Raw genomic sequence first — 56884 nt, 5'->3', positions numbered from 1 at the left:
GCCGGCGCGCTCGGCGCCTTCGCGGCCACCTCCGCCCAGGCCGGCGGCGGGCGCCCCGCCGGACGCATCCCGGACGACCTGCGGCCCGGCGGAGCGTACGACCGCTTCGTCGCCCGACTGGCCGCCGAGGACAAGTTCTCCGGCACGGTCCTGCTCAGCCACCGCGGCAGGACCGTGCTGTCCCGGGCCTACGGCATGGCCGACAAGGAAGTTGCCGTACCGAACACCCCCGACACGATCTTCGCGCTGGCATCCGCCTCCAAGCCGTTCACGGCCTTGGCGGTCCTGAAACTCGCCCAGCAAGGCAAGATCGACTTCTACGGCACGCTCGGCACCTACCTGCCCGGATTCCCGCCCGCGATCGCCGACACCGTCACCATCCACCACCTGCTCACCCACACCTCCGGCATGGGCGACCTGCTGAACAACGCCGAGTTCCTCGAACAGGTCGGCACCTGGACCAGCGCGGACCAGGTCACCGCCGAACTCGTCCGCATCATCGGCACGCAGCCCCTGGAATTCGCGCCGGGCTCCGACAACCGCTACAGCAACAGCGGGTACGACGTCCTCGGCGCGATCGTGGCCGCAGTGTCCGGGCAGTCGTTCTACGACTACGTCCGGCAGCACGTCTTCACCCCGGCCGGCATGACCCGGAGCGACTTCTACACCCGGCCGCAGTGGCTCAGCGACCCGCGCCTCGCCCACCCCTACACGCGCAAGCCGTCCGGGGAGCGGATCGACGCCCTGCGCGCCGGGGAAGGCGCCGCACGCATGTTCATCGGCACCGGCGGCGGCAACGCCTTCTCCACGACCGCCGACCTCGCCCGCTTCGCGCAGGCGCTCACCGGCGGGGCACTGCTCGACCCCGCCTACACCGAGCTGTTCATGAGCGCCAAGTTCCCCATGCGCCCACGCGGCGCCGCCACCCCGGGCGGCCGGAGCTTCATGGCGTACGGCGCGACCGCCCCCATCGTCGACAACCACCTCCTCCTCACCCACGGAGGCGGAGCCGCCGGCGAATCGACGAACTGGACCATCTACCGCGACCTGGACTGGTGCGGAGTCATCCTCGCCAACTACGACGCCATCGACCTGACCGCCATCATCGACAAGGAACGCACCCCGCTGTGCGGCCCCTGACGGACCACGCACGCCCGTGCTGTTCCTCAGCGCTTGGGGAGGTCGCCCGGTCCGCCGAGGTCCTCGTGGGTCACGTGCTCGCCCGGTGTGGCCAGTTCCTCGACCGTGTCGGCGCCGAGCACCGCGCCGGTGGACCTCTTGCCGCGCCGCAATCTGGCTTCCAGCCAATTCGCGAACGTGGTGAGCGTGAAGTTCACCGCGACGAAGATCACCGTGACGACGGTGAAGCTGGCGATGGTGTTCGCACCGTAGTTCGCGCTCATCGGGCGGACCGACGCCAGCAGTTCGGAGAAGCCGAGCAGCGCGCCGCCGAGCGCGGTGTCCTTCACGATCACCACGAGCTGGCTCACGATCGCCGGCAGCATCGCGGTGACCGACTGCGGCAGCAGGACGAAGCGCATGACCTGGTTCTTGCGCATGCCGATCGCCTTGGCGGCGTCGGTCTGGCCCGCCGGGAGGGCTTGGATCCCGGCGCGCACGATCTCCGCGAGCACGGAGCCGTTGTAGAGCACGAGGCCGGTGACCACGGCGTACAGCGGCCGGTCGTCGGGGCTGACATCGGTGAACTCCGCGTACGCCGCGTTCGCGAAGAGCATCAGGATCAGCACCGGGATAGCCCGGAAGAACTCCACCACCGTGCCGGCCGCGCCCCGCACCGCGCGGTGCTCGGAGAGGCGTGCGACGCCGAACAGCGCGCCGAGCGGCAGCGCGATGACGATGGCGAGCGAGGCGGCTTTGAGGGTGTTCCGGAGGCCGGGCAGAAGGAAGGTGTTCCAGGCGCCGGCGTCCGTGAAGAAGGGCCGCCATTTCGCCCATTCGAGCTGGTTCTTGTCGGCGAGGCTCCGGAACACCCACCAGAGCACGCCGGCGAGGGCGACGAGGAACAGAGCCGTGTACAGCCGATTGCGCCGTTTCGCGCGCGGCCCGGGGGTGTCGTAGAGGACGGACTCCGAGGTCATCGCTTCACCGACACCTTCTTGCTCACCCAGCCCAGGAACAACCCGGCCGGGAGCGTGAGGCAGATGAAGCCGAAGGCGAAGACCGCCGAGATGAGGATGAGCTGCGCCTCGTTCTCGATCATCACGCGCATCAGCGCGGCGGCCTCGGCGACCCCGATCGCGGCCGCCACGGTGGTGTTCTTGGTCAACGCGATCAGCACGTTCGCCAGCGGGGCGACCACGGAGCGGAAGGCCTGCGGCAGGACGATGTACCCCAGCGCCTGGGGGAACGTCAGGCCGATGGCCCGCGCCGCCTCCATCTGGCCGACCGGCACCGTGTTGATGCCGGACCGCAGCGCCTCGCAGACGAACGCCGCCGTATAGACGGTCAGCCCCAGTACGGCGAGCCGGAAGTTGATCGTCGTGAAGTCCCGGGCGCCGAGGGTGACCCCGAGCGTCTGGAACAGGCCCAGCGAGGTGAAGACGATGATCACGGTGAGCGGGATGTTCCGGACCACGTTCACGTACGTGGTGCCGAAGCCGCGCATCAGGGGCACCGGGCTGACCCGCATGGCGGCCAGCACGGTGCCCCAGATCAGCGCGCCGACGGCGGACAGGACGGTGAGCCGGACGGTCGTCCAGAAGGCGCCCAGCAGGTCGTAGCCCTCGAGAAAGTCGAACACGGTCTTTGCGGCCTTCCGGGTCCGGGCGCGCCGGGGCACACCAGGGCGCGCCGCTTCGCGGCGGCGCGCCCGGCTCGCCCGCGTCAGCTGACGATGACGCCGATCTGCGGAGCGGGCTCGTTCTTGTAATTGGCCGGGCCGAAGTTCTTCTGGACGTACTGGTTCCAGGTGCCGTCCGCGACCATCTTCTGCAGGGCGGCGTTGATCTTCGCCTTGAGCTCGCTGCCCTTCGGGACCCCGATGCCGTAGTTCTCGTTGCTCATCTTGAAGCCGGCGAGCTTGAACTTGCCTTCGAACTGCGACTGCGCCGCGTAACCGGCGAGGATCGAGTCGTCGGTGGTCAGCGCGTCGACGGCGTTGTTCTCCAGGCCGGTCAGGCACTCCGAGTAGCCGCCGTACTCCTGGAGCTGGGCATCGGGCGCGATCCTCGTCTTGACGTTCTGCGCCGAGGTCGAGCCGGTGACCGAGCAGAGCTTCTTGCTGTTCAGGTCCTCCGGCTTGGTGATGGAATTGTCGTCCGCCCGGATCAGGACGTCCTGGTGCGCCAGGAGGTAGGGGCCGGCGAAGTCGACCTTCTCCGAGCGCGTCGGCGTGATCGAGTACGAGGCCGCGATGAAGTCGACGTCACCGCGCTGGAGCAGCGTCTCGCGGTCGGCGCTCTTGGCCTCCTTCCAGACGATGTCGCCGCTCTTGTGACCGAGCTCGTTGGCGATGTAGGTGGCCACGTCGACGTCGAAGCCCGTGTACGAGCCGCTCGGGGTCTTCAGGCCGATGCCGGGCTGGTCGAACTTGATGCCGATGGTGATCTTCTTGCCGTCCCCCGAGTCGCCGTCGTCGCCGCAGCCGGCGGCGGCCAGCGCCAGTCCCAGCGCTGCGACGGCCGCGATGGTGGTCCTGTATGCCTTCATGGTGCTCATCCCTCGGTGTTCAAGGGGCCCGGTCAGTGGTGCAGGATCTTCGACAGGAAGTCCTTGGCCCGCGCGCTGCGCGGGCTGCTGAAGAACTGATCAGGTGTGGTTTCTTCCATGATCCGCCCATCTGCCATGAACACCACCCGATTGGCGGCCGAACGGGCGAATCCCATCTCGTGGGTGACGACGACCATGGTCATCCCGTCCCGGGCGAGCTGCCGCATCACCTCGAGGACCTCGTTGATCATCTCGGGGTCGAGCGCCGAGGTCGGCTCGTCGAAGAGCATGATCTTCGGGTCCATGGCGAGCGCCCTGGCGATCGCGACGCGCTGCTGCTGGCCGCCGGAGAGCTGCGCCGGGTACTTGTCCGCCTGTGAGGCCACTCCCACCCGGTCGAGCAATTGACGCGCCCGTGCCTCCGCGACGTCCTTCTTCTTCTTGCGGACCTTGACCTGGCCAAGCATCACGTTGGCGAGCACGGTCTTGTGCGCGAAGAGGTTGAACGACTGGAAGACCATGCCCACGTCCGCGCGCAGCGCGGCCAGCTCGCGGCCCTCGGCGGGCAGGGGCTTTCCGTCGATGGCGATCTCGCCGGAGTCGATGGTCTCCAAGCGGTTGATCGCCCGGCACAACGTGGACTTCCCGCCCCCGGACGGCCCGACGACGACCACGACCTCGCCGCGGGCGATCGTCAGGTCGATGTCCTGGAGGACGTGGAGGTCGCCGAAGTGCTTGTTGACCTTGCGCAGCACGACAAGATCGCCCGTACCCGGGGCGGGATTTTCCTTGGTCGCCGCTGCGTCGCTCATTGGATTCATCGTCCGTCTTGCACGGAAACACCGCATCTCACGCCAGCCGCCCGGGGCAAGCGCCCACGCCCGCGGGGGCGCCGACGCCGGAATTCCGGCGTCGGCGCCCCCAAGAAGGCCTCCCGCGCCTGCGACCTCGCTCGTCCGGACGGCCCGGGGTGACCTCGGCGTGGTCACCCCGGGCCCAGGAAGTCAGTCGGCGCGCGTGCCGTGTCCGGCGAGCAGCGCCGGGGCGGGTTCCGGCGCCGGGGTCGGGATCGGCGGGTCGGCCGGGGCGTGTTCGTCGAAGCCGAAGCGTTCGTGCAGGCGGCGCAGGGCCGGTGGCGCCCACCAGGTGGCCCGCCCGGTCAGGGCCAGGACGGCCGGAACGAGGAGGCTCCGGACGACGAAGGCGTCAACAAGGATGGCCAGGGCCAGGCCGCCGCCGAGCATCATGGTGTTGGTCACCCTCGATGTGCCGATGGCACCCATGACGACGGCCAGGACGACGGCCGCCGCGGTGATGATCCCGCCGGTCCGGGACAGGCCGACCGCGATGGACGTGCGGTGGTCGCCGGTGCGGTCGTACTCCTCCTTGACCCGGGACAGCAGGAACACCCCGTAGTCCATGGACAGTCCGAACGCGATGCAGAACATCAGCACGGGCAGGGCGGTCTCGACCGAGCCGGTCGGGGTGAAGCCCAGCAGGCCCGACAGGTGGCCGTCCTGGACGATCAGCACCACCGCGCCGAACATCGCGGTCAGGCTCAGCCCCGCGAACAGGATCGACAGCAGCGGCAGCAGGACGCTGCCGGACAGCAGGAAGACCAGGACGAACGTGGCGAGCAGGATCACGGCGCCCGCGATCCAGAGCCGGTCGCCGATCGCCTTCTTGCTGTCGACCAGTTCCGCTGCCTGGCCGCCGACCAGGACGGGGTACGGCGCGGGTACGGCCCTTACCTGGCGCACCAGTTCCTGCCCGCGTGCGGACAGGTCGTCGACGTCGGGGACCACCGACAGGTACGCGGCCCCGGCGTTGAAGCGCCCGGCGTCGGCCGGGGCGGGTCCCCCGGTGCGGACGCCGTCCTGGAAGGTGCCGGTCGGGGCGACCACCCGTGCCGTGCCGTCGAGTCGGGAGAGAGCGGCGGCGTAGTCCCGGAGCGCCGGGGCGTCCGCTGCGGCCGCGCCGCGCGCGATGACCTCGACCGCGCCGGTGGGGCGTCCGTCGACGCCGTCGCGGATGGCCTGCTGGACCTGGCGTGCCTCGGTCGCGGCGGGCAGCTGGCGGTCGTCCGCGGTCCCGAACTCGATGCGGGTGAACGGCAGTCCGAGGACCACGAGGGTCACGGTGGTGGCGACGGCGACGAGCGGGGCGCGGCGGGTGACGGCTTGCGCGAGGCGGTACCAACCGCCCTCGGGCGGGTCGGCCGCGGCGGTCTTCGCGCCGACGTTGTCGGCGGCGTTCTTGGCTGCGTTCTCTGCGGCGTTCTGGGCAGTCGTGCGCCGGAGCCCGAGGCGTGCCGCCAGCCGTCGCATCGGCTTCCGCAGGTCGCCCGCGTCCACCCGGCGGCCGAGTACCAACAGCGCGGCGGGCAGCAGGACCAGGGCCCCGAAGGCCGCGAGGGCCACCACCGGGATCCCGGCGTACGCGAACGAGCGCAGGAAGTAGAGCGGGAACACCAGCATCGCGGCCAGCGAGACCATCAGCGTCAGTGCGGAGAACACCACGGTGCGTCCGGCGGTGTTCAGCGACCGGCGGACCGCGTCCTGCGGGGTGGCGCCGGCGGCGAGTTCCTCGCGGTAGCGCCGCACGATGAACAGCGCGTAGTCGACGGCGAGTCCGAGGCCGAGCACGGTGGTGAGGTTCTGCGCGAAGACCGAGACCTCGGTGGTGGAGGCGATCAGCCGCAGGATCGAGCCGGTGCCCAGCATCGCGAAGATCCCGACGCCGAGGGTCAGCAGTGCGGCGACGGCACTGCCGAAGACGAGGACCAGTACCAGCAGGGTGATGGGCAGGGCGATCATCTCGGCGCGCAGCAGGTCCTCGGACACGGTGTCCTGGATGGCGTCGCGTACGGCGACGGAGCCGCCTATGCGTACGTCGAGGCCGCCTTGGGCTCCGCCGTACGCGGGGGTGATCCGCGCGAGGACGTCGGCGGACGCGGTGTCGTCGCCCGCGATGTGCGCGACGACCAGCCCGGTGCGCCCGTCCGCGGTACGCAGGGTCGGCGCGCCGGTGGTCCAGTACGACGCGACACCGCTCACCCCGGTCTCCCGGGCCAGGCGCTCCCCCAGGCCGCGTGCCTGCTCGGCGACGGCCGGCGCATCGAGGCCGCCGGCCCCGGGGTCGCGGGCCGAGACGAGCAGGACCAGGTTGGGCCGGCTGCCGGGGAAGTCCCGTTCGAGGACTTCGGCTGCCCGGGCGGACTGCGACGCGGGGTCCTGGTTGCCGCCGGCGAGCAGTTCGCCCCCGGCGGCCCGGCCGAGCAGGGTCACCCCGACCAGGAACAGCAGTCCGAAAAGCAAAAGGAGGCGCGGACGGGAGGTGGTGAGACGGCCCAGGGCAGCAAACATGCGTGCGCCTTCCATCGAGGAATCGTATGTGGAGCATACGATATGCACATGGGTTTGTCTTCGCTGCATAAGGTCGCGCGTCGCTAGGATGTGTACATGGCACAACAGATCCCGATGCGGGCAAGGACCGGATACCGGCTGGTCAAGCTGGCCGAACTGCTGCTCGCGCTGGGAGACCAAACGCTGGCCCCGCTCGGAGTCCGCACCAAGCACATCCATGTGCTCGAGACCCTGATCGCCGACGAGACGCTCTCCCAGCAGGACGTCAGCCGTTCCATGGGCATCGACCCGAACGTCCTGGTCGGCGTGCTCGACGAACTGGAGTCGCAGGGGCTGGCCGAGCGCCGCCGCAATCCCCAGGACCGCCGCCGCCACGTCATCCTCGTCACGGACGCAGGCCGCGCACTCGCCGCCGAGAGCGCCCGCCTGCTCGACGCAGCCGAAAGCGACTTCCTGGCCGCGGTCAGCGCCGCCGACCGCAAGGTCCTGCACAGCGCGACCGACAAACTCCTGACCGCGCACAAGCCGAACTGGGCGTCCGACGACTGCTGACCCGCCGACCCGGCCCCGCCGCCCGGCCTATCGGCGCTTGGGGGCGCTCAGTTCGACGACAAGCCCGTCCGGATCCGTCACCCGGAAGTTGTGGCTGACGGCTTCCTCGAACACATCCCCCGGCGCAAACCCGGCCGCCGCAAGTTCGCCGCGCAGCCGCTCAAGCGCACCCAAGTCGGCCACCGCAAACGACAGATGGTCGATACCCGCCGTCGAGGTGCCGGATTCGTCGCCCGGCATGGCCGTCTGCATACCGACCACAAACCCCGCCGTGGGATGCCGCAACGCAGCGTACGGACCGGACTCGAGCACTCCCGACGCGAGGTCCCGCATCCCCAGGACCGCCCGATAGAACGCCGCACTCACGCCGACATCCCGCACCACCAACTGCACATGCGAGAACCCCAGAATCACCCGCGCATGGTACGTCGCCGCAAGGACGACAACCAGAGCAAGCCCGGCCCACCAGAAGACCCACCATCGCGGCCGGCCAGGGGTGCAGTTTCCGACGGTGGTCCGGCCGGACCGGGCGCTTCTGCCCGCTCCGGCCTTCCTGCGCGTCGGCGACGACGTCGGCTCGGGCCGTCACCGGGCGAAGTCGGATCCGTCTGCCGGGGGTTCGGGCAACCAGTCGCAGGTTGGGTCGTACTCCAGCCAGCGGCTTCGGCGGGCTTCCTCGGCGAGCGCGGCGGAGAGCAGACCCAGCCTCGGGTGCGTATTCCCGGTGCGCCACAGCAGCGACCACGCGTAGAGCGGCGTGGGTTCGGCCAGGGGGACGGTGCGCAGGCCTGGGACGTCCGGCAGCGGCACATCGGCCGGGATCAGCGAGAAGCGCCGCGGGTCCGCCGCCACCTCGGCGAGGAAGTGGGCGAGGCCGAGGTTGACGCTTGCGGCGCGGTCGCGGATGCCGAAGCGGTCGGCGAACCGGTGGAGGAAATCGAGGCGGGCCGGCTCGGCGGGTGCCCACAGCACGCTGCCGCGCAACTGCTCGGGCCGCAGGGCCGGTTCGGCCGCGAGCGGATGGTCCGCTCCGACGACGGCGTCCACCGGTTCGAGGCGGACGAGGCGGTGCGTCAGCCCCCCGGGCAGCGGGGGGTGGGCCCGGCCGAAGGCCGCGTCGATGTCGCCGCGCAGCAGTGCTGCTGTGACCGAGGGCAGGTCGCGGCCGTGCCCCAGGACCAAGTCCCCGGCGGGTCCGGCGCGTCCGGCGACCTGGGCCAGCGTCCTCATCGGCGCGTACAGGTGCCCCCAGACATCCAGGCGCAGTGGCCGCGCGGTCCCGGTGACCGCCTCGACCGCCGCGTCGGCGGCCGCGACGGCCTGCCGGGCCGGTTCGAGGAATCGCCGGCCGGCCTCGGTCAGATGCACCCCGCCGCCGCGCCGGAACAGCTCGGCGCCGAGGAGGGACTCCAACCGCGCGATGCGCTTGGACAGCGCCTGTTGGGAGATCGCCAGGGCCCCGGCGGCCCGGCCGAAGTGCAGTTCCTCGGCGGTGCGCACGAAAGCACGTACCTGCGCCACGTCGAGATCCATGGCTCTCACCATAGGCGACAACCAAAGGTTGTCGAATCGCTCGCTGCGTTGTTGGATCACCGGACCCTCCGGGCGGTTGCATCTGGGCCATGCAACGACTGATTCCCACCGGGGACGCGGCGCGCCCCGTCGCCTTCACCGACGCCGCCGAGCCCGTGCCCGGGACCGGCGAGGCACTGGTCAAGGTCGAGGCCTTCGCACCGAACCGGGGCGAGACCTTCCTCCTCGAGAACCCGCAGCCGGGACTGCTTCCCGGCAAGGACGTCGCCGGGTTCGTGGTCCAGGCGGCGGCCGACGGATCCGGCCCCGGCGTCGGCACCCGGGTCGTGGGGCATCCCGCCCAAGGCGGTTGGGCCGAGTACGCCGCGGTGCCCACGCACTCGATCGCGGTGCTCCCGGACGGCATCGACAGCGTCCGGGCGGCGGCGCTGCCGCTGGCCGGGATCACCGCGCTGCGGCTGCTGCGCACCGCCGGCGCCCTGGCCGGCCGACGGCTGCTGCTGACCGGTGCCTCGGGCGGCGTGGGCCACTTCGTGACCGAACTGGCCGTCGGGGCCGGCGCCGAGGTGACCGCGGTGACCGCCACGCCTGAACGCGGGGCGCGGCTGAGCGGCTTCGGCGCCCGCGTGGTGCACGAAGTCTCCGACGCGCAGGGCCCCTTCGACGTCGCCTTCGAGTCCGCCGGCGGAGCGCAGCTGCCGCCGGCCCTGGCCAAGCTGCGGCCGGGCGGTCTGCTCGTCTGGTTCGGCCAGGCGAGCCGCAGCCCGGTGACCCTCGACTTCTTCGAGGTCCTCGGCGGCCCCGAACGTGCCACGATCCAGCACTTCCATTACGCGGGCGCCCCCTACGGCGCCGACCTCGCAACGCTGGTGGACCTCGTCGCGCGGGGCCGCCTGCATCCGGAGATCGGCCGCATCGCGCCCTGGACGGAGACCGCCGCCACGCTCGTCGACCTGCGCGAGCGCCGGATCCGCGGCAAGGCCGTCCTGACCACGGGAGAAGCACGATGAACCCCCGCGAATTCGCCGCCGCCCAGTGGACCCGCGCCACCGGCGCGGGCGTGGACCCCCACGAGTACCACCGCGTCACCGACGGCCTCGCCTCCGTCGCCGACTGGGGGCCGGCCTTCGCCGCCACCGGGCAAAGCCATCTGCGGCGTGCGGACGGCGCGGCGTCGGCGGTCTCCGCCGGACAGCATCTGCTGGCCGCAGCCCGCTGGTTCCACCTGGCCACGCTGGCACCGTACGCAGAGGCGCACCGCGCCGCGGCCGCGGCGGACCAGGCCCTGGGCCGGGCGCTGACCGCGCTCGAACCCGGCGCGCAGCGGCTGAGCGGTGCCGGATTCACCGGCTGGCTACGCGGCCCGTCGGACGCACCCGGCACGGTGGTCGTCGTCCCCGGCCTGGACTCGGCCAAAGAGGAGTTCCTGGACCTCGCCGCGGCGCTGCTGGCGCGCGGGCTGGCGGTGTTCGCCATGGACGGCCCCGGACAGGGCGTACTCGCGGGCACCACGACCTTTGCGGCCGACTACGAGCGGGTCGTGGGGCGGGTGGTCGACGCCCTCGGCGTCGCCCGGGTCGGCCTCGTCGGCATGAGCCTGGGCGGCTACTTCGCGGCCCGGGCCGCGGCGCTCGAACCGCGCGTGGCGGCCGTCGCCACCGTCAGCGGACCATTCCGCCTGCACTGGGCGGAACTCCCCCCTCCCGTAGGCGAGATCATGGCCCAACGCACCGGAGGCGCCGACGCCGCCCGCGAATTCGCACACGAGGTGGACCTGACCGACCTGGCGCCCCGCATCACCGCGCCGCTGCTCGTCGTGGACGGCGGCCAGGACGTCATCCCCGGGGTGGTGAACGGCGAGTCCCTGGCCCGGCTGGCGCCGCGGGGCACCTACCTCGCCGTCGCGCACGGCGACCACCTGCTCGGCAACGCGCGGCCCGACTGGCTGCCGCAGCTCGCCGACCACCTCACGCACTCTCTGACGGGAACCCCGGCATGAACCGCTTCACCGGAAAGACCGCCCTGATCACCGGCGGCACCAGCGGCATGGGCCTGGCCACCGCACAGCGGCTCGTCGACGAGGGCGCCCACGTCGTCGTCACCGGCCGTACCCAGGCCCGGCTGGCCGCCGCAGTGCGCCGACTCGGCCCGCACGCCTCCGGGATCGTGGCCGACACCGCCGACCTCGCCGCGGTGGACGCGCTCATGGACACCGTCAGGGACCGCCACGGACGGCTGGACTGCCTCTTCGCGAACGCCGGCACCGGAACCTTCCTGCCCTTCGAGGACGTCACCGAGACCGACTTCGACCACACCGTCGACGTCAACCTCAAGGGCGTGTTCTTCACCGTCCACAAGGCCCTGCCACTCCTCGCGGACGGCGGCTCGATCGTGGTCAACGCCTCCTGGACCCTGCACCGGGGCAACAGCGTCCTCACCCTCTACTCGGCGACCAAAGCCGCCGTGCACAACCTGGCCCGCACCCTCGCCGCCGCACTCGCCCCGCGCGGCATCCGCGTCAACTCCGTCAGCCCCGGCTACATCGACACCCCGATGTACCCGGCCGAGGCCCTGACCGAGGCGGAAGCCGCGGCAATCACCGGCCAGATCGTCGCCGGCCGCTTCGGGCGCCCCGACGAAGTCGCCGCCGCCGTGGCGTTCCTCGCTTCGCCGGACGCGTCCTACATCAACGGCCAGGACCTCGTCATCGACGGCGGCCTACTCGGCGCCGTACCCGCCTGACAGCACCACGCCGGCCCGCACCCGCCACCAACCACGCCCGGCGACCGCGCACGCCCGCGCTCCCCCGCCCCCGGTCGGCCCTGGAGGGCCGTCGGGGCTCGAAGCGCCGGCCCCCGGACGCGGGTGCCCGCCGCCCCTTCCTCGTCCCAGCAATACGAGGAGGGGACGGCAGGCGCTCGGTCCCGTGCCTGCCCGCGGCCGCTGCGGTCCGCCGCGGCGGTGGGTCACTACCTGACGCAGTCGATGGGGTTGAACGGGCCGTTCACCGTGAACGTGATCTCTGTCGGCAGCGGGAGCGGGATGGCCTTGTCGACCACCGTCTGCACCTCCAACTCGTCGCCGGCGTACAGGTGCTTCACGTTGGTCAGTGAGAACGGCGAAGGACCACCCCAGGCCGTCGCGCTGAGGTAGCCGATCGGCAGGTCCACATCGGTCGGCATCCCAAGAGTGGAGATGACCAGCTTCCTTGCGAGGGTGTTGGTGAAGTAGACGGTGACGTCCTCGAAATCCGGGTACGGCGCGCCGCTGTACCTGGTCTCGCAGTCGTACAACCGGTCCACGGCAGCCGCCGGGCCGGCGGGCAGAACGGTGGCGGCAGCGGTGAGGGCCGCGCATACGGCGGCGGTGGCCAGGCGTCCGGTCCTGGGCATGGGTGCGGGATTCCTTCCGGTTCGGGCGCGGCCCGTCCGTGGCCGGAACACGGCTCGCGCGGGCGGATCCGTTGCGGCGGCCGAGACCGCCCCGGTCCGACGCGGTGATGTCACTGCTTGACGCAGACGAGGGGCATCGGGATGCCGGAAACCGTGAAAGTGATCATTGTCGGCAGCGGGCTCGGGACCGCTCTGGCGGCCGCCGTCTCGACCTCTATCTCCTCGTGGTGCGCCAGGGCCTCGCCGTTGGCCAGCGAGATCGGCGAGGTGCCCGACGTCACCGCGGTGACCTCGCCGACCTCCACGTCCACGCCGACCGGCACTCCGGATATCACGATGAACAGCCGCCCCAAGCCGTTGTTGAAGAAGTCGACGGACACGTCGTCGTAGTCCGGGTTCGGCGTGCCGCTGCCGACGAACTCGCAGTCGTAGGTGCCGGTCACGGCGGCCGCCGGGCCCGCCGTCAGGACGGTGCCGGCGCTGATGACAACCGCGCATACGGCGGCGGTGACCAAGCGTCTGGTTCTGGACATGGGTGCGGGTTCCTTCCGATTCGGGCGCGGCCCCGATGTGGCCGTCGGGGCTCGCGCGAGGAGGTGCCGCTGCTGTCGAGTCAGGGAAGACAGGCACCGCGAAACGCCGTTCAGGCGTGGCGGCGCGGTGCGTCCCCCCAGTGGCGCACGTTCGTCTTGGAGCACAAGGGCCCGGATTGTGTAGGCGGCGCCAGCAAAGCGCAGGGATCTACGCACTTCAACATGCGGATGCGGCCGCACTCAGGTGACACGTGCCCGATTCACCGGGCACCGGCGACGGCCCCGGGCGACGGCCGCCCCGCAGCTCGGGCGGAAAGGTGGAGGCACCGCTGCCCTGACGACGGTTGTTCGCTGGAGCGGCCAATTCGTGTGCCGTTCGCCACAGATGCGTTTTGCCGGGTCTTGGCGCCACCTGCTCTCGTTTGCCCCAAACGATCGGATGGTTGCCGTTGCCGTCTGTCCATACGCTCGCCCCCGGTGATCATGTGGATCACCGTGCGATGAGGGGGGTCCAGCGTGTCTACACGCTTATTTCATGCTGTCCCGGAACGGCAGCGCAACGGCAGTACGGCGCCACGGTCCATACCGCGAAGGGCAATAGCGGCGGTTGCCGCCGGCACGCCGGCCAGGCACCCCAGGTCCTGGACTACGACGAATACGCCACGAGAAGGTGCACCGCGCCCAGTGGTACAAGTACGGCCTCCGCTTCGCGTACATGTACGCACGCGACGGCGCGAACCCGTGCAAGAACCGCTGGGAGAAGCGGGCGGGCTGGGGGGACGGTGACTACACACAGTGCCTGTGAAACGCCTATGCACCGTCGCCGGTGCGCTCGCGGTCCTGTCCGCGTGCATGCTGTCGTCCGACCCGACCTCCAACGTGGTCGGAGTACGTTGGGAAGACGATCGGCTGGTCGCGTTCCTGCCAGTCTGCCCCGGCGACCGGCTGCAATCCGTCAAGGTCTACAACGAAACCGACCCCGCTGTGCGCAGCACTTTGCCGCCGCCGATCTGGACCGGCGACGAGCCGCGTGATCCCGCCGTCATGGCAGGGGAGTTCGTACTCAACGGCGAGAACGACTTCGCCCGGACCACTGGTCCGCCCGTCTCCGACCTCCCGGCCGACATCTCCGTCGAGTACCGGACCGCCAGAGGCTGGGGCGCTTCCATGCGCGTCCGCGCCGCCGAGGTACCCCGCAGCACACTCGCGGCGGACGAGTACTGGACCACCGACGGCACCAAGTCCCGCGACCAGCTGCTGAAACAGTTCCCCTGCGAGAAAGTGACCCCGACGACCGGCCAATAGCCTCGGCGTTGCACGACGGGCCGTCAGCGCGCATGCTGACGGCCCGTCCGCTGTCTCGCGACGGGAACGCGGCGGACGACGACGTGCTGCACCGGCCAAGCGCGGCGCGCGACCGGGCCCGGTGGGCGGCTGGCATCGCAATGGCCGGCGGGAGCCGACTCCCACGATCGTCTAGCGATGCGCCGCGGCCAGGGCAGGGTGGGTGGTTCCGAAGTGGTCGATGAAGGCTGAGCCGAGGGCGTCGGCGGGGACCTCTTCGAGGGGCAGGGGGACGGCTACGTCGGTGACGCGGGGGCCGTGCTGGGCGGCGATGGGGGCGAGGGCGGCGAGGTCGAAGCCGTAGAAGCGGGCGGCGTTTTCGGCGAGCATGGCGCGTACTTCGTGCTCGGGTACGTCGGCGAAGGTGAGCCGCAGGGCTTCGAGGGTGTAGGGGAACGTGCCTTCGGCGTGCGGGTAGTCGGCGCCCCACATGATGTTGGCGACGCCGATCTGGTGGCGTACCGCGCATTCGGCCGGCCGCAGCGGGCTGGAGCCGAGGTAGCAGTTGCGGGCGAAGTATTCGCTGGGCAGCATGCTCAGGTCGTTGATCATGTCGCAGCCGAAGAAGTGCTGGGCGGTGCCGTCGAGCGGCATCACGTGGACGAACTGGTCCAGCTTGGCGAGTTCGCGCGGGACCCAGGCGGAGCCCTGCTCGGTGAACGCGACCTTCAGGTGCGGGAAGCGTTCGAAGACGCCGCCGAAGATGAGGTGGGCCAGCACCCGGTTGGAGAACCAGGTGATCTCGGAGAGCAGCACCGCGAGGCCGCGCGGGTCGTGCGGGTACGCCGGTACGCCGCCGCCGCTGTGCAGGTTGACCGGTACGTCGAGTTCCTCGCACACCGCCCAGATCGGGTCGTAGACGGAGTCGAAGAGCGGCGGCAGCGCGGAGCCGGGCGGGATGCCGGGGACGAGGATTCCACCGAACAGGCCTGCGCTCTTGACCCGGCGGACCTCGGCGACCGCGTCGTCGAGGTCGTTGAGCATGATCTGCGCGACGCCGGCGCGGCGGCCGGGGGCCTGCGCGGCGAAGTCGGCGAGCCAGCGGTTGTGCGCCTGCAGGCCGGCCCACCGCTGCCGGTACTCGGCCGGGTCGGAGGGCGGCGGAGGGACGAAGAACTGGGTCTGCGGGAAGAACGGCGGGACGGTGTTGGGGAAGACCACCTCGCCGACGATGCCTTGCGCTTCGAGGTCGGCGTTGCGTACCGCATTGTCCCAGTTGCAGTCCTGCGCCTTGCTGAGCAGGTGCTCGGACTCGAACGGGTTGACCAGGTGCGCGGCCCAGGCGTCGAAGTCGTCGTGGTGTTCGCGGGCCAGGTAGGGGCGGTAGTCGAGCAGGTCGGCGCCGGCGTGGCCGTCGGAGGAGATGACGGTGTAGCGGCGGTCTTCGGGTGTGGCCATGGGTCCTCCCGTTGTTTGTATGGGCGCTAAGTTAGCTAACTTAGCTAAGTTAGACAATGGAGTCGTGCCGGTGTGTGCCCGGTGTCACGGCGCTCCGTACGATGGGGCCACGGCCGGGCAGGGCCCCGGGCCGCCCCGCAGCCGTATGCGACAAGGAAGGAACGCCGTCTTGGACGTCGCCGCGCCCCGCTCCCCCCGATTCGGCGGCCCCGTCCGCGGCGTGAGCGTCGCGGAGGAGTTGGCGGATGTGCTGCGCGACCGCGTGCTCGACGGCGGCATGCGCGACGGCGACCTGCTGCCCAAGCAGAGCGACCTGCAGGAGGAGTACCAGGTCGGCACGACCACGCTCCGCCAGGCGATCCGCATCCTGGAGACGGAAGGCCTGGTGACGGTACGCCGGGGCAACACCGGCGGCCTGGCCGTGCGCCTGCCGAGCGAGACCGATGCCGCCCGGACCTTCGGTCTCGTCCTGCGCAGCCGGCGTGTGCCGCTCGACGACCTGGCCGCGGCGGTCCGGAACCTGGAGCCGACCTGCGCCGGCCTGTGCGCGGCCCGTGAAGACCGGGACACGGAGGTTGTGCCGCGGCTGCGCGAGCTGCACGAGCGCTGTGTCGGACTGGTCGACGACCTTCCCGCGTTCGTCCGCGCGTGCCGCGACTTCCACGAGGGCCTGGTCCAGCTCTGCGGGAACACCACGATGCAGCTCCTGCTGGGGACCGCGGAGACGCTGTGGTCCGCGCACGAGCGGCACTGGGTCGACGAGGTGCCCGAGGGCTCGGACTTCACCGAGCGCATCGCGGGCGGCCTCGAGGTGCACCACGACCTCATCGAGCTGATCGCGGCCGGGGACGTGGACGGCGCGCACGGACTGGCGCGCCGCCACGTCGAGTTCGCGCAGTCGCACCCGCTTCAGGAGCGGCCCGGCGTCGCGGTCCAGTCCCTCCCGGAGAGCTGATCGGCACCGGCTGGACGCCGGGTGCTCAACCGCGCGCGGCCACCAGTTCCGCGCCGAGTTCTGCGAGCGCGGTCACCAGGAGGTGCGTCTTGGCCCTGGGGACGGTCGGCACGACGGATGCGTCGATGATGCGGAGCCCGTCGAGGCCGTGCACCCGCATGTCGGCGTCGACCACGGATGTCGCCGGGTCGTCGCCGATCCGGCAGGTGCCGACGCCGTGATAGAAGGCGTAGTGGCCCTCGGCGATGAGCCGGTCGAGTACGGCGTCGCCTGCGCGGCGCCGCGCCGTCGAGGGCGAGTCCTGATGCCGCGACGACGCGGGCGGCCAATCGCCAGCCGTCCCGCAGCCGGGCCAGGTTGTCAGGTTCGGCGGCGAACGGCCAGTCGATGCGTGCCGGGTCGCCCACTCGCCCGCCGGTCGGCGCGATGCTGCCTGCGCCGGTCGGCAGTTGCAGTGCCACGCTGATCTCGATCTCCCGCGTCCCGTCCGGGTTGCGCCGGGCGACCGGGGTCAGCTGGAGGTCGTGGTGACGAATCGAGCCCGGCGCGGTGGCACGGGCGAGCGGCGCTCGACATGGCAGTCGCCCATATGGTCACGTTCGCTCTGTCGCGCGCCGCCTCCAAGTAGGCAATGGCGTTCGAAACCCGCCCGCTTCCACGGCGGTTCATCGGAATCGCCCCGACTCCCGTCGATCCGGGGCGGCTGTGGTCGGCGCAGAACTCCAGCCCGGCGGCTACGCAGCCGTCGACGAATCCGCGTTGCAGTGATGTCCAGTCGGCCTCCGGGTGCCGGACGATAGGGATGGGCCCGGCGTCGCCGTGGTACGCCTCGGCACCGAAGTCCAGGTCGTTCTCGACGCGGTTGAGGTAGGCGAGCATGCGATCCCACCCCAGCTCGCGCGGCCACGCATCGAAGTCCTCTGGCTCGGGCCGCAACGCCACCGCCCCATTGGTCGCCGAAGAGCCGCCGACACCGCGCCCGCGCGCGTAGTTCAGCTCGCGGCCGCCCGTCGACGCCACGCGGTCGCCCCAGTTGTACGGCCACGCCACCGGCCGCGACAACGTCCGCAGCTCCTCGGGCAGGTCGACCTCGCGATGGTCGGGTCCGGCTTCGAGCAGCAGCACCGTACGCTCCGGGTCCTCCGAGAGCCGCGCTGCCAGGACGCACCCGGCGGAGCCCGCCCCGACCATCACCACATCGGCCGAAGCCACACTGCGCACGCCCATATCTGCTCCTCCAAGGTTTGCGGTCGCGATCTCGGTCGGTTCGACGGCGGATCAAGAACCGCACTGCTCCCCCACCCGACAAGACCCTCAGCTCTTTCATGGCTATCATGGCTAAGATAGCCAAACAAGCTGAGCGTGCGCTGCGCCGAGCAGTGCCGTGACAAGCAGGGCATGCGCGGGTCGGCCCGCGAGGCGTCGCCCCCTTCGACGACGGAGTTCCGCATGCCCACGACCAGGCAGGATGGTGCCGACCGCCGATGAGGTACAGCTTCAACGCGTTCAACCACTCGACGTACTACGGCCTGCCGCCGACCCTGCCCCAGCAGATCCGTGCCGCGGCGCGCGCCGGATACGACCACATCGGCCTCGACGTGATGTCCGTCCTGGCGCACGAGCGCCAAGGGCTGCCGCCCGAGGAACTGGCCGAGCTGCTCGGCGACGCCGGTCTGCCCTGCTACGAACTCGTCTCCCTGTCCATCGGCGCAGACGCCGACGCGACTGCGCGAAGTCTCGCCAACGTACTGCGCCTGGCGCCGATCCTCGGCGCGCAGCAAATCCTCGCGGTCGCGACCGGACCGGCCGAAGCGGTGGCCGCCAACACCCGGCGCTGTGTGGAGGCACTGGACGACGCCGGCCTGGGCTTCGCGCTGGAGTTCCTGCCGACCCGCGACATCGACTCCATCGGGGAGGCCCTGCGCCTGGCGGAGCTGGCCGCGCCGGCCGACCCTGCCGCATTCCGGCTGGTGGTGGAGAGCTGGCACTTCTTCCGCGGCCCGAGCACCTGGCGAGACTTGTCGGAACTCCCCGTGGACCGGATCGGGTTCGTCCAGTTCGCCGACGCGCCGGAGATGGTCTCGGCGGACCTGCACGCCGAGTCGATGGGCCGGCGGGTCCTGCCTGGCGAAGGGGTCTTGGACCTCGCCGGATTCTGCGACGCCCTGGTCGGGAAGGGCTACGACGGCGTCGTCAGTGTCGAACTCCTCTCCGACGCGTGGCGCCAAGCCCCGCTCGACGACTTCGCGGCGGCCACGCTCCTGTCCACGCGCGCTGCGTGGGAGTCGGCCGCGGCACGGAGAGCGGATCGGACAACGGGACCCGTCGCGCTTGGGTGACCTGGCGCCCGGCGTCGGCCCTGTTCCGTCGCCGGCACCAGGTCGGCTCGGGTGCCTCAGCCGCGGGTCGGGGCGAGCGCCAAAGCGTCGTCCAGCGGGTCGGTGCCGAGGCCCGGGTCGACGAACATGACCACGGGCACGGTGACACCGTTGTCGACGTAGCGCCGGATTGCAGCGCGGCACTCCTCCGGGGAGCCGTGGACGATCAGGTCGTCGACCACCTCGTCGGGCACCGCGGCCAACGCGCGCCTCCGATCGCCGGCAGCCCAGGCGTCCCACATGGGCTGCAGCTGCTCGCTCCGGCCCAACCAGCGCTGATAGTTCGCGTAGCCGGGGACGTTGAGGTACGAGGTGATCATGCGCCGGCATACAGTGCGGGCCGCGTCCGCGTCGTCCGTCGGGCAGACGAAAATGCGGCCGACCACCTCCTTGCCGGAACCGCCCTCGTGCACGTAGGGCACGACCTTCTTGACGTCGTCGGCGGAGAGCCAGTTCAGGATGACCCCGTCGGCCTCGCGGCCGGCCAGGCGCAGCATGCCCTCGCGCAGCGCGGCAAGGTAGATCGGCGGGGGCGTCTGCGGTGGGCGGGCGAGGCGGAAGCCGTCGATCGCGAAGGTCTCGTACTGCTCGGCGACCCGTTCGCCCGCGAGTGCGCTGCGGAGGAACCTGACGGTGTCGCGTACACGTTCGTAAGGGAGCTCGAAGGCCGTCGCGTTCCAATTGTGGACGATGGGCCGCGACGCCGACCCGATACCCAAGTGAAAGCGTCCTGGAGCGAGTTCGGCGAGAGCAGCGGCCGTCATGGCCAGCACGGCCGGGCCGCGGGTGAAGGGCGAGACGATGGCGGTGCCGAGGTGGGCGTCCGGGGCGCCGGTCGCGGCCAGCGTCAGCGGGGTGAACCCGTCCAGGCCGTCGACCTCGCAGCTCCAGATGTCGGTGTAGCCGGCGGCAGCCAGGTCCCGTGCGATGCGCGGGTGGTCGGCCAGTGGGGCGGAGAACGGCAGCGTCATGCCGTAGCGCTGCGGCGGGTGGTCCATGGTTTTCGTGCTGCCTTCCTAGGCCGGTTCAGCAGGTCAGTTCGTCCCAGACGGCCGCTTCGCCGCCGGCGAGTGCGAGCTTCCCGAGGTACCGCGCGCTGCCCGCTTCCGGTCCTACTTCACCCGGCCAGGACCAAAGCCGCTTGGTGTAGTGGTGCAGGGGGTATTCGGCGGTGACGCCCATGGCGCCGTGGAGCTGGTGGGCGTGCCGGGCGCAGACGGCTGCGGTATCCGCGGTGGTGATCCCGGCGGCGACCACGGCGGCACGGAACGTCGGTGAGGTGCCGCCGGACCGGGCCAGGTGGCCGACGGCCCGTTCGATCGAGGCGTCCAGGCGCACGGTCGCGACGCGCATGGCGGCAAGCGCGGCCGCCACTGCCGGGATCCGGGCGAGGGGTTTGCCGAACTGCTCGCGTTGCATGACGTAGCCGCGGGTGAGGGCGTACACACCGGTTGCGGCGCCGGCCACGGCGGCCGCGCGCAGCAGGGCGAACCGGGCCTGGGCTTCGGCCATGTCGGGAGCGTTCGCCAGGCCAGGAGCCGCGGTCCCGCGCAGGATGAGGTCGTCGCGCGGCTCGCCGGCGAGGTTGACTCCTTCGTGGATCTCGACGCCCGGTGCCTCGACGTCGACGTACGAGGCCGTGCCCGTCCGGTCGTACACCACCACGCCGCGTGCCTGGCGCAGCCACGGGACCTGCGGGATGCGGACCACCGACATCTCGTCCTCGTAGACGGCGTCCACCCCGAAGGCGATCGCCAGCTGGTCACCCACAGTTCGGTCGCCGGCGAGCACCCATGACGCCAAAGCGTTCTCTGCCAGGGGCGCCCCTGCCGCCTGCTCGCCCAGCGCGCACACGACGATAAGGAGGTCTTCGTACGTCCCGCCCGACCCGCCCCGGGCTTCGTCGACGCCGACCAAGGAGAGGCCGGCGTCGACCAGCTTCTGCCACATGGCGTCGGACGACCGTTCGGCGACCGGAATCGCGCCGGCGATGTCGGCGACGAGCGCCCGCAGTTCCTCGGCATGCTCGCTCACGGCCGGGTCTCCTGTTTGGCGATGATGGACAGCAGGACGTCGGCGGCGCCGCCGCGGATCGTGAAGCCCGGCGAGGCCAGCAGCGCCTGCGCCCAGGCCGCGTGCAGGTCGGGCCGCTCGGGGGTGCAGATGCGGCCCGCGAAGTCGACGACGTCGTTCTCGAAGGCGTTCCCCAGGTACTTCAGGGTCGCGGCGTCGACGATCGGCGCTGCCCCGTCGTCGAGGCTCGCCGCGACGTTCCGGGCGAGGCGCCGCAGCGTCGCGAGGTCGGCGACCAAGCGCCCGATCTCTCGCTCGACGTCGGCCTCGCCTTTGGGAGCTGCTTCCAGCGCGAGGGCGAACAACGGGTACGTGGACAAGAAGCGTTCCGGGCCGCCGCGCTCGAAGGAGAGCTGCTCGGTCACCTGCCGCCAGGCATTGCCGGGTGTGCCGAGCAGGCGCCGGCCGGGCACGAAGACGTCGCTGAACGTCATCTCGTTGAAGTGGTGCTCCCCGGCGAGGTCGACGATGGGCGTCACCTCGATGCCGGGGGTGGCCATGTCGACGATGAACTCGGAAAGCCCTTCATGCTTGCGGTCGGTGCGCTCGGTGCGGGCCAGGAGATAGGTGTGCGTGGCCTTGTGCGCACCCGTCGTCCACACCTTGCGGCCGTTGACAAGCCAGCCGCCCTCGACGCTCGCCGCCGTGGTGCGCACAGCGGCCAGGTCGGAGCCTGCCTCCGGCTCGCTCATGCCCAAGCAGAAGACATACTGCGCGGCGGCGATGCCGGGCAGGATCTCCTTCTTGAGCTCGGACGTGCCGTGCCGCAGGACCGCAGGACCGATCTGCCGGTCGCCGATCCAGTGCGCGGCGACCGGTGCGCCCGCGCGCAGCAGTTCCTCGTTCACCGCCAAGCGGGCGGCCTGGCTCAGCCCGCGGCCGCCGTACTCCTGCGGCCAGGTGATGCCGATCAGGCCTTGGGCGGCGAGTTCGCGGCTGAAATCCGGGTCGAAGCCGCGCATCCAGTTGTCGCTGCGCGGCGTGTACCGGCCTTCGGTCCGCCACCGGTTCGTCAACTCGCGGACCCGGTGCCGGAGATCGAGGGCATCGGAACCGGCTGGGGTCGTCGTGGCCGTCACGTGCACCTCATCGTCCGGTGTAGACGCCGGGACGCTTCTCCCGGAACGCGGCGAGCGCTTCCCTGGAGTCCTGCGTCGAGGTGACGACCGCCTGGTGGGAGGAGATGAGGTCCAAGGCCGTGCGCAGGTCGTGGCGTTCGCCCTCGCGGACCGCGCGCTTGATGAGCTGGACGGCCACCGGCGGCTGGGCGGCGAGACGCGCCGCGAACGCGTGCACTCCGGACGCAAAGTCGGCGTCGTCGTGCACCGCGCTGACCAGCCCCATCCCCAGGGCCTCGTCGGCACCGACGAAATCCCCGGTCCACAGCAGGCGCAGCGCAGTCGCGCTCCCCACGATGCGCGGCAGGTACCAGCAGCCCCCGTCCCCCGGGACGAGACCGACGCGGATGTAGCCCTCGCTGAACCGCGCGGACCGTGCGGCGATGCGGATGTCGGCCATCAGCGCCATGTCCATGCCGGCGCCGACCGCCACACCGTTCACCGCGGCGAGGTAGGGCTTGGTCAGGGCTTCGGCGGCGAAGGCGACCTGGTGGATGCGCTCGGTCAGCAGGTTCTTCTCCGCCCAGGGCGTACGCTCGCGCTCCGCGAAGGCCTCGAGGTCCACCCCGGAGCAGAACGCGTCGCCCGCCCCGGTCACCACGACCACCCGTACGTCCGGGTCCGTCTGGGCGCTACGAAGTGCCGCCGCCCAGGCGTCGACCACGTCCATCGTGAAGGCGTTCTTGCGGTCGGGGCGGTTCAGCGTGATCGTCGCGATGTGGTCGGCGACGCGGTAGTCGAGCCCGGGGCTGTCCTGGTCACTCACTGCTTCTCCTGGCTTGGCCGACGACGGTGGGGGTCGGTTCTACGGGACGATGCTGGCTCGGACGACCTCGCGGCGGTCCGCGGCACGGAACGCCTCGTTGATCTCCGCGAGCGGGAAGGTCGTGCTCTCCAGCCAGCGCTTGGGCAGCTTGTCGCGTACCGAGTCGAGGAAGACCAGGCTTCTGCCGAGCGCGTCGGGCTCATAGAGGGAGACTCCGACGATGCTCTTGTTGGTCAGCGTCAGGCGCGACGGGTCGGCTTCGTACGTCTGACCGTGCCCGATGTTGCCGACGCTCAGGTAGCGGCCGAAGCGGCCGAGCATCTTGATGCCCTCGTTGACGACGCCCGGCGCACCGACGAGTTCGACTGCGACATCCGCGCCGCCGCCGGTCAGTTGGTGTACGCGCTTGACCCGGGCCCGCTCGTCGGGCTCGACAGTGATGTCCACGACCGCGTCGGCACCCAGCTCACGAGCCAGCTCGAGGCGTTCGGCGACCGCGTCGACCACGACGACGGTCGCGGCTCCACGCGCCTTGGCCAGCGCGGTGGCGTAGAGCCCGAGGCCGCCCGCGCCCTGGATGACCACGGTCTCGCCGAATCCGAGCTGCGCGCGGTCGAAGGCCTGCATGACCTGGGCGAGTGCGCAGTTGGCGCCGCTGACCACCTCGTCCGTGAGGCTATCGGGCACGGTGTAGACCAGCGCTCCGGCCGGCAGCAGGAAGTAGTCGGCGAATCCGCCGACGTAGTACGGGGGTTCCGCCGAACTGGCAAGCATCGCCATGGTCATGCGCCCGCAGCTCGCACTGCGCCCCGACACGCAGTAACGGCACACGCGGCACGGGAAGAAGTACGGGAACACCACGCGCGTCCCCTCGACCAGATCCCCGCCGTTGGCGTCGCGCGACGCCCCCTCCCCCAGCCCGGCGACCACCCCGACCATCTCGTGGCCGAGGACGGTCGGGAGCTTGCCGCCCAGGCCGCGGGTGTTGAAGCGCCCGTGCCAGGCGTGCAGGTCACTGCCGCAGACGTTGGCCCTGGTGACCTTGACGAGGATCTCGCCGGGGCGCACGCCGCGGTCGGCCAGGGACACCTCACGGATCTCGAACGGCTCGTTCGGCGCGGTGAATTGCGCGATGCGTCCTTCGAACACTGTCGGCAGCCTTCCTGGGCCGCGGCGTCTCCGGCGCCCTGCGAGGGCGGTACGCGTCACACGGCCCGACGATGACAGGATCTTGTAATTCCTGTACATGAAATACATCATCACGAGGATTGAACGTCAAGGCCCGTGCACTCGGTGGCCGCGCCGCCGCCCGGGCAAGCAAGGAGGCACCGCATGCCCCACTTCCCCACCAAGCCCGTGTACATAGACGGCCGTTGGCTCGCCGGAGCAACCCCGGAGCCGATCCCGGTGACGAACCCCACAACCGAGGAAGTCATCGCGTACGTGCCGCGTGGGTCTGCCGCCGATGCCGACCGGGCCGTCACGGCGGCCCGGGCCGCGCAGGCCGCCTGGGCCGCGACGCCGCAGTCCGAGCGCATTGCCGCCGTCGAAGCGCTGCACAAGGCTCTGGAGTCTCGGGCCCCGCAACTGACGGACGCCGTGGTCGACGATGTCGGCACACCGCACCGCATCGCCGACAAGCTCCAGACCCGCCTTCCGCTCGTCGCCGTCCGCGACTTCATCGAGGCCGCGGACGGCATCGAGGAGCCCGCCGCGGTCCGAAACTCCCGCATTCACCGGTCGCCGGTCGGCGTGGTCGCCGCCATCACGCCGTGGAACTACCCGCTGCTGCAGACCATCGGCAAGGTCGTCCCGGCGCTGCTCAGCGGCAGCACCGTCGTCCTCAAGCCCAGCGAGGTCGCCCCGCTGGTCCCGTACCTCCTCGCCGAGGCCGTGCACGAAGCCGGCCTGCCTGCCGGGGTCTTCAACCTGATCAGCGGTCGCGGCCCCGAGGTGGGTGCGGCACTCGCGGGGCATCCCGGTGTCGACATGGTCTCCTTCACCGGCTCGACGGCAGGTGGACGGGCGGTCGCCACTGCCGCGGCGCAGGGCATCAAGCGCGTCGCCCTGGAACTCGGCGGCAAATCGGCCGCCGTCGTACTGCCCGATGCCGACCTGGCGCAGGCGGTGAAGGCGACCGTGAGCAGTTGCCTGCTCAATTCCGGGCAGACCTGCCTGGCGATCACTCGACTCGTGGTCCCGCGCCGGAACTACTCCGACGCCGTCGAAATGGCCGCCGGCGCGGCCTCCCGGTTCACCCTTGGGGATCCCCGCGACCCGGCAGCCAAGCAGGGGCCGCTGGTCTCCGCGGCCCAGCGCGAGCGGGTACGCGGCTTCATCGATCGGGCCGTCGCCGACGGGGCGAGGGTGGCCACCGGAGGCAGTGCCTGCCCCGACGGTCTGGACCGCGGCTACTTCGTCCGCCCCACCGTCATCGCGAACGCCGACCCCGGATCGGAGATCGCCCAGGAGGAGGTGTTCGGTCCGGTGCTCGTCGTACTCCCGTACGACGACGTCGACGACGCGGTCGACATCGCCAACGGCACGCCCTACGGCCTGTCCGGTGCCGTCTGGGGGCCGGACGAGGCCACGGCGATCGAGGTCGCCCGCCGACTGCGCAGCGGGCAAGTCGACATCAACGGTGGCCTCTTCAACACCGCGGCGCCTTTCGGGGGCATGAAGCTCTCCGGCACCGGCCGGGAGTTCGGACGGCTCGGCCTGGAGGACTACTACGAGATCCAGGCGCTACAGCTGTAGTCCCTGCGGCGAGGCGCATCGAGGGGCCTACCGGGTCGTCCGACCCGGCAGGCCCCTCGGCTTCTCACCGGTTCGCCGTCAGACCGCGCTGCTCGGCGAGCGTTGCGGCCTTCATGGTGTCGAGCACGACGTGCACCTCGGCAAAGCGGTACACGCCCTCTTCGCGCCGGGCCACGCCGCGCACGATTCCGCTTGCCAGGTTCGAGGGCAGTCCATCCTGGGTCGTGGTCACGAAGATGTACGACGCGAAGGACACTTCGTCGTCCGTCTCTCCGGTGATGTGGATGTTCGTGCCGTTGTGGCGCAGCGGATAGGGGCTGCCCAGGCGGTGTTCGCGCTGCCACGCGAGCACATCGGCACGGCCGCGGTTGTCCGAGGCGATGAACTCCTCGTGCGGGTGGTCTCCCGAGTCCGTGCGCGTGGTGAACCACACGTCCTCGGCGAACGCGTCCTCCCAGGCGTCGAAGTCGCCCTCGTCGTAGATGAACCACCAGCGCTGCAGCAACTCGTGGACGGCCAGACGGTCGTGCATGGCGTAGCTCTCCTCAGGTAGGTACGGGGTGAGACCGGGGGGCGTCCGGCATGGCTGTGCGTCAGGCCGGCAGAACCAGCGGGTCGCCCATCCGCGCGTACGCCTCGCAGATGTTCCCGGCCAGGAATCCGTCGCGGACGTCGGCGGGCGTCTCGGCGAGTTCCTTCGCGTAGAACTCGACCGGCGTCAGGTTGCCCTCGAAGTGCGGGATGTCGGAGGAGAACACCGCGACGCCCGGGAGCTGCTCGAAGAGTTCGAACGGCAGCTGCCCCATGTTCGGCAGCGGCGTGATCCGCACATTGCGCTGCACGTACTCCGAGGGCTTCAGCGGCAGCTTGTACTCGTGCAGGAAGACGGCCGACTCCGGCGTGGCGCGGCCGTCCATGTTGGCGACGGTGAAGGGCACCCAACCGATACCGAGTTCGGCGATCAGCGCGGTGAGCCTGGGATGGCGCTCGAACACGCCGCCGAAGACCATGGCGTTGAGGAAGACCTCGCCCATCTGGTGGGTCTGGCCCGTGGCGATGTGGGTGAGGACGCTCGGGTCTGAGGTGTTGGCGTACCCGGGGTCGAACGCCGCATCGGCGAGGCCGACGTGCAGGATCGCGATCATGCCGAGGTCTTCGGCGGCGGACCACAGACGGTCGAAGTCCGGGTGGAACAGCGGGACTCCGCCGACTGCCGTGGTGGTCACGTGGAACGCACGGCTGCCCAGCGCACGCATGCGCGTGAGCTCCCGGACCGACCAGTCGAGGTCGTCGTAGCGCAGCAGAGTGACCGGCAGCAGACGGTCGCGGTGGTCGGCGGTGGCCTCGGCCAGGTGGGTGTTGAGCGAGCCCACGGCGAGCTTGCCGAGCTCGGTGTCGCGGATGAGCGACATGTACACCATGCCCAGGCCGCTCATGATGTTCTGCACCGCGATGCCCTGCTGGTCGAGCAGGCGGACCCGCGCCGCGGCGTCCACCTCCTGCCACTGGGAGTGGCCGCCGAGGTTGAAGTCCGCGGGCCGCTCCTCGGGGAAGATCGTGCGCATGAACGGCGTGGTCATGTCCGCCACCGGGATGCGCGCCCCGCGGGCCGCCGTGTGGCGCAGCGGGAAGGCGGCGTACGCGAAGTGCTCGGGCGTGTTCGGCGCGAACTCCGGGTCGTCGTCCGGCAACCACGCCGGGAGCTGTTCCCGCAGCTTCGGGAACTGGTCGAGCCAGTCCCGGGCGGGTTCGAAGTGGGCGTCGACGTCGATGACGGCCATGGGGTGCGCTCCTCGTGGTGAAGCCGTGCGGGCAGACGGGCATCCAGGTCCCGCCCGAGGGAAATAAAATACGTCATACACAAAAAAGACAAGGGTGCGCCGACCGGTCCCTTGAGGCCCTCGATCAGACCCCCGTCGGGCAGCTGTAGTCGTGTGTACCTGGTGTCGCTCGGAAGGACCGCCCGTCGGGCAGGCGGACGTCGGCCTCGCTGCCCGGGGGGATGGTGACCGTCAAGGTGAAGGCGCCGTTCTCTTCGATGCGCCAGGCGGAAGCGATGGTGCCGTACGGCGAGTCCAGAGTCGCGGAGGCCGACGTCAGCCCGCCGCCGGGGACCGGCGCGATCTCGAAGCGGCGGTATCCCGCGGATTCAGGGTCGGGGTCGGCCGGCGGCCGGATCCCGGCGACGAAGTTGTGCAGGAACGAGATGACCGCGCCCTTGCTGTAGTGGTTGAGCGAGGCGTGGGCGACCCCGGCTTCGTCGATCCCGTTCCAGTGCTCCCAGATGGTGCTGGCACCGCGGTCGACCATGGTGAGCCAGGACGGTTCGGTGTCCTGGAAGAGCAACTCGTAGGCGACGTCGAGGTGGCCGGTTTCGGCGAGGACGGGCAAGAGGTAAGGAGTGGCGAGGAATCCGGTGCCGAGATGGGTGCCCGCATCGCGGATCAGCCCCACGAGGCGCTCGGCTGCGGCGGCGCGCAGGTGCCGGGGAACGAGCCCGAAGGCGAGCGCGCGTACGTACGTGGCTTGGGTGTTCGGGGTGAGCGCACCGTCTTCGGCGAGGAACTCGGTGCGCCAAGCAGCAAGGACGTGTTCGGCGAGGCGGGCGTAGCGGTCGGCCTCCTCGGGGTGGCCGGTCAGCGCCGAGATCCGAGAAAGCAGCGACGCCGAGCGGTACAGGTACGCGGTCGCCACCGCGCCGTGGTCGGCCGTGCGGAACGCGTTCTCGTCGACGCCGGGTTCGGTCCACTCGCCCCAGTGGAAGCCGGCGTCCCAGAGGAACTCCTCGTGCGGCGCTGCCTCGGGGCGAGAGGCAGCCCGGCCGGGGTGGCGCCGGGTGCGGGCGCGTTCGGCGGCGAACTCCACCCAGCGGACCATCATGGGCCGGAACTCGGCGAGCGCGTCCAGGTCTCCGTAGGAGCGCCAGAGCTCCCAGGGCACGATCACCGAGGCGTCGCCCCAGGCCGATGAGCCGGCGAACATCTCCAGGATCTCGGCGGGCAGGTGTTGTACGGCGCGCCCGCCGGGGTCGGGGGCGAAGTTGGTGAGGCAGCCGTCGTCCCACTGGTCCGCGGCCAGGTCCCGCAGCCACTTGATGGAGAAGCCTGCCACGTCGTAGAGGAAGGCGGCCGTGGGGACGTAGAGCATCCAGTCGCCGGTCCAGCCCGCGCGTTCGCGCTGGGGGCAGTCGGTGGGGATGTCGCACGCGTTGCCCCGGAAGCTCCAGTCGGCGATCTCGTGAAGGCGGTTGATCCGGTCGTCGCTGCAGTGGAAGTGCCCGGTGCGGCGCAGGTCGGTGTGCACCACGACACCGGTCACGTCGTCCGGCGTGAGAGGGGCACGGGCTCCTTCCACCCGCACGTACTGGAAGCCGTGTGTGGTGTGCCGCGGTTCGAAGACGCCGCCCGCCCGGTCCCCCGTGACGACACGGTCCACCTGCCCGGCGGGCAGCGGTTCACCCGACTGGAAGTCCTCGCCCCGCAGGTGGTCGGTCGTCACGTCGCCGTCGGCGTCCAGAGCCTCGCCATGGGTCAGCGACAGTTCGGCTGCGGCCGGCAGCGCGAGGCGGATCCAGCCGTTGATGTTCTGGCCGAGGTCGACGACCTGGTGCCCCGACCCGAGGACTGCGACCGAGCGCGGACGGAGTTCTTCGACGCGCCGCACCGGCGGCGCCGGCGACGCGGTCAGCCGGGCGAAGTCGTCGTACAGGCCGCCCGATGCCACAGACGCCTTGGCCCACAGAGAGGCGTCGAACCCCGGCATGGACCACCCGGGCTGCGCCCGCCGCAAGTCGGACTGCTGGCCGTCCATGAGATCGGCGGCGATGATCTCGGCTGTCGACGTGGTCCACGCGTCGTCGGTGCCCAGCACGGTCACCGTGCCGTCCTCGTGTTCGGCGTGCAGTTGGAAGAGCAGTGCCGTCCGCTCCCCGAAGCCGTCGGCGATACGCATGGCACCTGCCCGCCCCCGGAACCATCCGTCGGAGAGCACGGCGCCCACGGTGTTCGCGCCCTCGTCGAGCAGTTCGGTGACGTCGTACGTCTGGACGTGGAGGTTGTCGCGGTAGGCGGTGTACCCGGGCGTCAGTTCCAGGTCGCCGACCCGGACACCGTTGAGGAAGGCCTCGTAGATCCCATGAGCGGTGGCGTACAAGCGGGCCCGCTTCACCGGGGCGCCGAGCAGGAAGTCCCGGCGGAGCAGGTGCGCCGGCCGGTCGCCGGCCGGCGGCCGCGGCTCGGCGTCACGGGGCTCGATCCACCGGGCGGACCAGTCACCCGGTCCGAGCAGCCCGGCCTCCCACGAGGAAGCCTCGGACCAAGGGCTCTCCCCCAGGTCGGTCCAGACCTTGACCTGCCACTCCACCCTCTGCCCCGCGTGCGTGGCAGGACCGGCGAAAGGCACCAGAACCGAGTGCTCTGCTTCGATCCTGCCTGAATCCCAGGCCCCGGTGCGTACCCGGTACGCAATTTGCCGCACGGCTCCGCTCGGCAGCTGCCAGGACAGTCGCGGACTCCTGACGTGCAGTCCCGTCGGGGCGTCCAGGTGCTCGACTCGGAGGTGGTGCGGGGCGGCCATGCGGGCTCCAGGGCTGGTCACGGGTGCAGGGTCAGAAATGAATCGTTTCATACATGCGTCCGACACCTACTCGCCGCGGCGTAGTTGTTACACAAATTATGCCGACCACTCTCTTCCCCTCCCGTCCGGAAGATCAGAACCTGCTGGAAAGCGCAAGTTTGGGCACTAGCGCGCGCAAGCTGCGACGGCTACGCTCCCGGCACAGCCCCGACAGTTAACGCGCACGACACCTGAGCCGATCGAATGAATCGGTTCATTTCCCCGTGATCACCCGCGGTGCCGCCTTGCGCATCGCACTGCTCCGACTCGGGTTCGGCGCATCGGAGTCCCACCCGCCGCCCGCTGATGTCCCGTCAGCACGTCCTTCGCGGAGATCGCCATGCTGCACTGCACCCCCCGCCCACCGCGCCCGGAAGGGGCCCGAAGGTGAGCGCGCCGAGCGACGCGGTCGACGGCGCGGCGCCGTCCGCCGCCGGCCTGGCGGCCGGCCTGATCGACGCCGAGGCCGAACGCCGAAGGCAGCAAGCGGAGTCCTCCCGCGAGGTGCTCTTCGCCGACGAGCTCCTCCCCGGTGTCGGCGACGAGCAACTGTCGCTGCGCGCCGGGCTGGCCGCCGGAGGATCGGCCACCTTCCTCACCCTCACGACGCTGGCCGCGATGGACGAGTTGGAATCCGCGGCGCTGGGGATCCTCGCGCCCGACATCCGCGATGCGTTCGGCATGAGCGACGGCGCCATCGTCTTCATCTCGGCAGCATCCGGCGCCTTCCTTGTGCTCGGCGCGCTGCCGATGGGCTGGCTGGCCGACCGCTGCCGCCGCAGCCGGGTCATCGGCTGGGCGGGTATCGCGTTCTCGGCGATGGTCTTCGCCTGCGGACTGGCGGCCAATGCCTTCCTGTTCTTCCTCGCGAGGTTCGGCGTCGGGGTGGCCAAGTCCAGCACCCTGCCGGTGCACGGCTCGCTGAACGCGGACACCTATCCGATCGGCGTCCGCGGACGCCTGGCCACCATCAGTGCCGGCGCGGCGAGAACCGCAGGAGCGCTCAGTCCGCTCGCGGTCGGGGGCATCGCCACTCTGGCGGGTGGCGATGACGGCTGGCGCTGGCCGTTCCTGATCCTTGGCTTGCCTGCGCTGCTGGTCGCCGTATGGGCCTTCCGGCTTCCGGAACCGCCCCGCGGGCAGCACGAGATGAAGTCCGTCCTGGGCGAGGTCGTCGAGGACGTCAAGCCGATGCCCATCTCGATCGAGGCGGCCTTCGCCCGGCTGATGCGCATCCGCTCCATCAAGAGCTCGATCATCGCGTTCTCGGCGCTCGGCTTCAGCCTGTTCACCGGCGGAGTGCTCTCCAACCTGTGGGCCGAGGACCACTACGGGATGTCCACCTTCGAGCGCGGCGTGTGGGGCTCGGTCTCCGGAGCGTCCTTGCTGCTCGCGCTCCCGATCGTCGGCCCCTGGTACGACCGCCTCTACCGCCTCGATCCCTCGCGGGCGCTTGCCCTGCTGGGCTACCTGATCCTGCCCGGCGCGGTGCTGCTGCCGATCCAGTGGTCCATGCCGAACGGCATCGCTTTCATGATCGCGGGCATCCCGGCGGCCATCCTGTCCTCGGTCACCTTCGCCATGGTCGGCCCGGTGCTGTCCTCGGTGGTCCCCTACCGCCTGCGCGGCCTCGGCAGCGCCCTGTCGGCCATCTACATCTTCTTCATCGGCGCGACCGGCGGCGCCCTGCTCGCCGGGTTGATCAGCAACGCCTACGACGCCCGCGTCGCGGTCCTGGTGGTCGGCATACCGTCCACGCTGATCGGCGGCCTGCTCGTCGTGCGCAGCGCGGGCTTCATCAAGCACGACCTGTCCCTTGTCGTACAAGAACTGCGCGAGGAACTCGACGAGCGCGACCGGCAGTTGCAGGACCCGGAGAACATCCCCGTGCTCCAGGTCAACAACATCGACTTCTCCTACGGGCACGTGCAGACGCTGTTCGACGTCGGGTTCGAGGTCCGGCGCGGGGAGACGCTCGCGCTGCTCGGCACCAACGGCGCCGGCAAGTCCACGATCCTGAAGGTCGTCTGCGGACTCGGCACGCCTTCGCGCGGCGTCGTCCGACTGGGCGGCCGGACCATCACGTACGTGTCCCCGGAGCAGCGCGGCAGCTACGGCGTCCACCTCCTGCCCGGCGGCAAGGGCGTGTTCCCGGGGATGACGGTCCGCGAGAACCTGGAGATGGCGGCCTTCCGGGTCCGCAAGGACCCCGCCGACCGCGACCGGCGATTCGCGTACGTCCTCGACCTGTTCCCCGACCTCGCCGGACGGCAAGGCCAGCTCGCCGGCTCGATGTCCGGCGGCCAGCAGCAGATGCTCGCACTGGCCATGGTCCTGATGCACGACCCGGAAGTGCTGCTGATCGACGAACTGTCCCTGGGCCTGGCCCCGGTCGTCGTCCAGGACCTGCTGGCGATCATCGAACGCCTCAAGGCCGACGGCCTGACCATGGTCATCGTCGAGCAGTCGCTGAACATCGCCCTCGCGATCGCGGACCGCGCGGTGTTCCTCGAGAAGGGCCAGGTCCGCTTCGAAGGTCCGGCCCGCGAACTCGCCGAGCGCGACGACCTCGCCCGCGCGGTCTTCCTCGGCAAGGAAGGCGGCTGACGACGATGGATATGCCCACCACTCAATTGCTGTTCGACGGTGCGGTCACCGGCCTGGTGATCGGCCTGCTGGCGATGGGCATCGTGCTCGTGCACCGCTCGTCGCGCGTGATCAACTTCGCGGTCGCCAATATGGGCCTGGTCGGGTCCGTACTGTTCGCGTTGCTGGTCGTGCGCTACCACGTGCCCTACTGGGCCGCGCTCGTCGTCGCGCTCGCCGCCGGAACGGCCTTCGGTGCCATCGTGGACCTGGCCGTGGTGCGCCGCCTGTTCAACGCGCCCCGGGTGATCGTCCTGGTCGCCACGATCGGCGTCGCCCAGCTGGCACTCACCATCGTGGCCGCCTACCCGGACCTCGACGACCACACCACCGAGCAGTACCCGGTTCCGTGGACCGGCACCTGGTCGCCGCTCGACGATCTGGAGATCAACAGCGCCCAGCTGAGCATCCTCATCGCCGTCCCGGCGACGGCCCTGGCGCTCAGCTGGTTCCTCGGCCGCACGGTGCTCGGCAAGACCGTGAAGGCTTCCGCGGACAACCCGGAGCTCGCCCGGCTGCAGGGCATCAGCCCGAAGATCGTCTCCACCGCGGTGTGGGCGATCGCCGGTCTGGTGGCCACGCTGTGCCTGATCCTCATCTCGGCGCAGAACAAGTCGCTGACCCAGATCACCACGCTCGGGCCGACCACTCTCCTGCGCGCTCTTGCGGCCGCGGTCATCGCCCGGATGGTGTCTTTCCGCATCGCACTGGCGGCGGGCATCGGGCTGGGGCTGCTCCAGGCGTTCGTCCAGTTCAACTGGCTCGACCAGCCCGGCTTGAGCGACCTGGTCGTCCTGGTCGTCGTCCTGGTCGCCGTCTTCACGGTCAGCCGCGGCCGCGACACGGAGACGTCGTCGTTCTCCTTCGCTCCCAAGGTCAAGCCCGTCCCCGAGCGGCTGCGCCAGGTGTGGTGGGTCCGGCACATCGCACGGTCCGGGCTGCTGCTGCTCGGCGTCGTCGCGATCGTGCTGCCGCTGCTGGTCACCCAGCCGTCGCGGCACCTGCTCTACACGGTGATCCTGGCGTACGCGATCTGCGCAGCGTCGGTGACGATCCTCACCGGCTGGGCCGGCCAACTCTCGCTCGGCCAGATGGCGTTCGCCGGTCTCGGGGCACTGACCGCGGCCTCGCTCAACCGCGGCCTGCGCCTGGAAGTGGGCGACACGGTCTACGCGTTCCGCGGGCTCACCTTCCCGGCGGCGGTGCTGGTGGCGTCCTTGTTCACCGCGGCGCTGGCCGCGCTGGTCGGCGCGGGCGCACTGCGGGTCCGCGGACTGCTGCTCGCGGTCAGCACCTTCGCGTTCGCGGTCGCCTGCGAGCAGTACCTGTACCGGCGCGACGTGTTCCACGACGAGGGGACGAGCAGCGCCTCGTTCCCGCGCAGCACGGTCCTGGGCATCGACGTGTCCACACAGCGGGCGTACTACTACCTCGTCCTTGCTGTACTGGTCGTCGTGCTCATCGTGGTGGCCCGGCTGCGCCGGACCGGCGTGGGACGCACGACCATCGGGGTCCGGGACAACCCGGCCACCGCCGCCGCGTACACGGTGGCTGCGGCGCGGGTGAAGCTGCGCACCTTCGCCCTCGCCGGTGGAATCGCCGGTCTGGGCGGGGCGCTGCTGGCGGGAGCGGTCCAGTCGGTCCCGTACGCCGACAAGTACTTCCTCAGCCCGGACTCGCTGACCCTGGTCGCCATCGTGGTGATCGGCGGACTCGGGTCGGTGTCCGGGTCGGTGCTCGGCGCGCTCTGGGTGATCGGTTTGCCGGCCTTCATGCCGGACAACGAACTCGTGCCGCTGCTGACCTCGAGTCTGGGTCTGCTGATCCTGCTGCTGTACTTCCCCGGCGGACTCGTCCAGATCGGGTACAGCGCCCGGGACGCACTGCTCGGCTGGGCCGACAAACGGCTCGGGGCCGAACCCGCTCCGAAGACCGCAACCTCCGCACCCCGCGGGCTCACCCGGACCACTCGGCCGGCGCCGCCGGCCGACCAGCCGGTGCTGGCCACGACGGACGTACGGGTGCGATTCGGCGGCAAGACCGCCGTCGACGGCGTGTCCCTCGAGGTCCGCCCGAACGAGATCATCGGCCTGATCGGCACCAACGGCGCCGGCAAGTCGACGCTGATGAACGCCATCGGCGGCTTCGTCACCGCCACCGGGACCGTCGAACTGCTGGGCCGCGACATCAGCAAGGCCGCACCCGCCGCCCGCGCCCGGCTCGGCCTCGGCCGGACGTTCCAGGCCGCGACCCTGTTTCCTGAGCTCACCGTGCGGGAGACCGTGCAGATCGCCCTGGAGGCGCGCGGCCGGACCAGTCTGCTGTCCACCGCGCTGCACCTGCCGCACACGTTCACCCGTGAGCGCGCGAAGCGGGCGGACGCCGACGACCTGGTCGACTTCCTCGGCCTCGGCCGCTACGCGGACGCTTTCGTCGGCGACCTGTCCACCGGCACCCGGCGCATCGTCGAACTCGCCGGCCTGCTGGCCCTCGACGCGCGCGTGCTATGCCTGGACGAACCCACCGCCGGCGTCGCGCAGCGCGAGACCGAGGCGTTCGGCCCGCTCATCCAGGAGATCCGCCGCGAACTGGGCGCCTCGATGCTGGTCATCGAGCACGACATGCCGCTGATCATGGGCATCTCCGACCGCGTCTACTGCCTGGAAACCGGCCGCGTCATCGCCTCGGGGCAGCCAGACGACGTCCGCAACGACCCCAAGGTCATCGCCAGTTACCTCGGCACGGACGAACGCGCGATCGAGCGCAGCGGCAGCGCACCGGCCGACAGGTCCGACACAGCCCTTCCCTCCGCCGAGGCCACGGCAACCGCGTGACCGGCCGACGGCATCCTGCGCAGCCGTCTCCCGCCTTCCCTTCCCGCAGTTCCCCTTTCCCACAAGAAACGGATCAGCCCATGACACCGCACCGCGCCAGACGCCACGCCGTCGTGCTCCTGGCGGCCGCCACGGCACTCGTCGCCACCGGCTGCACGGCCGAGAAGAAGGACGATGCGAAGCCCGGTACCTCCGGCGCACCGGCCGCACCCCCCGCGCCCAAGGTCGCCCCCGGCGTCACCGCGGACACCATCAAGATCGGGATCACCTACCCGGACCTCGACTCGGTGAAGCAGTTCGTCAACATCGACCACGGCCCCTACGAGGCCTCCTACAACGCGCTGATCAAGAAGATCAACGACGCGGGCGGCATCAACGGCCGCAAGATCGTCCCGGTGTACGGCAAGATCAACCTGATCTCTCCGGCCGCCGCGCAGGAGACCTGCGTCAAGCTCACCCAGGACGAGAAGGTCTTCGCCGTCCTCGGCAACTTCAACGGCGACGAGCCGCTCTGCTACGTGCAGACGAACAAGACCGCGGCCATCGGCGGGCAGCTGACCGCGAAGCGCTACGGGCAGGCGCAGGCTCCGTGGTTCAGCGACACCCGCGGCGGGGACGAAGTCGCCGACGGGATAGCCCTGTTCAACAAGGACGGCAGCCTCACCGGGAAGAAGGTCGCGGTCCTGTCCAACGTGAACGAGCAGGGGGTCATGAAGGACACCGTGATCCCGGCGCTGCAGAAGCTGGGCATCACCCCGGTCGAGACCGCCGTTCTGGACGCCCCGGCCACCGACGCTGCGGCCATCGGGCAGCAGACCGGCGTGTTCATCCAGAAGTTCCAGGCGTCCGGCGCCGACACGGTCGTGGTGGTCGGCAGCATGGCCGCCTCGTTCCCGCAGGTCCTGGAGCAGACGAAGTACCGCCCCCGGCTGCTGTTCACCGACAACCTGCAGGTGCAGGCCTACGCCAACGACAAGGGCAAGCACGACTTCACGACCCTCGCGAACGCTGCCGCGCTGGGTCTGAACACCCAGTGGAGTGAGCCCGCCAACCAGGAATGCATGAAGGCGGTCGAGGCGGCGCTGCCCGAGTTCGCGGGCAAGATGACCGTCGACCCGGCAACTGTTCCGGCCGGCACGGCCACGCCTCAGATCGCCCCGAACGTGGCCTGCCGCAACCTGGCGCTTTTCAAGGCCCTCGCGGACAAGGCCGGCAAGGACCTGAATTACGAGACCTTCCAGAACGCCGGCTTCGCCCTGGGCTCCTTCCAGGACCCCAGCTTCGCCGACAAGGCCACCTACGCGCAGGCCACCCCGCACGGCGCGATCCCCGCGCGGCTCTACGCGTTCGACCCGGCGACCCAGAAGTTCGTGCTGTCCGCGTCCTGACCGACCGGCACCGCTCCACCGGCCCCCGGCTGCGCTTCGCGCGCAGTCGGGCGGCCTGCATGGCGGGTCAGTACGTCCACTGCACGGGACGTGTCATCAGCTCCGGGTACCGGTGCCGCCAGTAGCGTTCCGCTTCGGCCAGGTGGTCTCGCATGGCCTGCTCCGCGCGCTCGGGATCACCGGCCCGCAACGCTTCCACGATCGACGCATGCGCGGCGGCGATGGCGGACTGCTTGCGCGCGGAGTACTCCACACCGACCCGCACGCCGTCGGCGATGGTCTGGAGGGTGCTGACGAAGACGTCCAGCACCACGCTCTGGGCCGCCTCGGCGATCAGCGTGTGGAAGCGCTGGTTTTCGGCCACGAAGACGTCGTGGTCGCCGGGATGGTCCCGCAGCTGCTTGATGCTGTCCTCCAGCTCGGCGAGCTGGGGTTCGGTGATCCGCTCGGCCGCGCGGCGGGCGATCATCGGCTCGAGGGCGATGCGGGCATCGGTGACATCGGCGAACGAGGCGCCTTCGACCTGCAGGACCAGGCTCAGCGCCTCGCTCAGGCTGCCTTTGGGCGGCCGACGCACGATCGGCCCTCCGCCGGGACCGGTCTTGAGCATGATCAGCCCGCGGGTCTCCAGGAGTCGCAGGGCTTCTCGGACGGTGGGCCGGCCGGCGCCGTACCGCGCCATCATCTCCGCCTCGTTGGGGAGCCGGTCCCCCTCGCGCACCTGGCCGGAGAGGATCGGCTGGGCCAGGACGTGGGCGAGCCGCTGGGACGACTTCGGACCGCGCCAGGGCTGGTCGGGCACACCTGTGGTCATCGCTTCCGTTCCCCGCCTGGCCCCGGCACCGCGCAAGGCCGCTCATTTCTGTACAGGAATACCGTACTCGCACCGCCTCGAGCCATACCGGACAGGCGTTACCGCTTCGACGCGGAAGTTCATCTCCAAGAAACCTGGTGCTCTACGGTTTCTCGACCTAAGCTCGACTCAACTCCCGACGCAGCCCTGCAGAGCCACTCGCTCCGCACCTCTGCGACCCGGATATGAATCGTTTCAGGTCAGCGACTCGGCCCCGCGGAGCCATCTGCCCCGCAGGACCGGTTTCCCGCCCCGGCGGATGCACGTACTGTCCATGGAGGACGACCTTATGAGCACCATCGCACCGCCTTCGGGCCGGCTCGCCGAACCGCCCGGCCCTTCGCCGAGCGGGCGCACCGAGCGCTCCAAGGCGTACTACGTCCTCCTGATCATCGCCCTGGCCTGGCCGACCGTCGTGCTGTCGATGTCCGGCCTGCTGCTGGGCAACGCCCAGGTCCTCATCGCGCAGCACTTCCATACGACGCAGATCGCCTGGTTCACCCTGATCACCACCCTGGTGGCGACCATGAGCGTGCCTTTCCTGATCAAGGCGTCCGACATGTTCGGCAAGAAGCGCGTCATGGTCGCCGCCTCCGTCGTGGGCGTGGTCGGCGAGATCCTGTGTGCGCTCGCGCCGACCTGGGGCCTGATGCTCTCCGCACGCTTCCTGGTGGGCATCTACGCCGTGGTGACCGCACTGACGTACTCGATCGTGCGCGACGTCTTCCCGGCCAAGTGGGTCGGCACCGCGACGGGCGTCGTGGCCACCAGCACAGGCCTCACCGCGCTCGCCGGCCCCTGGCTGTCCGGCTGGCTCCAGGACAACCACGGCTTCCGCGGGGTCCTGTGGTTCCTGGCCGCGAACAGCGTGGTCGCACTCGTCCTGCTCCTGCTGGTGGTCCCGGAGAGCCCGCTGCGCGCTCCGCGCACCTCGTTCGACTGGCTCGGCGGCCTGCTGCTCGGCGGCAGCGCCACCGCACTGGTGTACGGCATCGGCCAGGGCGCCGACTGGGGCTGGGCCGATGCCCGCACCTTGGCCTACGTCATCGGCGGCGTGGCGGCATTCTTCCTGTTCCTCGCGGTCGAGCACCGCGTCGCGCACCCCCTGCTCGACGTGCACCTGCTGCGCGAACGCCGCCTGCTGCTGATCCTGGTCTCGGGCGGCATGGCCAGCGGCGTCCTGTTCTCCACCGGCACCATCAACCAGCTGCTGGCGCTGTACCCGAAAATCCCCGGCATGTCCGACGGGCTGGGCTACACCGCCACCGAGAACGCCGCGCTCGGCGTGCACTCCAGCATCCTGCTGCTGCTCTGCGGCGCCGGCGTAGGCCTGTTCGCCAACCGGTGGGGCGCCAAGTTCACCCTGGTCGCAGGGCTGGTGTCGGCCATCACGGGCGTCCTTCTGATGTTCGGCAACCACTACGAGAAGTGGCAGTTCGTCGCCTTCGGGCCGTTCTTCGCGGTCGGTATGGGCCTGGTCCTGGCATCGTCGTCGATCCTGATCGTGAGCGCGGTGCGGCCGGAGGACCAGGCCACCGCCAACGGCGTGGGCACCCTGCTGGGCGGCGTGCTCGGCGCCATCTCCACGCAGGTGATCTTCACGCTGCTCAACGACCGCGCGAACGTCGTCCAGGGCACGGCCTTGTACACGGACGACGGCTATCGCACGGCCTTCCTCGCCGCTGCCGCCATGCTCGCCGTCGCCCTCGTGATCGCGCTGATGATCCCGAAGCTCCGCACCCCGGCCGAAGCCGCCTCCGAGGCGCCGGCCGACGCCACCTCGCGGGGCTGAAAGAGCGGACGGAGCGCATCCGTCCGGAGCACTGCATTCCGTTGCGGCATACCCGCACACTCCCAGGAGCATTCGAAATGGAACGTTTCACCGGGAAGCGCGTCATCGTCACCGGAGGCGCATCCGGCATTGGCCAGGCCACCGTCATGCGCCTGCTCGCCGAGGGGGCACAGGTCGTCGCCCTCGACGTCGCGGAGGAAGGACTGAGGAGCACAACGGAACGCGCGGAGGCGGCCGGCACCGCCGGACGACTGGCCACCCGTGTCCTCGACGTCTCGGACGAAGCCGCGGTGGGCGCGGTCGTCACCGACTCCGTCCTGCACCTCGGCGGCCTCGACGTCCTGGTCAATGCCGCGGGGATCCTGCGCGGCGCGCACACCCACGAATGCGAACTCGCCGCGTGGAACCGGATCATCGCGGTCAACCTGACCGGCACGTTCCTCGTCACGCGTGCGGCGCTGCCCGCGCTGCTGAAGACCGGCACCGGCGTCGTCGTGAACTTCAGCTCGACGTCCGCGTCGTTCGCACACCCCTATATGGCGGCGTACTCGGCGAGCAAGGGCGGCATCCAGTCCTTCACCCACAGCATCGCGCTGGAGTACGCCAAGCAAGGCCTGCGCGCGGTGTGCGTGGCGCCGGGCAGCATCCAGAGCGGCATCACCGAGACGACGCTCGAACACCTGCCCCAGGACGTCGACTTCGACCTCTTCGCCAAACTGCAGCCCGCACTCGGGCAGGGCTTCGCACCGCCGGAGACCGTCGCGGGCGTGATCGCGATGCTCGCCTCCGAGGACGGCGCGTTCATCACCGGCACCGAGATCCGCGTGGACGGCGGCACCCACCAGTGAACGCGGTGCCCCGAGCGCGCCGTCCGCCCGGGGCACCGCCGCATCTCCCGGAAAGGAATCGGGTCCCATGCCGAGCAAGGCCTTCGCTCTCTTGGAGAGCATCATCGAAGCAGGCCGCGGCGCGCCGCCGCCCGCCGACCGGGCCGCCGAGCGCCGGCAGCAGGCGGAACTGGCCGCGCTTTACCGTCCCGTGCCGGGGGTTCGCGACGAGCCGGCCGGAGCGCTGCGGGACGGCTCGTACCTGATGACGCCGGACACGGCGCGGGACGACGTGGCGATCCTGTACATCCACGGCGGCGGATTCCGGTCGGGCACCGCAGGAATGGCCCGGTCCATCAGCGCCCATCTGGCGCTCGGCACCAGTGCCCGCGTCGTGCTCCCCGAGTACCGGCTCGCCCCCGAAGACCCCTACCCGGCAGGGCTGGACGACTGCCTCGCGGCGTTCGGACACGCCGCGACGCTCGCGCCCCGGGTGGTCGTCGCGGGCGAGTCGGCGGGCGCAAATCTGGCCCTCGGCGTCCTGCTGCGCCTGGCCGCGGACCGGGACCCGCGGGCCCTCGCGGGCGTCCTCTACTCCGGCGTCTTCGACCAGCGCGCCGACCGCTACCGGAAAGGAAGTTGGGTCGACCGCGCGGCCACCGACGCGGTACTCCGGGACATGGACGGGGCGATGAGCCGCGACTAGCTGTCCGGACACGCGGACCACGACCCACTGGTCTCCCCCGTGCTCGCCGACCTCCGCGGCCTGCCGCCGCTGTTCGTCCAGGCCTCCAGCGCGGAGCGGCTGCTCGACGACTCGCTCGACCTGGTCGCCGCCGCGGCTCGGGCCGGTGTCCACGTGGAGATGGAGGTCTGGCCCAGAATGAGCCACGCTTGGCAGATCGCCGCCGGCTTCATTCCCGAAGCCACCGAAGCCGCGGCCCGCACTGCCGCGTTCGTCGACCGCGTGGCCGAGGGCCGGATCGTCGACGGCGCCGCACTCCTCGGCGGCCCGACGAGCCTCGACGAACTGGGCGACACGCTTCGCGCCTCGGGCGAGGCGTTCGCGCGCGAACTGGAGGCGCACCAGGCGACTGCACACGTCGAGTTCGAGCCCGACAAGTAGGCGCAGCGCACAGTCGTAAGCAGCACCTGACGCAGGAGCCCCCGCCGAATCGGCGGGGGCTCCCTGGGCTTCTTAGCGAATGCCCCAGTGCGCGGCGACGTCCAGTGGCGGCTCATCGATGTCGAGGACGGTCCCGCCGATCTGCCGGGTACGGGCGGCTTGCGGTTCAGCAGGGCCGTGAGCCGGCCAACCGAGGTCCTTCGCGTGCACGAATCGCCGCCAAGCCCCGACGAGTTCGGCGCGGATCGCACGGTTCTCGGGGGTGTCGATGCCCAGCGCGGCAAGGCGCTCGGCCAGGTAGAGCGCTTCGGCGCCGTGAAATGCACCGGTGCCCGGGCCGAACGGTTCGGCCGTCAGCAGGTATGTGTTGGCGCGGCCGCCGGCAGCAGCCTGCGCACGGGCGAGTCGGGCAGAAGGTATCCGATACACGGCATCACTGAGGAACATCGTCCGGAGATCCCGTAGTTCGTCCACGCCGGCGGGATTCGAACCGACTGCGGCGGAGGCTGCGCAGCGGAGTCGGTGGCGGTAGGCCGCAAGCAAGGCCGGCGGATCGGCGATCCCGGCCACGGCCATCTCGGCGAGCAGGGCGTCCTCGTCGGCCGGGCGGTAGGCCGGACCGCCGAAGTCCGCCCAGATGCGGATCTCGTCGCGGTTCGCTCCGATGAGCAGCGGGACATCGGCGGCGGCACCGTCCCGGACAGCGTCAAGCGGACGCTCGGGCAGGATGGTGCCGTCGTGGACCACGCCCCAGATGCGCCCGCCCGGCAGGTTGCGGCGGCCGATGTCTGCATCGGTGACCGCCGACTGCGCTTGAAGGATCGCCTCGACCGGGGCGTCGAGAAGAGAGCCGAAATCCCGTACCCCGGCGGCGGCGAGGAAGGCCTTGGTCAAGGCCTCGGCCGTCTCCGGGGACTGGACGCGGGTGACGCTGCCGCTCTGCAGAATCGCCTTGTGGAACAGGCCTTTCGCGGTCGGCATGGCCAGCAGCGCCCCGATGGAGAACGCCCCGGCCGAAGCCCCGGCCACGGTGACGTTGCCGGGATCGCCACCGAAGCACGCCGCGTTCTCCCGCACCCACCGCAACGCGGCGACCTGGTCCTGGAGTCCGAGATTGGCACTCTCGGCCCACCCGTCGGCGTCCGGCCCCGCCGGGTATAGCCATCCCAGCGCGCCCACACGGTAGTTCGCGGCGACGACCACGGCACCGGTGAGCCGGGACAGTGCCGCGCCGTCGAAGCTCGGCGGGGACGCTGTGCCGGTCTCGAACCCGCCGCCGTAGATCCACACCAGTACCGGCAGCCGGACGCCGAGTTCCGGCGTCCACACGTTCAGGTAGAGGCAATCCTCCGAGAACGGCCCGCGAGCGGCTCCCAGTGCCTCGGCCACCGCGACCGCCTCAGGACCCATCGCCTCGACGTCGGGAGCGATCCCCGGACGCTGGGCAGGGCCCGCCGGAAATGTGGCGGCGTCAAGAACTCCCGCCCATGCTGCGGCCGGTTCCGGCGGCCGCAGCCGCCGAGTTCCGACCGGCGGAGCGGCGAACGGTATGCCGGCGAAGACCGCTCCGTCGCCGCCCGCGGAGGTTCCGCGGATCGCTCCGCCGGCGGTCTCCACGACCGGGTGGCGGGCGCTCTGGTGAGCGTCGGTCATGGCGTCGTTTCCTTCACGTCGGTGGGTTCGCAGCCGGCGCCGCGGTGCGCCCCTCGGCCTCGTGGACTCGGGTCGCGGAGAAGTCGCGACGTCGGCGAATCCGGCGCCGCAGCCGAGCCGTACTCACGCTCCTCCCGGCGGCACCAGCAGGACGACGTCGAGGGCCCGGGGCCCGTGTACCCCTTCGACTCGGTCGAGTTCGATGTCGCTCGTCGCGGACGGCCCGGAGATCCAGGTCTGCGGGCGGCGCGGGTCGAGGCGGCGCAGCGCCTGCGGTACGGAGGCCACGACCTGGTCGGGCGTCCGCACCACGCAGATGTGGTGGTCGGGTACGAGGGTCAGCATGCGGCGGCCCTGGCCGGGCCCGCCGTCGAGGACGATCGTGCCGGTCTCGGCGACGGCCACGGCGCAACCGGTCAGGACACTGCTCATCGCATCGAGTTCCGCGGCGGAGAGGTCGGTGCCGCGGACTGCGCGCAACCCGGCGGCCGTGGGCAGCCATCCGTCGGGGAGCCCTGGTGGCACCACGAGGGTGTGGGCGCCGCGGCTGCCGAGCAGGCGTGCGATCAGGTCCGGCAGGTCGGTCTCGGTCGCGTGGTGGACCCTGGCCCGGTAGTCCGCCAGATTGTGGGCCAGGAGTTCGACGAGTCCGGTGTCCGTGTGGCTGTCGCGGTAGTCGCGCGCTATCGGCTCGGCGGGTGCGGGCGTGGTGCGCTCGGTCCCGGCCAGGGCGGTCCGGATGCGGCCGAGGATCCTGGCGCGGGAGTCGGTCACTTGGTGCCTCCAGATGTGTCGCGGCGCTGCCACCAGGTCCGGAACGACTCCTTGGGGACGGCCGGGAGGTCGCGGGTGTCGGTCCAGGCCTTGCCCCAGCCGGGCAGCGGAAGCCGGCGCGGGTGCAGGGCGCGGGTGCCGGCGGCGGCGGCGCGTTGCAGGGCCGTGTAGCGCTTGGGGTCGCGCATGGCCCAGGCGGCGGCGCGCAGGGCGCTGCGCTCGATGACGTGGCCGCGCTGTGCGGTGACCTTCTCGCGCAGGTGGACGAGGACTTCGGGGATGTCGATGGCGACGGGGCATACGTCGTAGCAGGCGCCGCACAGCGTCGATGCGTACGGGAGCGAGGCGTCGACCGCGCTGCCGGTGCCGCGGAGTTGCGGGGTGAGGATGGCGCCGATCGGGCCCGGGTAGACCGAGCCGTACGCGTGGCCGCCCGCGCGTTCGTAGACCGGGCACACGTTGAGGCAGGCCGAGCAGCGGATGCAGCGCAGGGTCTGGCGTCCCACTTCGTCGGCCAGGATCGAGGTGCGGCCGTTGTCGAGCAGCACGAGATGGAAGGCCCGCGGACCGTCGCCGTCGGTCACACCGGTCCACGTCGAGGTGTAGGGGTTCATCCGTTCGGCGGTGGACGAGCGGGGCAGGAGCTGCAGGAAGACCTCCAGGTCGCGCCAGGTGGGCACGACCTTCTCGATGCCGACGACGGAGATCAGCGTCTCGGGCAGCGTGAGGCACATGCGGCCGTTGCCCTCGGATTCGACGACGACCAGGGTGCCGGTCTCGGCGACCAGGAAGTTCGCGCCGGACACGCCGACCTTGGCGCGCAGGAACTTCTCGCGCAGGTGCAGCCGTGCCGCCTCGGCCAGTTCGCGCGGGTCGTCGCTCATGCCGTCGGGGGCGGGGATGCCCCACTCCCCCATGGCGTCGCGGAAGATGTCGCGGATCTCGGTGCGGTTGCGGTGGATCGCCGGGACCAGGATGTGCGAGGGCCGGTCGTCGCCGAGTTGCACGATCAGTTCGGCGAGGTCGGTCTCGTACGCGGTGATCCCGGCCTCGGCCAGCGCTTCGTTGAGGCCGATCTCCTGGGTGGCCATCGACTTGACCTTGACCACTTCGGTCTCGCCGGTGGCGCGCACCAGGTCGGTGACGATGCGGTTCGCCTCTGCGGCATCCGCGGCCCAGTGCACGTGGCCGCCCGCTGCGACGACCGCTGCCTCGGCCTGTTCGAGGTACGTGTCGAGGTGCCGCAGCGTCCGGTCCTTGATGGCCGCTCCTGCGGCCCGCAGTTCGGCCCAGTCGTCGAGTTCGGCGACGGCGGCCGCGCGGCGGTCCCGGATGGTGTGGGTGGCGTGCCGCAGGTTGCGGCGCAGGGTGGGGTTGCGGGTGGCTTCGCGGGCCGCGTCCGGGAAGGACGGCATGCCGAGCGGTACGGCGCTCATCCGCGTGCCCCGTTCCGGACGCCGGCCCAGGTGAGTCCGCCGGGGTCGGCTTCGGTGGCGGCCAGGATCTCGGCGAGGTGCAGGGTGCGGACGGCGCCCTGGCGCCGGGTGAGCATGCCGCCGAGGTGCATCAGGCAGGAGTTGTCCGCGGCGCACAGCACCTCGGCGCCGGCGGCCTCCGCGTTGCGGATCTTGTCGGCGCCCATCGCGGCCGACACGTCGGGGTTCTTGACCGCGAAGGTGCCGCCGAAGCCGCAGCATTCCTCGGCTCCGGGCAGGTCGACCAGTTCGAGGCCGCGCACGTTGCGCAGCAGCGCGGTGGGCCGGTCGCCGAGCCGCATCAGGCGCAGCGAGTGGCAGGTCGGGTGGTAGGCGACGCGGTGCGGGAAGTACGCGCCGACATCGGTCACGCCGAGGACGTCGACCAGGAATTCGCTCAGTTCGTGAACCTTCGGGACGACGGCGGCGACGGCGTCCGCCAGTGCCGCGTCGCCGGAGCGTGCGGCGGCCCGGGGGTGGTTGTCCCGGATCATCGCGCCGCAGGACCCCGACGGCGTCACCACGGCGTCGTAGCCGGCGAACGTCTCGGCGAATCCGCGGACCATCGGCTCGACCTGGCGGCCGTATCCGGTATTCCAGTGCATCTGGCCGCAGCAGGTCTGGGCGAGCGGGAAGTCGACGTCGCAGCCGAGGCGTTCGAGCAGGGCGACGGTCGCCTGCCCGGTACGCGGATACAGCGTGTCGTTCACGCAGGTGAGGAACAGGCCCACACGCATGGGGTGGGGTCTCCTTGATGGTCGGGTCAAGACGGGCTGGGTCGTGCAGTCGGCAGTCAGCGAGGGCGGCGTGCGGCCATCTGCTCTGCGGCAGCGTCCCAGGCCTGCGCGCCGCGCGGCAGGTAGGTGTCCGGTTGCTGCGTGCGGCGGATCAGCGAACGCAGGTCGCCGAGGGTGCCGTCGACTGCTCCGTGGGCCCTGGCCTGGACCAGGATGTTGCCGAGCGCCGCGGCCTCGACGGGCCCCGCTACGACCGGCAGGCCGCAGGCGTCGGCGGTGGCCTGGCACAGCAGGGCGTTCTGCGCGCCGCCGCCCACGATGTGCACGGTGTCGACGCCGTGCCCGGACAGGCGCTGCGCCTCCAGGACCGCCTCGCGGTGGGCCAATGCCAGGCTGTCGAAGATGCACCGGGCGAACTCGGCAGGGCAGGCAGGTACGGGGTCGCCGGCCGCCCGGCAGGCGTCCGCGATGCGCCGGGGCATGTCGCCGGGGGCCAGGAAGCGCTGGTCTCCGGCGTCGACGAGCGACCTGAGCGGCGGCACGTCCGCGGCCGCGGCGAGCAGGCCGTGCAGGTCCTGCGGCCGCCCCTCGTGCGCCCACTGCCGCATGCACTCCTGGAGCAGCCAGTGGCCCATGATGTTGCGCAGGTAGCGGACCGTGCCGTCGACGCCGAGTTCGTTCGTGAAGTTGGCGGCGCGGCTGTCCTCGGTGCGTACGGGGGCGTCGAGTTCGAGGCCGGCCAGCGACCAGGTGCCGCTGGAGATGTAGGCGAACCGCGAGCCTTCGGCGGGCACTCCGGCGACGGCCGACGCGGTGTCGTGCGAGCCGACCGCGGTGACCGCGACCGGCCCGGCCAGGCAGGTCTCGGCGAGCACGTCGTCGCGCAGGTAGCCGGCGTGGTCGCCGGGCCGGCGCAGCGGCGGGAACATGGCGGTGTCGATGCCGAGGCGCTTGGCCACCCCGTCGGCCCACTCCCCCGTACCGGGGTCCAGGAGTTGGGTGGTGGAGGCGTTGGTCAGCTCGGTCCCGGCCTCGCCGGTGAGCCAGTACGCCAGCAGGTCCGGGATCAGGAGAGCTCGGCGCGCCGCGGCGAACTGCGGGGTGCCGCGGGCCGCCACGAGCTGGTGGACGGTGTTGAACGGGGCGTGCTGGATGCCGGTCGCGGCGTAGAGCTCGGCCGCGGGCACGGCCGCGTACACCTGTTCCGGGATGCCGTCGGTGCGCGAGTCCCGGTAGTGCACAGGGTTGCCGAGCAGGGCGCCGCGGGCGTCGAGGAGGCCGTAGTCGACGGCCCAGGAGTCGATGCCGACGCCCGATATGCGGCCGTCGGTGCGGCGGGCGGCTTCGCGGAGGCCGTGGAGGACCCCCGCGTACAGGCTCAGGATGTCCCAGTGCAGGACGCCGCCGACGCGGACCGGCGTGTTGGGGAAGCGGTGGACCTCGGTCAGGTCGACGGTGCCGGGCCCGACGCGGCCGACGATCACCCGCCCGCTGGACGCCCCGAGATCCACCGCGGCGAAGGCTGCGGGCTGATCGGGCATGGACATGACGGGCCTCGGCAATCGTCTCGGTTCAGGTCGTACAAGTCGTGCAGCCGTTGCCGCTTCCCCGGCGAACCCTCACACGCCGGGGAAGCGGCAACGGACGGCCGGCCGGCATTCCGGGGGGCCCAACCGCAGGAAGGCCGCGGCCACTCCCGCATCCACCGGGATGTGCAGCCCGGTGGTGTGGGAGAGATCGCCCCCGGTCAGGGCGAAGACCGCGTTGGCGACGTGCTCGGGCAGCACTTCGCGCTTGAGGAGGGTGCGCTGGGCGTAGAACTCGCCGAGCTTGTCCTCCTCGACGCCGTAGACCGCGGCGCGCTGCGCGCCCCAGCCGGCCGCGAAGATCCCGGAGCCGCGGACCACGCCGTCCGGGTTGACGCCGTTGACGCGGATGCCGTGCTCGCCGAGCTCGGCGGCCAGCAGCCTTACCTGATGGGCCTGGTCGGCCTTGGCGGCGCTGTACGCGATGTTGTTCGGCCCGGCGAAAACCGCGTTCTTGGACGCGATGTAGACGATGTCGCCGCCGAGGCGCTGGCCGGTCATCATCCGGGCGGCCTCGCGCGAGACGAGGAACGAGCCGCGGGCCATGATGGCGTGCTGCAGGTCCCAGTCGCGGGCGGTGGTCTCCAGGAGCGGCTTGGAGATGGAGATGCCGGCGTTGTTGACGACCAGGTCCACGCCGCCGAACGCGAGCGCGGCCTCGGCGAAGGCGGCCTTGATCTGCTCCTCGTCGGTCACGTCCACAGTCACCGCGACGGCCCGGTCCGGGCCGCCCAGTCCGGCGGCGACCGCGTCGGCGTTCTCGGCGTTCAGGTCGGCGATCACGACGCAGGCGCCTTCGGCCGCGAGTCGCGTCGCGATGGCCTTGCCGATGCCGGAACCGGCCCCGGTGACCAGCGCGACGCGGGTGGCGAGCGGCTTGGGCTTGGGCAGCCGAGCCAGCTTGGCCTCTTCCAGCGCCCAGTATTCGATGCGGAACTTCTCGCGCTCCTCGATGGGTGCGTAGGTCGAGACCGTTTCCGCGCCCCGCATCACGTTGATCGCGTTGACGTAGAACTCGCCTGCCACGCGGGCGGTCTGCTTGTCCTTGCCGTACGAGAACATCCCGATGCCGGGGACCAGCACGATCGCCGGATCGGCGCCGCGCATCGCGGGCGAGTCCGGGTCGGCATGCCGCGTGTAGTACGCGGCGTACTCCTCGCGATAGGCCGCGTGCAGCTCGCGCAGCCGCGCGATGACCTCTTCCAGGGGCGCTTCGGGCGCGGTGTCGAGGACGAGGGGCCGGACCTTCGTCCGCAGGAAGTGGTCGGGGCACGAGGTGCCCAGCGCGGCCAGGCGCGGGTGTTCGGCACGGGCCAGGAAGTCCAGCACCGCGTCGGTGTCGGTGAAGTGGCCGACCTGCGGCCGGTCGGTGGAGGCCAGGCCGCGCAGCAGGGGCGCGAGTTCGGCGGCGCGGGCGCGGCGGCGCTCGTCGGGGAGCGGGGCGTAGCGCGGCAGCAGCGCGCCGAACGGGTGCCGGGCCGCGTCGGACCGGTCCGCGATGAAGGCTTCGGCCGTGCGGATGATGTGCAGCGAATTGGCTTGGCACTCCTCCGAGGTGTCGCCCCACGCGGTGATGCCGTGGCCGCCCAGGATGCAGCCGATCGCCTGCGGGTTCGCCGCCTTGATCGCCGCGATGTCCAGCCCGAGCTGGAAACCCGGGCGCCGCCACGGCACCCACACCACGGTGTCGCCGAAGCACTCCGCGGTCAGCTTCTCGCCGTCCGCGGCACAGGCGAGCGCGATACCCGAGTCCGGGTGGAGGTGGTCGACGTGGGCGGCGTCGACCAGGCCGTGCATCGCGGTGTCGATCGACGGCGCGGCCCCGCCGGTGCCGTGCGCGCAGTAGGCGAACGCGGCGACCATCTCGTCCTCGCGCTCCACCCCCGGGTACACGTCGACGAGCGCGCGCAGCCGGTCCAGGCGCAGCACCGCCAAGCCGTCTTCGGTGAGCGTGCCCAGGTCGCCGCCCGAGCCCTTGACCCACATCAGCTCGACGGCGTGGCTGGTGACCGGGTCGAGGGCGGTGCCCTTGGCGGAGGTGTTGCCTCCGGCGTAGTTGGTGTTGCGGGGGTCGGCGCCCAGCGTCCGCGAGCGGTTCAGCAGTGCTTCCACCGCCGGATTCGTCGGTGGCGTCATGACGTGTCCTTGAGGTCGGTACGGATGGTCTGTCTGATCAGGCCGCGAGGTCAGGCGCCCCAGCCGGCCTGCGCGCCGCCGACCCGCTCGGCCTTGATGCGCTCGGCGTAGCCGGACGCGGCGTAGGCGGCCATCGGGTCGGGCGCCAGCCCCAGTTCGGCGCGCAGCTCGGCGAGCAGCGGCCGGACATCGGTGTTGTAGGCGTCCATCAGCACGGCGTTGGCGCCCAGGACGTCGCCGGCCTGCTGCGCCGCGGCCAGCGCCTCCGCGTCGACCAGCAGCGCCTTTGCGGTCGCCTCTTGGACGTTCATCACCGAGCGGATCTGGCCGGGGATCTTCGGCTCGATGTTGTGGCACTGGTCGAGCATGAACGCGACCTCGGTGCCTGCATCGAGCCCGCCGCCGCGGACGACCTCGTGCATGATGCGGAACAGCTGGAATGGGTCGGCGGCGCCGACCATCAGGTCGTCGTCCGCGTAGAACCGCGAGTTGAAGTCGAACGCGCCCAGCTTCCCCTCGCGCAGCAGGAACGCCACGATGAACTCGATGTTCGTGCCCGGCGCGTGATGCCCGGTGTCGACCACGACCTTCGCGCGGTCCCCCAGCTTGAGGCAGTGCGCGTACGCCGTCCCCCAGTCGGGCACATCGGTCGTGTAGAAGGCCGGCTCGAAGAACTTGTACTCCAGGATCAGCCGTTGGTCACCGGTCAGCCGCGCGTACACCTCCGCCAACGCCTCGGCCAAGCGGTCCTGCCTCGCCCGGATGTCGTCCTGGCCGGGATAGTTCGTGCCGTCCGAGAACCACAGCTTCAGATCGCGCGACCCCGTCGCGTCCATGATGTCGACGCATTCGAGCAGGTGGTCGGTCGCCTTGCGCCGCACCCGCGGGTCCGGGTTCGTCACCGACCCCAGCATGTAGTCGTCGTCCTGGAAGACGTTCGCGTTGACCGCCCCGATCACGACGCCTTGGTCCCGTGCGTGCTTGGCGAGCGCTGCGTAGTCGTCGACCTTGTCCCACGGGATGTGCAGCGACACGCTCGGCGCGACCCCGGTGAAGGCGTGCACCTGGGCCGCGTCGGCGAGCTTCTCGAACGGGTCCCGCGGCACCCCCTGCTGCGCGAACACCTTGAACCGCGTACCGGAGTTCCCGTACGCCCACGACGGCGTCTCGATCCGCTGCGTCCTCAGCGCGGCGCGCACCGCGGTCGTGGATGCCATGTCGACTCCAAGTTCTGGCGGCCACTCTGGACCGAGCGGCCTGAAACGTTTCAATTTCAGGTAAGCTATCCACGAAACCACCCGGTGTCAACGATTCGATCCCGGCAGCCTCGACACAGCACAAAGCCAGGCCGCGCGGCGATCGCCGGAAGGCACGCCTACGATGGGGCCATGCCAGGAACGGACATGAAACGATGACGGGGGCGGCGCGCGTGGCGGGCAAGGTGGGGATCAAGGAAGTCGCGCGGCAGGCCGGCGTCTCGGTCGGCACGGTCTCCAACGTCATCAACAACCCCGACCTGGTCTCCGACGAGACCCGCATCCGGGTCCGCGCGGCGATCGAACGCCTCGGGTACGTCCGCAGCGAGACCGCGCGCCAGCTCCGCGCCGGGCAGAGCCGCATCGTCGCCATGCTCGTCCTGGACCTCGCCAACCCGTTCTTCGCCGAGGTCGCCAAGGGCGCCGAACGCGCACTGCGCGACGTCGGCCTCGGCGTCATGGTCTGCAACAGCGCCGGCAGTCCGAGCGAGGAGGCCGACTACTTGGCGCTTTTCGCCGAACAGCGCGTGCGCGGGGTCCTGGTCACCCCGGCCGACGGCAGCGGACGCACCGTTGAGACGCTGCGCGCCCGAGGCATCCCGTTCGTCCTCGTCGACCGCAGCCTGCCCGAGGACCAAGGCTGCTCGGTCTCCGTCGACGACGTCCTCGGGGGTGACATGGCGGTGCGCCATCTCATCGCCGCCGGACACCGCCGCATCGCCTACGTCGGCGGCCCGATGCATCTGGCCCAGGTCCGCGACCGGTTCACCGGCGGCCGGAACGCCGTGCGCGAGGCCGGGCTGCCCGACGACGTCCTGACGCCCCTCGACTCGGACCGCCTCGACGTGGCCGCGGGCCGCGACGCCGGAGCGCGGCTGCTCGGCCTCGCCGACCGTCCGACGGCCGTCTTCTGCGCCAACGACCTTCTCGCCCTCGGCGTGCTCCAGGCACTGTTCGCGGCCGGCGTGCGCGTCCCCCACGACATCGCCCTGGTCGGCTACGACGACATCGAATTCGCCGCGGCGGCCGCCGTCCCCCTCACCTCGGTCCGCCAACCCGCCGCCCGCATCGGACGCACCGCCGCCGAGCTGCTCCTCGCCGAAACGGACGAAACCGGCCCGGACGCCCACGCCCACGCCCACCGACGCATCGTCCTGCAGCCCGAGCTCGTCGTCCGCGACTCCAGCCGCGCCTGACCGCCGATGGCCGGGGGTGATCGGCGACCAGGGCCGGGCGGCCTCACGACGTGTACGACCCGCCGTTCAGGTGCAGTGTCTGACCGGTGATCCAGGACGCTTCCCGCGAGGCCAAGTAGGCGCACATCGCGGCGGGGTCGGCCGGCACGCCGATACGGCCGACCGGGAGACGCGTGGCCATCTCGCGCACTGCCGCTCCCTCACGCCCGCTCGCGGCCGGGTCGATGAGGCCGAGCGCGATGGTGTTCGCGGTCACGCCGTCGGCTGCGGTCTCCATGGCCAAGTGCCGCATGAAGGCGATGGCACCGCCTTTGGCGGCGGCGTAGAGCGAGACGCCGATGGACTGGCCGACGACTCCCGATCCCGAAGCGATCGTGATTATGCGCCCGTACCCGCGCGCACTCATGCCGTCGATGACGGCCTTCACGCAGTTCATCACCCCGAAGAGGTTCACTTCGGTGAAACGACGCCAGTCTTCGGGGGCGGACTCGCGGAACGGCCGTGGCCGGAACGCCTCGCTGCCCGCATTGCCGACGTTGTTGATCAGGATGTCGACCGGCCCGACGGCCCGTTCGAAGTTCCGCACGGCGTCACGTACCGCGTCGTGGCCGGTGACGTCGAAAGGGACGGCGTGCGCGCGGTACCCGGCCTCGCGCAGGAGACGGGTTCGGGCTTCGGCACGCTCCGGGTCGATGTCGTTGACCGCGACCGCGGCACCCTGGGCGGCCAGGGCTTCGGCGATGCCCGCGCCGACCCCCTGCCCGGCTCCGGTGATCAGGGCGGTCCTGCCTGCGAGTTCGAACATGAGGTTCCCTGCTCCTGGCTAATGGTCCCTGCGGGCGGCAAGGGCGTCGAGGATTTCCTCGGTGTGTTCGCCGAAGAGCGGCGGGGGGCGGCGAATGGGCGGTCGAAGACTGTCGATGGTGAGCGGTGACGCAACCAGGCGGACCGGTCCTGACGGGTGTGCGACGTCCTGCACCAACCCCGTTGCCTCGACCTGCGCTTCGCGGAAGACGTCGTCCACGCGGTTGACGGGCGCGCACGGGACGCCCGCGTCGGCCAGCCTCACTTCCCAGTCGCGCGTGGGCGCGGTGCGCAGCACCGCGCCCAGCAGGCCGTTCAGTTCCTCGCGGCGGGCGAGCCGGGCGGCGTTGCTCGCGAAGGCGGGGTCGGCGGGGAGGTCCGGCAGGTCGAGCGCGGTGCACAGTGCGGCGAACTGGCGGTCGCTGGTCGCGCCGAGGACGAGTTCACCGTCGGCGGTGGGCAGCGGACCGTACGGTGCGACGTTCGGGTGCAGGTTGCCCAGCAGGCCGGGGACGAGGCCGCCGATGAGGTGGTTGGCGGACTGGTTGACGAGTGCCGCGACGCCGCATTCGAACAGCGGGACTTCGACATGCGCCGGGCGGCCGTCCGGGCTGCGGTGCTGTCCGAGGAGGGCGCCGAGGGCGCCGATCGCCGCGTACAGGCCGGTCATCACGTCGACGACCGGGAGGCCGACCTTGGTGGCGCCGGTCTCCGGGTGGCCGGTGACCGACATGATGCCGGAGCGGGCCTGGGCCATCGCGTCGTAGCCGGGCTGGTCGGCCAGCGGCCCGCCCGCGGCCGCGCCGCGTACCGACACCCATACCGCGTGCCGGTCGCCGGCGTCGCGGATCCGGTCGAGGCCGAGTGAAGTGAGCTGCCGCGGGAGGAAGTTCTCGATGACGACGTCGGCCGCCGCAGCGAGTGTGCGGACGACCTCGAGGTCTGTTTCAGTACGTAGGTCCAGCACCATGGCACGCCGGTTGCGGTTGATCGCGAGGTAGTACGCGGCGTCGTCACCGTGGAACGGCGGCCCCCAACGGCGGGTCTCGTCGCCCTGCGGCGCCTCGACCTTGATCACGTCCGCCCCGAGGTCGGCGAGGATCGTGGCGGCCAGCGGGCCGGCGAGGATGCGGGACAGGTCGAGTACCCGTACCCCGGCGAGCGGAAGAGCAGGATCACAGCCCTGCGGATCGTGCGGCCATGCGGGATCGGCCATGGATGCTCAGCCCTTTCGTTCGCGGCGGTCCCGGCGCCCGCCGCGGGGAGGCGGCGGGCGCCGGGAAGGAGGGGCGGCGTCAGGCCGTGCCGGACCGTTCGCCGATGAACGCGTCGATCCGGTCGCCGACGTGGGCGAGCATCTCGTCCGACAGGCCGTGGTTGCAGGAGATCAGCATCCCGAACTCCATGACATGGTCGGCACCCGGGAGGCCGCCTTCGGGCTGGCGGAACACGGCGTTCTTCATGAACGGCTGGCGGGCGGCGTTGCCGGTCCACACGACCCGCGTGTCGATGCCCTCTGCTTCGAGGTACTGCTGGAGTTCACTGCGGCCGAAGCCGGCGTCCGGCTTGATGAGGAAGCAGTACGACAGCCACGCGGTATTGAGTCCCTCGAGCTGGCGCGGCGGCGTGAAGGAGGACTCGTGCCGCGCGAGGACCTCGGTGTAGCGGTCGAAGTTGTGCTGCCGGCGTGCGTAGTTGCGGTCCAGTTTCTTGACCTGCTCGACGCCGAAGGCCGCGCAGAGTTCGGTGGGCAGGAAGTTCCAGCCGGCCTCGTCGAAGATGAACATGTTGTCGTAGCTGATGCCGTCCAGGTCGGTCCAGAAGTCGCGGGAGCCGGCCTTGGAGCCGAACAGCTGCGTCTCGGAGCGGCGGCCCCAGCCGCGCAGCGTCAGGCAGCGGTCGCGCAGGTCGTCGTCGTCCAGCATCACCATGCCGCCGGTGCCGGCCGCGGTGATGATGTGCGACAGCGAGAAGCTCGTGACGGAGATGTCGGAGCGGGTGCCCGTGGGCGTGCCGTGCAGCGTCGCGCCGACGGCATCGCACGAGTCCTCGATGACCTTGAGGCCGTGCCGGTCCGCGATCGCGCGGATGGCGTCCCAGTCGGGGGCGTTCCCGGCCAGGTTGGGGATGAGGACGGCGCCGGTCTTGTCGGTGACCATCTCCTCGATCTTCGTGACGTCGATCTGGAAGGTGTCCGGCTCGACGTCCACGAAGACCGGGACCAGACCGGCGCGCAGCAGGCAGGACAGGTCGGTCGAGAACGTGAGAGGCGACGTGATCACCTCGGTGCCCGGCTGCAAGTCGAGCAACTCGATCGCGAGAAAGAGCGCCGCGGACCCGGAACTCACCATGACGCCATGGCGCTTGCCGAAGAGATCCGCGACCCGGCGTTCCATCTCGGCCACGTTCGGGCCGATGCGCAGGCCGTTCTGCCCCTGGGTCAGGACGGCCATGACCGCGTCGATCTCGGCCTGGTCGTACACCGCGGTCGCGTAGACAACGCGCTTCTGCTCGGTCATCAAGATCCCTCGTACTCGGGGGCCGGCCCTGCGGGCGTCGGCGGATAGTCCAGCGGAGCTCTTTCATAGCTATCATGGCTATGATGGCGCAGCCAAGAGGTCAGGCCGGATTCGGCCGTGGTTTCGCGTAAGCATTACACATATACTCCCGGCGACATCGGCCAAGTGGTGCTCGCAACAGGAGACCCTGCGTGACGACAACGTCCCCACCCCCACATTCACATGCCCGGCGGCACGGGCTGGCCGATCTGCTGGCCCGTTCCGCCGTCCGGACTCCGGACAAGACCGCGGTGGTCTTCGGGGAGCTGCGGCAGAGCTTCGCGGAGTTGGACGCGCTGGTGACGCGGACCGCGGCGGGGTTCGCGGCGCGGGGGGTGGCCAAGGGCGACCGGATCGTGCTGCTGGCGCGGAACTCGCACGGGTTCGCGGTGGCGTACTTCGCGCTGGCCCGGATCGGGGCGGTGTCGGTGCCGGTCAACTTCATGCTCACCCCGCCCGAGGTGGCGTACGTCCTCACGCACTCCGGCGCGGTCGGGGTCGTGGCGGGCGCGGACCTGGTGGTGACCGCGGACGCCGCGCTCGCGGAGGCGGGGCTGGACGTGACGGCTCTGAAGGTCCGTGCGGTGATCGGCGAGACCGACGGCTGGGAGCCGTTCGCCGCGCTGGGCGCCTCGGACGCGGTGTGCCCGGAGGTGGACCTGGACGATGACGACCCGGTGCAGATCATGTACACCTCCGGGACCGAGTCGCGGCCCAAGGGCGCGGTGATGACCAGCCGCAACCTCCTCGCCCAGTACACCACCGCGATCGTCGACGGCGGGATGAGCGCGGACGA

The 56884-nt window shown here is 70.9% G+C and carries 48 protein-coding genes and 1 pseudogene (1 of these 49 cut by a window edge); 18 read left to right on the top strand and 31 right to left on the bottom strand.

The features are described 5' to 3' along the window. Nucleotides 1–1140, top strand: partial view of a serine hydrolase domain-containing protein gene (locus LZ495_RS35415; RefSeq protein WP_235057253.1) — the 3' portion only. It extends 66 nt beyond the left edge of the window; only the last 1140 of its 1206 coding nucleotides appear in the window; the start codon falls outside the window, past its left edge; it ends in the stop codon at nucleotides 1138–1140. 26 nt (nucleotides 1141–1166) lie between these two features. On the opposite strand, the gene LZ495_RS35410 is transcribed toward LZ495_RS35415, so the two are convergent. The 5 genes from LZ495_RS35410 to LZ495_RS35390 form a co-directional block, all read right to left on the bottom strand. Then, on the bottom strand, nucleotides 1167–2099 hold the full coding sequence (locus LZ495_RS35410) for an amino acid ABC transporter permease (RefSeq protein ID WP_235057252.1): 933 nt from the start codon (nucleotides 2097–2099) through the stop codon (nucleotides 1167–1169). Further along, nucleotides 2096–2761 (bottom strand): amino acid ABC transporter permease, encoded by a 666-nt coding sequence (locus tag LZ495_RS35405; protein ID WP_235057251.1) that lies wholly within the window; start codon nucleotides 2759–2761, stop codon nucleotides 2096–2098. Before LZ495_RS35405 ends, LZ495_RS35410 begins: the two co-directional genes overlap by 4 nt. Before the next feature lie 83 nt (nucleotides 2762–2844). Beyond that, nucleotides 2845–3669, bottom strand: coding sequence for a glutamate ABC transporter substrate-binding protein (locus tag LZ495_RS35400; RefSeq protein ID WP_235057250.1), 825 nt, complete (start codon nucleotides 3667–3669; stop codon nucleotides 2845–2847). Between the two features lie 32 nt (nucleotides 3670–3701). Then, nucleotides 3702–4481: an amino acid ABC transporter ATP-binding protein gene (locus LZ495_RS35395; protein WP_235057249.1), complete on the bottom strand. Its 780-nt coding sequence runs from the start codon at nucleotides 4479–4481 to the stop codon at nucleotides 3702–3704. Between the two features lie 192 nt (nucleotides 4482–4673). Beyond that, the gene (locus LZ495_RS35390; protein ID WP_235057248.1) at nucleotides 4674–7049 is read right to left on the bottom strand and encodes an MMPL family transporter; all 2376 of its coding nucleotides are present in this window, start codon (nucleotides 7047–7049) and stop codon (nucleotides 4674–4676) included. Between the two features lie 81 nt (nucleotides 7050–7130). Here LZ495_RS35390 and LZ495_RS35385 point away from each other — a divergent pair, with 81 nt between their 5' ends. Continuing rightward, nucleotides 7131–7586, top strand: a complete 456-nt coding sequence (locus LZ495_RS35385; protein WP_235057247.1) for a MarR family winged helix-turn-helix transcriptional regulator — start codon at nucleotides 7131–7133, stop codon at nucleotides 7584–7586. 27 nt (nucleotides 7587–7613) lie between these two features. Here the strand turns inward: LZ495_RS35385 and LZ495_RS35380 are convergent, their stop codons facing one another. After that, the gene (locus LZ495_RS35380; protein ID WP_235057246.1) at nucleotides 7614–8000 is read right to left on the bottom strand and encodes a VOC family protein; all 387 of its coding nucleotides are present in this window, start codon (nucleotides 7998–8000) and stop codon (nucleotides 7614–7616) included. Between the two features lie 171 nt (nucleotides 8001–8171). Then, nucleotides 8172–9119, bottom strand: coding sequence for a LysR family transcriptional regulator (locus tag LZ495_RS35375; protein WP_235057245.1), 948 nt, complete (start codon nucleotides 9117–9119; stop codon nucleotides 8172–8174). Between the two features lie 89 nt (nucleotides 9120–9208). On the opposite strand from LZ495_RS35375, the gene LZ495_RS35370 reads away from it, so the two are divergent. From LZ495_RS35370 to LZ495_RS35360, 3 genes are read left to right on the top strand one after another with little or no spacing between them, the layout of a single operon-like run. Then, a complete protein-coding gene (locus tag LZ495_RS35370; protein ID WP_235057244.1) occupies nucleotides 9209–10129 on the top strand; it encodes a zinc-binding dehydrogenase in 921 nt (306 codons plus the stop codon). After that, on the top strand, nucleotides 10126–11118 hold the full coding sequence (locus LZ495_RS35365) for an alpha/beta hydrolase (protein ID WP_235057243.1): 993 nt from the start codon (nucleotides 10126–10128) through the stop codon (nucleotides 11116–11118). The genes LZ495_RS35370 and LZ495_RS35365 overlap by 4 nt, the downstream gene beginning before the upstream one ends. Next, nucleotides 11115–11861: an SDR family NAD(P)-dependent oxidoreductase gene (locus LZ495_RS35360; RefSeq protein WP_235057242.1), complete on the top strand. Its 747-nt coding sequence runs from the start codon at nucleotides 11115–11117 to the stop codon at nucleotides 11859–11861. The genes LZ495_RS35365 and LZ495_RS35360 overlap by 4 nt, the downstream gene beginning before the upstream one ends. A gap of 227 nt (nucleotides 11862–12088) precedes the next feature. Here the strand turns inward: LZ495_RS35360 and LZ495_RS35355 are convergent, their stop codons facing one another. Both LZ495_RS35355 and LZ495_RS35350 read right to left on the bottom strand, forming a co-directional pair. Next, a complete protein-coding gene (locus LZ495_RS35355) occupies nucleotides 12089–12511 on the bottom strand; it encodes a hypothetical protein (RefSeq protein ID WP_235057241.1) in 423 nt (140 codons plus the stop codon). A gap of 110 nt (nucleotides 12512–12621) precedes the next feature. Then, nucleotides 12622–13044 carry a hypothetical protein gene (locus tag LZ495_RS35350; protein ID WP_235057240.1) on the bottom strand — a complete coding sequence of 141 codons (423 nt, stop codon included), beginning with the start codon at nucleotides 13042–13044 and terminating at the stop codon, nucleotides 12622–12624. A gap of 670 nt (nucleotides 13045–13714) precedes the next feature. Between LZ495_RS35350 and LZ495_RS44400 the strand changes: the two genes are divergently transcribed. Beyond that, on the top strand, nucleotides 13715–13849 hold the full coding sequence (locus LZ495_RS44400; RefSeq protein WP_268823768.1) for a hypothetical protein: 135 nt from the start codon (nucleotides 13715–13717) through the stop codon (nucleotides 13847–13849). After that, nucleotides 13846–14349 (top strand): hypothetical protein, encoded by a 504-nt coding sequence (locus LZ495_RS35345; RefSeq protein WP_235057239.1) that lies wholly within the window; start codon nucleotides 13846–13848, stop codon nucleotides 14347–14349. Before LZ495_RS44400 ends, LZ495_RS35345 begins: the two co-directional genes overlap by 4 nt. Nucleotides 14350–14520: 171 nt before the next feature. On the opposite strand, the gene LZ495_RS35340 is transcribed toward LZ495_RS35345, so the two are convergent. Continuing rightward, a complete protein-coding gene (locus LZ495_RS35340) occupies nucleotides 14521–15786 on the bottom strand; it encodes an amidohydrolase family protein (protein WP_235057238.1) in 1266 nt (421 codons plus the stop codon). A gap of 169 nt (nucleotides 15787–15955) precedes the next feature. Here LZ495_RS35340 and LZ495_RS35335 point away from each other — a divergent pair, with 169 nt between their 5' ends. Further along, complete coding sequence (locus tag LZ495_RS35335; RefSeq protein WP_235057237.1) at nucleotides 15956–16741, top strand: FadR/GntR family transcriptional regulator; 786 nt, start codon at nucleotides 15956–15958, stop codon at nucleotides 16739–16741. Nucleotides 16742–16766: 25 nt separating this feature from the next. On the opposite strand, the gene LZ495_RS35330 is transcribed toward LZ495_RS35335, so the two are convergent. Continuing rightward, nucleotides 16767–17105 carry a GMC family oxidoreductase gene (locus LZ495_RS35330; RefSeq protein WP_268823780.1) on the bottom strand — a complete coding sequence of 113 codons (339 nt, stop codon included), beginning with the start codon at nucleotides 17103–17105 and terminating at the stop codon, nucleotides 16767–16769. Continuing rightward, nucleotides 17102–17968, bottom strand: coding sequence for a GMC family oxidoreductase N-terminal domain-containing protein (locus tag LZ495_RS35325; RefSeq protein ID WP_235057236.1), 867 nt, complete (start codon nucleotides 17966–17968; stop codon nucleotides 17102–17104). Before LZ495_RS35325 ends, LZ495_RS35330 begins: the two co-directional genes overlap by 4 nt. Nucleotides 17969–18225: 257 nt before the next feature. Between LZ495_RS35325 and LZ495_RS35320 the strand changes: the two genes are divergently transcribed. Beyond that, a complete protein-coding gene (locus LZ495_RS35320) occupies nucleotides 18226–19080 on the top strand; it encodes a sugar phosphate isomerase/epimerase family protein (protein ID WP_235057235.1) in 855 nt (284 codons plus the stop codon). A gap of 56 nt (nucleotides 19081–19136) precedes the next feature. Here LZ495_RS35320 and LZ495_RS35315 read toward each other — a convergent pair whose 3' ends face one another. Genes LZ495_RS35315 through LZ495_RS35295 form a run of 5 tightly spaced genes read right to left on the bottom strand, consistent with a single transcriptional unit; the run spans nucleotide 19137 to nucleotide 24225 of the window. Further along, the gene (locus LZ495_RS35315; RefSeq protein WP_235057234.1) at nucleotides 19137–20117 is read right to left on the bottom strand and encodes an LLM class F420-dependent oxidoreductase; all 981 of its coding nucleotides are present in this window, start codon (nucleotides 20115–20117) and stop codon (nucleotides 19137–19139) included. Nucleotides 20118–20145: 28 nt separating this feature from the next. Further along, nucleotides 20146–21153, bottom strand: coding sequence for an acyl-CoA dehydrogenase family protein (locus LZ495_RS45100; RefSeq protein ID WP_235057233.1), 1008 nt, complete (start codon nucleotides 21151–21153; stop codon nucleotides 20146–20148). Further along, nucleotides 21150–22271, bottom strand: a complete 1122-nt coding sequence (locus LZ495_RS35305) for an acyl-CoA dehydrogenase family protein (protein WP_235057232.1) — start codon at nucleotides 22269–22271, stop codon at nucleotides 21150–21152. The genes LZ495_RS45100 and LZ495_RS35305 overlap by 4 nt, the downstream gene beginning before the upstream one ends. A gap of 7 nt (nucleotides 22272–22278) precedes the next feature. Further along, entirely contained in the window at nucleotides 22279–23076 is a 798-nt protein-coding gene (locus tag LZ495_RS35300; protein WP_235057231.1) for an enoyl-CoA hydratase/isomerase family protein, read from the bottom strand. Nucleotides 23077–23115: 39 nt separating this feature from the next. After that, nucleotides 23116–24225: a zinc-binding dehydrogenase gene (locus LZ495_RS35295; protein WP_235057230.1), complete on the bottom strand. Its 1110-nt coding sequence runs from the start codon at nucleotides 24223–24225 to the stop codon at nucleotides 23116–23118. Nucleotides 24226–24408: 183 nt separating this feature from the next. Here LZ495_RS35295 and LZ495_RS35290 point away from each other — a divergent pair, with 183 nt between their 5' ends. Beyond that, on the top strand, nucleotides 24409–25833 hold the full coding sequence (locus LZ495_RS35290) for an aldehyde dehydrogenase family protein (RefSeq protein WP_235057229.1): 1425 nt from the start codon (nucleotides 24409–24411) through the stop codon (nucleotides 25831–25833). Between the two features lie 64 nt (nucleotides 25834–25897). Here LZ495_RS35290 and LZ495_RS35285 read toward each other — a convergent pair whose 3' ends face one another. From LZ495_RS35285 to LZ495_RS35275, 3 genes are all read right to left on the bottom strand, one after another. Further along, complete coding sequence (locus LZ495_RS35285; RefSeq protein WP_235057228.1) at nucleotides 25898–26365, bottom strand: nuclear transport factor 2 family protein; 468 nt, start codon at nucleotides 26363–26365, stop codon at nucleotides 25898–25900. A gap of 61 nt (nucleotides 26366–26426) precedes the next feature. After that, entirely contained in the window at nucleotides 26427–27614 is a 1188-nt protein-coding gene (locus LZ495_RS35280) for an amidohydrolase family protein (protein ID WP_235057227.1), read from the bottom strand. Nucleotides 27615–27738: 124 nt separating this feature from the next. Next, complete coding sequence (locus tag LZ495_RS35275) at nucleotides 27739–30408, bottom strand: alpha-L-rhamnosidase (protein WP_268823776.1); 2670 nt, start codon at nucleotides 30406–30408, stop codon at nucleotides 27739–27741. Nucleotides 30409–30834: 426 nt separating this feature from the next. Here LZ495_RS35275 and LZ495_RS35270 point away from each other — a divergent pair, with 426 nt between their 5' ends. The 3 genes from LZ495_RS35270 (at nucleotide 30835) to LZ495_RS35260 (ending at nucleotide 37315) form a co-directional block, all read left to right on the top strand. After that, nucleotides 30835–33054 (top strand): ATP-binding protein, encoded by a 2220-nt coding sequence (locus LZ495_RS35270; RefSeq protein WP_235057225.1) that lies wholly within the window; start codon nucleotides 30835–30837, stop codon nucleotides 33052–33054. Between the two features lie 11 nt (nucleotides 33055–33065). Further along, the gene (locus LZ495_RS35265; protein ID WP_235057224.1) at nucleotides 33066–35927 is read left to right on the top strand and encodes a branched-chain amino acid ABC transporter permease/ATP-binding protein; all 2862 of its coding nucleotides are present in this window, start codon (nucleotides 33066–33068) and stop codon (nucleotides 35925–35927) included. An 80-nt stretch (nucleotides 35928–36007) separates the two neighbouring features. After that, nucleotides 36008–37315: an ABC transporter substrate-binding protein gene (locus tag LZ495_RS35260; protein ID WP_235057223.1), complete on the top strand. Its 1308-nt coding sequence runs from the start codon at nucleotides 36008–36010 to the stop codon at nucleotides 37313–37315. Between the two features lie 67 nt (nucleotides 37316–37382). Here the strand turns inward: LZ495_RS35260 and LZ495_RS35255 are convergent, their stop codons facing one another. Next, nucleotides 37383–38129, bottom strand: a complete 747-nt coding sequence (locus LZ495_RS35255; protein WP_235057222.1) for a FadR/GntR family transcriptional regulator — start codon at nucleotides 38127–38129, stop codon at nucleotides 37383–37385. A gap of 328 nt (nucleotides 38130–38457) precedes the next feature. Between LZ495_RS35255 and LZ495_RS35250 the strand changes: the two genes are divergently transcribed. The 3 genes and pseudogenes from LZ495_RS35250 (at nucleotide 38458) to LZ495_RS35240 (ending at nucleotide 41913) form a co-directional block, all read left to right on the top strand. Beyond that, complete coding sequence (locus LZ495_RS35250) at nucleotides 38458–39960, top strand: MFS transporter (RefSeq protein ID WP_235057221.1); 1503 nt, start codon at nucleotides 38458–38460, stop codon at nucleotides 39958–39960. Between the two features lie 77 nt (nucleotides 39961–40037). Beyond that, entirely contained in the window at nucleotides 40038–40808 is a 771-nt protein-coding gene (locus LZ495_RS35245) for an SDR family NAD(P)-dependent oxidoreductase (RefSeq protein ID WP_235057220.1), read from the top strand. Between the two features lie 67 nt (nucleotides 40809–40875). Beyond that, nucleotides 40876–41913: pseudogene (locus LZ495_RS35240) on the top strand (alpha/beta hydrolase fold domain-containing protein). Nucleotides 41914–41985: 72 nt separating this feature from the next. Here LZ495_RS35240 and LZ495_RS35235 read toward each other — a convergent pair. From LZ495_RS35235 to rhaI, 7 genes are all read right to left on the bottom strand, one after another. After that, nucleotides 41986–43566: a carboxylesterase/lipase family protein gene (locus LZ495_RS35235; protein WP_235057219.1), complete on the bottom strand. Its 1581-nt coding sequence runs from the start codon at nucleotides 43564–43566 to the stop codon at nucleotides 41986–41988. A 123-nt stretch (nucleotides 43567–43689) separates the two neighbouring features. After that, entirely contained in the window at nucleotides 43690–44340 is a 651-nt protein-coding gene (locus LZ495_RS35230; protein ID WP_235057218.1) for a LutC/YkgG family protein, read from the bottom strand. After that, nucleotides 44337–45776, bottom strand: a complete 1440-nt coding sequence (locus LZ495_RS35225; protein WP_235057217.1) for a lactate utilization protein B — start codon at nucleotides 45774–45776, stop codon at nucleotides 44337–44339. The genes LZ495_RS35230 and LZ495_RS35225 overlap by 4 nt, the downstream gene beginning before the upstream one ends. Next, nucleotides 45773–46552, bottom strand: coding sequence for a (Fe-S)-binding protein (locus tag LZ495_RS35220; RefSeq protein WP_235057216.1), 780 nt, complete (start codon nucleotides 46550–46552; stop codon nucleotides 45773–45775). The genes LZ495_RS35225 and LZ495_RS35220 overlap by 4 nt, the downstream gene beginning before the upstream one ends. Nucleotides 46553–46608: 56 nt before the next feature. Beyond that, nucleotides 46609–48099 carry a rhamnulokinase gene (locus LZ495_RS35215; RefSeq protein WP_235057215.1) on the bottom strand — a complete coding sequence of 497 codons (1491 nt, stop codon included), beginning with the start codon at nucleotides 48097–48099 and terminating at the stop codon, nucleotides 46609–46611. 72 nt (nucleotides 48100–48171) lie between these two features. Continuing rightward, nucleotides 48172–50274, bottom strand: a complete 2103-nt coding sequence (locus tag LZ495_RS35210) for a bifunctional aldolase/short-chain dehydrogenase (protein WP_235057214.1) — start codon at nucleotides 50272–50274, stop codon at nucleotides 48172–48174. Nucleotides 50275–50324: 50 nt separating this feature from the next. Next, entirely contained in the window at nucleotides 50325–51491 is a 1167-nt protein-coding gene (rhaI, locus tag LZ495_RS35205) for an L-rhamnose isomerase (RefSeq protein ID WP_235057213.1), read from the bottom strand. 212 nt (nucleotides 51492–51703) lie between these two features. Between rhaI and LZ495_RS35200 the strand changes: the two genes are divergently transcribed. After that, the gene (locus LZ495_RS35200; RefSeq protein WP_235057212.1) at nucleotides 51704–52726 is read left to right on the top strand and encodes a LacI family DNA-binding transcriptional regulator; all 1023 of its coding nucleotides are present in this window, start codon (nucleotides 51704–51706) and stop codon (nucleotides 52724–52726) included. A gap of 43 nt (nucleotides 52727–52769) precedes the next feature. Here the strand turns inward: LZ495_RS35200 and LZ495_RS35195 are convergent, their stop codons facing one another. From LZ495_RS35195 to LZ495_RS35185, 3 genes are all read right to left on the bottom strand, one after another. Then, nucleotides 52770–53531: an SDR family NAD(P)-dependent oxidoreductase gene (locus LZ495_RS35195; RefSeq protein WP_235057211.1), complete on the bottom strand. Its 762-nt coding sequence runs from the start codon at nucleotides 53529–53531 to the stop codon at nucleotides 52770–52772. 18 nt (nucleotides 53532–53549) lie between these two features. Beyond that, complete coding sequence (locus LZ495_RS35190; RefSeq protein ID WP_235057210.1) at nucleotides 53550–54746, bottom strand: CaiB/BaiF CoA transferase family protein; 1197 nt, start codon at nucleotides 54744–54746, stop codon at nucleotides 53550–53552. Between the two features lie 79 nt (nucleotides 54747–54825). Further along, nucleotides 54826–56049, bottom strand: coding sequence for a DegT/DnrJ/EryC1/StrS family aminotransferase (locus tag LZ495_RS35185; RefSeq protein WP_235057209.1), 1224 nt, complete (start codon nucleotides 56047–56049; stop codon nucleotides 54826–54828). A gap of 191 nt (nucleotides 56050–56240) precedes the next feature. On the opposite strand from LZ495_RS35185, the gene LZ495_RS35180 reads away from it, so the two are divergent. Beyond that, nucleotides 56241–56884, top strand: a 644-nt coding sequence (locus tag LZ495_RS35180; protein WP_235057208.1) for an AMP-binding protein, incomplete at its 3' end; no start/stop codon positions are given.

Source organism: Yinghuangia soli, assembly GCF_021502675.1.
Classification (GTDB): Bacteria; Actinomycetota; Actinomycetes; order Streptomycetales; family Streptomycetaceae; genus Yinghuangia; species Yinghuangia soli.
This window is presented reverse-complemented; position numbering and strand designations above follow the sequence as displayed.

Excerpts from the sequence above, each read along its gene's own strand:
- LZ495_RS35225 (WP_235057217.1), bottom strand. The coding sequence starts at position 45,776 with ATGAGCGCCGTACCGCTCGGCATGCCGTCCTTCCCGGACGCGGCCCGC.
- LZ495_RS35210 (WP_235057214.1), bottom strand. The coding sequence starts at position 50,274 with ATGACGCCACCGACGAATCCGGCGGTGGAAGCACTGCTGAACCGCTCG.
- LZ495_RS35385 (WP_235057247.1), top strand. The coding sequence starts at position 7,131 with ATGGCACAACAGATCCCGATGCGGGCAAGGACCGGATACCGGCTGGTC.
- LZ495_RS35370 (WP_235057244.1), top strand. The coding sequence starts at position 9,209 with ATGCAACGACTGATTCCCACCGGGGACGCGGCGCGCCCCGTCGCCTTC.
- LZ495_RS35220 (WP_235057216.1), bottom strand. The coding sequence starts at position 46,552 with ATGCGTGTGGGCCTGTTCCTCACCTGCGTGAACGACACGCTGTATCCG.
- LZ495_RS35355 (WP_235057241.1), bottom strand. The coding sequence starts at position 12,511 with ATGCCCAGGACCGGACGCCTGGCCACCGCCGCCGTATGCGCGGCCCTC.
- LZ495_RS35275 (WP_268823776.1), bottom strand. The coding sequence starts at position 30,408 with ATGGCCGCCCCGCACCACCTCCGAGTCGAGCACCTGGACGCCCCGACG.
- rhaI (WP_235057213.1), bottom strand. The coding sequence starts at position 51,491 with ATGGCATCCACGACCGCGGTGCGCGCCGCGCTGAGGACGCAGCGGATC.
- LZ495_RS35285 (WP_235057228.1), bottom strand. The coding sequence starts at position 26,365 with ATGCACGACCGTCTGGCCGTCCACGAGTTGCTGCAGCGCTGGTGGTTC.
- LZ495_RS35325 (WP_235057236.1), bottom strand. The coding sequence starts at position 17,968 with ATGGGCGTGCGCAGTGTGGCTTCGGCCGATGTGGTGATGGTCGGGGCG.
- LZ495_RS35260 (WP_235057223.1), top strand. The coding sequence starts at position 36,008 with ATGACACCGCACCGCGCCAGACGCCACGCCGTCGTGCTCCTGGCGGCC.
- LZ495_RS35395 (WP_235057249.1), bottom strand. The coding sequence starts at position 4,481 with ATGAGCGACGCAGCGGCGACCAAGGAAAATCCCGCCCCGGGTACGGGC.
- LZ495_RS35320 (WP_235057235.1), top strand. The coding sequence starts at position 18,226 with ATGAGGTACAGCTTCAACGCGTTCAACCACTCGACGTACTACGGCCTG.
- LZ495_RS35350 (WP_235057240.1), bottom strand. The coding sequence starts at position 13,044 with ATGTCCAGAACCAGACGCTTGGTCACCGCCGCCGTATGCGCGGTTGTC.
- LZ495_RS35390 (WP_235057248.1), bottom strand. The coding sequence starts at position 7,049 with ATGGAAGGCGCACGCATGTTTGCTGCCCTGGGCCGTCTCACCACCTCC.
- LZ495_RS35215 (WP_235057215.1), bottom strand. The coding sequence starts at position 48,099 with ATGTCCATGCCCGATCAGCCCGCAGCCTTCGCCGCGGTGGATCTCGGG.
- LZ495_RS35360 (WP_235057242.1), top strand. The coding sequence starts at position 11,115 with ATGAACCGCTTCACCGGAAAGACCGCCCTGATCACCGGCGGCACCAGC.
- LZ495_RS35400 (WP_235057250.1), bottom strand. The coding sequence starts at position 3,669 with ATGAAGGCATACAGGACCACCATCGCGGCCGTCGCAGCGCTGGGACTG.
- LZ495_RS35375 (WP_235057245.1), bottom strand. The coding sequence starts at position 9,119 with ATGGATCTCGACGTGGCGCAGGTACGTGCTTTCGTGCGCACCGCCGAG.
- LZ495_RS35235 (WP_235057219.1), bottom strand. The coding sequence starts at position 43,566 with ATGACCGACGCTCACCAGAGCGCCCGCCACCCGGTCGTGGAGACCGCC.
- LZ495_RS35365 (WP_235057243.1), top strand. The coding sequence starts at position 10,126 with ATGAACCCCCGCGAATTCGCCGCCGCCCAGTGGACCCGCGCCACCGGC.
- LZ495_RS35185 (WP_235057209.1), bottom strand. The coding sequence starts at position 56,049 with ATGACCGAGCAGAAGCGCGTTGTCTACGCGACCGCGGTGTACGACCAG.
- LZ495_RS35250 (WP_235057221.1), top strand. The coding sequence starts at position 38,458 with ATGAGCACCATCGCACCGCCTTCGGGCCGGCTCGCCGAACCGCCCGGC.
- LZ495_RS35190 (WP_235057210.1), bottom strand. The coding sequence starts at position 54,746 with ATGGCCGATCCCGCATGGCCGCACGATCCGCAGGGCTGTGATCCTGCT.
- LZ495_RS35195 (WP_235057211.1), bottom strand. The coding sequence starts at position 53,531 with ATGTTCGAACTCGCAGGCAGGACCGCCCTGATCACCGGAGCCGGGCAG.
- LZ495_RS35340 (WP_235057238.1), bottom strand. The coding sequence starts at position 15,786 with ATGGCCACACCCGAAGACCGCCGCTACACCGTCATCTCCTCCGACGGC.
- LZ495_RS35245 (WP_235057220.1), top strand. The coding sequence starts at position 40,038 with ATGGAACGTTTCACCGGGAAGCGCGTCATCGTCACCGGAGGCGCATCC.
- LZ495_RS35280 (WP_235057227.1), bottom strand. The coding sequence starts at position 27,614 with ATGGCCGTCATCGACGTCGACGCCCACTTCGAACCCGCCCGGGACTGG.
- LZ495_RS35255 (WP_235057222.1), bottom strand. The coding sequence starts at position 38,129 with ATGACCACAGGTGTGCCCGACCAGCCCTGGCGCGGTCCGAAGTCGTCC.
- LZ495_RS35290 (WP_235057229.1), top strand. The coding sequence starts at position 24,409 with ATGCCCCACTTCCCCACCAAGCCCGTGTACATAGACGGCCGTTGGCTC.
- LZ495_RS35265 (WP_235057224.1), top strand. The coding sequence starts at position 33,066 with ATGCCCACCACTCAATTGCTGTTCGACGGTGCGGTCACCGGCCTGGTG.
- LZ495_RS35410 (WP_235057252.1), bottom strand. The coding sequence starts at position 2,099 with ATGACCTCGGAGTCCGTCCTCTACGACACCCCCGGGCCGCGCGCGAAA.
- LZ495_RS35315 (WP_235057234.1), bottom strand. The coding sequence starts at position 20,117 with ATGGACCACCCGCCGCAGCGCTACGGCATGACGCTGCCGTTCTCCGCC.